The 43,580-nt window shown below is 60.3% G+C and carries 38 protein-coding genes and 2 pseudogenes (1 of these 40 only partly in view); 22 read left to right on the top strand and 18 right to left on the bottom strand.

The window, feature by feature from the left end; genetic code table 11:
• The 3 genes and pseudogenes from TU76_RS24960 to TU76_RS22375 form a co-directional block, all read right to left on the bottom strand.
• Nucleotides 1-185 (bottom strand): annotated as a pseudogene (locus tag TU76_RS24960) (putrescine ABC transporter permease PotH); the annotation flags it as partial.
• A complete protein-coding gene (locus TU76_RS22380; protein ID WP_019827396.1) occupies nt 182-1,324 on the bottom strand; it encodes an ABC transporter ATP-binding protein in 1,143 nt (380 codons plus the stop codon). The pseudogene TU76_RS24960 and the gene TU76_RS22380, both read right to left, overlap by 4 nt.
• Nucleotides 1,325-1,538: 214 nt before the next feature.
• Nucleotides 1,539-2,300: a gamma-glutamyl-gamma-aminobutyrate hydrolase family protein gene (locus TU76_RS22375; RefSeq protein WP_048352531.1), complete on the bottom strand. Its 762-nt coding sequence runs from the start codon at nt 2,298-2,300 to the stop codon at nt 1,539-1,541.
• A 278-nt stretch (nt 2,301-2,578) separates the two neighbouring features.
• Here TU76_RS22375 and TU76_RS22370 point away from each other — a divergent pair, with 278 nt between their 5' ends.
• The 4 genes from TU76_RS22370 (at nt 2,579) to TU76_RS22355 (ending at nt 7,721) form a co-directional block, all read left to right on the top strand.
• Nucleotides 2,579-3,955 (top strand): glutamine synthetase family protein, encoded by a 1,377-nt coding sequence (locus tag TU76_RS22370; RefSeq protein WP_046810697.1) that lies wholly within the window; start codon nt 2,579-2,581, stop codon nt 3,953-3,955.
• A gap of 182 nt (nt 3,956-4,137) precedes the next feature.
• The gene (locus tag TU76_RS22365) at nt 4,138-5,628 is read left to right on the top strand and encodes an aldehyde dehydrogenase (protein WP_019827393.1); all 1,491 of its coding nucleotides are present in this window, start codon (nt 4,138-4,140) and stop codon (nt 5,626-5,628) included.
• 52 nt (nt 5,629-5,680) lie between these two features.
• A complete protein-coding gene (locus TU76_RS22360; protein WP_019827392.1) occupies nt 5,681-6,964 on the top strand; it encodes an NAD(P)/FAD-dependent oxidoreductase in 1,284 nt (427 codons plus the stop codon).
• 208 nt (nt 6,965-7,172) lie between these two features.
• Nucleotides 7,173-7,721 (top strand): cupin domain-containing protein, encoded by a 549-nt coding sequence (locus TU76_RS22355; RefSeq protein ID WP_046810696.1) that lies wholly within the window; start codon nt 7,173-7,175, stop codon nt 7,719-7,721.
• An 846-nt stretch (nt 7,722-8,567) separates the two neighbouring features.
• Here TU76_RS22355 and TU76_RS25685 read toward each other — a convergent pair.
• The gene (locus TU76_RS25685; RefSeq protein WP_231984118.1) at nt 8,568-8,750 is read right to left on the bottom strand and encodes a hypothetical protein; all 183 of its coding nucleotides are present in this window, start codon (nt 8,748-8,750) and stop codon (nt 8,568-8,570) included.
• Between the two features lie 278 nt (nt 8,751-9,028).
• On the bottom strand, nt 9,029-10,042 hold the full coding sequence (locus TU76_RS22345; protein WP_037032627.1) for an aldo/keto reductase: 1,014 nt from the start codon (nt 10,040-10,042) through the stop codon (nt 9,029-9,031).
• Between the two features lie 290 nt (nt 10,043-10,332).
• Between TU76_RS22345 and TU76_RS22340 the strand changes: the two genes are divergently transcribed.
• The 7 genes from TU76_RS22340 to TU76_RS22310 are packed head-to-tail and all read left to right on the top strand — an operon-like array spanning nt 10,333 to nt 18,551.
• Entirely contained in the window at nt 10,333-10,911 is a 579-nt protein-coding gene (locus TU76_RS22340; RefSeq protein WP_048352530.1) for a helix-turn-helix domain-containing protein, read from the top strand.
• A gap of 36 nt (nt 10,912-10,947) precedes the next feature.
• Nucleotides 10,948-12,087 (top strand): LLM class flavin-dependent oxidoreductase, encoded by a 1,140-nt coding sequence (locus TU76_RS22335; protein WP_048352529.1) that lies wholly within the window; start codon nt 10,948-10,950, stop codon nt 12,085-12,087.
• Nucleotides 12,088-12,107: 20 nt separating this feature from the next.
• The gene (locus TU76_RS22330) at nt 12,108-13,736 is read left to right on the top strand and encodes an ABC transporter substrate-binding protein (RefSeq protein ID WP_019827386.1); all 1,629 of its coding nucleotides are present in this window, start codon (nt 12,108-12,110) and stop codon (nt 13,734-13,736) included.
• A complete protein-coding gene (locus TU76_RS22325) occupies nt 13,729-14,715 on the top strand; it encodes an ABC transporter permease (protein ID WP_019827385.1) in 987 nt (328 codons plus the stop codon). The genes TU76_RS22330 and TU76_RS22325 overlap by 8 nt, the downstream gene beginning before the upstream one ends.
• A 14-nt stretch (nt 14,716-14,729) precedes the next feature.
• Nucleotides 14,730-15,608: an ABC transporter permease gene (locus TU76_RS22320; protein ID WP_046810693.1), complete on the top strand. Its 879-nt coding sequence runs from the start codon at nt 14,730-14,732 to the stop codon at nt 15,606-15,608.
• Entirely contained in the window at nt 15,605-17,311 is a 1,707-nt protein-coding gene (locus tag TU76_RS22315) for a dipeptide ABC transporter ATP-binding protein (RefSeq protein ID WP_048352528.1), read from the top strand. Before TU76_RS22320 ends, TU76_RS22315 begins: the two co-directional genes overlap by 4 nt.
• A 16-nt stretch (nt 17,312-17,327) precedes the next feature.
• Entirely contained in the window at nt 17,328-18,551 is a 1,224-nt protein-coding gene (locus tag TU76_RS22310) for an acyl-CoA dehydrogenase family protein (RefSeq protein WP_048352527.1), read from the top strand.
• Nucleotides 18,552-18,683: 132 nt separating this feature from the next.
• Here the strand turns inward: TU76_RS22310 and TU76_RS22305 are convergent, their stop codons facing one another.
• From TU76_RS22305 to TU76_RS22250, 12 genes are all read right to left on the bottom strand, one after another.
• Entirely contained in the window at nt 18,684-19,475 is a 792-nt protein-coding gene (locus tag TU76_RS22305; RefSeq protein ID WP_239660159.1) for a type 2 periplasmic-binding domain-containing protein, read from the bottom strand.
• A 16-nt stretch (nt 19,476-19,491) separates the two neighbouring features.
• Nucleotides 19,492-20,271 carry an ABC transporter permease gene (locus TU76_RS22300; RefSeq protein WP_048352525.1) on the bottom strand — a complete coding sequence of 260 codons (780 nt, stop codon included), beginning with the start codon at nt 20,269-20,271 and terminating at the stop codon, nt 19,492-19,494.
• A gap of 2 nt (nt 20,272-20,273) precedes the next feature.
• On the bottom strand, nt 20,274-21,140 hold the full coding sequence (locus TU76_RS22295) for an ABC transporter ATP-binding protein (protein ID WP_019827379.1): 867 nt from the start codon (nt 21,138-21,140) through the stop codon (nt 20,274-20,276).
• On the bottom strand, nt 21,140-22,174 hold the full coding sequence (locus TU76_RS22290) for an ABC transporter substrate-binding protein (protein ID WP_048352524.1): 1,035 nt from the start codon (nt 22,172-22,174) through the stop codon (nt 21,140-21,142). Before TU76_RS22290 ends, TU76_RS22295 begins: the two co-directional genes overlap by 1 nt.
• Before the next feature lie 107 nt (nt 22,175-22,281).
• A complete protein-coding gene (locus tag TU76_RS22285; RefSeq protein ID WP_019827377.1) occupies nt 22,282-23,613 on the bottom strand; it encodes an LLM class flavin-dependent oxidoreductase in 1,332 nt (443 codons plus the stop codon).
• A gap of 31 nt (nt 23,614-23,644) precedes the next feature.
• The gene (locus TU76_RS22280; protein ID WP_019827376.1) at nt 23,645-24,409 is read right to left on the bottom strand and encodes an ABC transporter ATP-binding protein; all 765 of its coding nucleotides are present in this window, start codon (nt 24,407-24,409) and stop codon (nt 23,645-23,647) included.
• A 25-nt stretch (nt 24,410-24,434) separates the two neighbouring features.
• Nucleotides 24,435-25,223 carry an ABC transporter permease gene (locus tag TU76_RS22275; protein ID WP_019827375.1) on the bottom strand — a complete coding sequence of 263 codons (789 nt, stop codon included), beginning with the start codon at nt 25,221-25,223 and terminating at the stop codon, nt 24,435-24,437.
• Nucleotides 25,220-26,122: an ABC transporter permease gene (locus TU76_RS22270; RefSeq protein WP_048352523.1), complete on the bottom strand. Its 903-nt coding sequence runs from the start codon at nt 26,120-26,122 to the stop codon at nt 25,220-25,222. The genes TU76_RS22275 and TU76_RS22270 overlap by 4 nt, the downstream gene beginning before the upstream one ends.
• A 132-nt stretch (nt 26,123-26,254) precedes the next feature.
• On the bottom strand, nt 26,255-27,349 hold the full coding sequence (locus TU76_RS22265; RefSeq protein ID WP_053070228.1) for an ABC transporter substrate-binding protein: 1,095 nt from the start codon (nt 27,347-27,349) through the stop codon (nt 26,255-26,257).
• Between the two features lie 36 nt (nt 27,350-27,385).
• Entirely contained in the window at nt 27,386-28,297 is a 912-nt protein-coding gene (locus TU76_RS22260) for a TauD/TfdA dioxygenase family protein (RefSeq protein WP_019827371.1), read from the bottom strand.
• A gap of 202 nt (nt 28,298-28,499) precedes the next feature.
• The gene (locus TU76_RS22255; RefSeq protein ID WP_048352522.1) at nt 28,500-29,189 is read right to left on the bottom strand and encodes an NYN domain-containing protein; all 690 of its coding nucleotides are present in this window, start codon (nt 29,187-29,189) and stop codon (nt 28,500-28,502) included.
• 322 nt (nt 29,190-29,511) lie between these two features.
• Nucleotides 29,512-29,859 carry a DUF6124 family protein gene (locus tag TU76_RS22250; RefSeq protein WP_048352521.1) on the bottom strand — a complete coding sequence of 116 codons (348 nt, stop codon included), beginning with the start codon at nt 29,857-29,859 and terminating at the stop codon, nt 29,512-29,514.
• A 491-nt stretch (nt 29,860-30,350) separates the two neighbouring features.
• Here TU76_RS22250 and TU76_RS22245 point away from each other — a divergent pair, with 491 nt between their 5' ends.
• From TU76_RS22245 to TU76_RS22195, 11 genes and pseudogenes are all read left to right on the top strand, one after another.
• Nucleotides 30,351-30,590 carry a type II toxin-antitoxin system RelB/DinJ family antitoxin gene (locus TU76_RS22245; protein ID WP_019827369.1) on the top strand — a complete coding sequence of 80 codons (240 nt, stop codon included), beginning with the start codon at nt 30,351-30,353 and terminating at the stop codon, nt 30,588-30,590.
• On the top strand, nt 30,580-30,867 hold the full coding sequence (locus TU76_RS22240; RefSeq protein WP_019827368.1) for a type II toxin-antitoxin system RelE family toxin: 288 nt from the start codon (nt 30,580-30,582) through the stop codon (nt 30,865-30,867). Before TU76_RS22245 ends, TU76_RS22240 begins: the two co-directional genes overlap by 11 nt.
• 122 nt (nt 30,868-30,989) lie before the next feature.
• Nucleotides 30,990-32,201 carry a CmpA/NrtA family ABC transporter substrate-binding protein gene (locus TU76_RS22235; protein WP_048352520.1) on the top strand — a complete coding sequence of 404 codons (1,212 nt, stop codon included), beginning with the start codon at nt 30,990-30,992 and terminating at the stop codon, nt 32,199-32,201.
• Nucleotides 32,202-32,215: 14 nt separating this feature from the next.
• Entirely contained in the window at nt 32,216-32,791 is a 576-nt protein-coding gene (locus TU76_RS22230; RefSeq protein WP_019827366.1) for an ANTAR domain-containing response regulator, read from the top strand.
• A 307-nt stretch (nt 32,792-33,098) separates the two neighbouring features.
• On the top strand, nt 33,099-34,310 hold the full coding sequence (locus tag TU76_RS22225) for a nitrate/nitrite transporter (protein ID WP_048352519.1): 1,212 nt from the start codon (nt 33,099-33,101) through the stop codon (nt 34,308-34,310).
• A gap of 7 nt (nt 34,311-34,317) precedes the next feature.
• Entirely contained in the window at nt 34,318-35,988 is a 1,671-nt protein-coding gene (locus TU76_RS22220; RefSeq protein ID WP_048352518.1) for a bifunctional protein-serine/threonine kinase/phosphatase, read from the top strand.
• A gap of 312 nt (nt 35,989-36,300) precedes the next feature.
• Nucleotides 36,301-38,754: a nitrite reductase large subunit NirB gene (nirB, locus tag TU76_RS22215; protein ID WP_046809412.1), complete on the top strand. Its 2,454-nt coding sequence runs from the start codon at nt 36,301-36,303 to the stop codon at nt 38,752-38,754.
• A complete protein-coding gene (nirD, locus tag TU76_RS22210; RefSeq protein ID WP_019827362.1) occupies nt 38,751-39,068 on the top strand; it encodes a nitrite reductase small subunit NirD in 318 nt (105 codons plus the stop codon). Before nirB ends, nirD begins: the two co-directional genes overlap by 4 nt.
• Complete coding sequence (locus tag TU76_RS22205; RefSeq protein ID WP_019827361.1) at nt 39,068-41,785, top strand: nitrate reductase; 2,718 nt, start codon at nt 39,068-39,070, stop codon at nt 41,783-41,785. Before nirD ends, TU76_RS22205 begins: the two co-directional genes overlap by 1 nt.
• 10 nt (nt 41,786-41,795) lie before the next feature.
• Complete coding sequence (gene cobA, locus TU76_RS22200; RefSeq protein WP_048352517.1) at nt 41,796-42,578, top strand: uroporphyrinogen-III C-methyltransferase; 783 nt, start codon at nt 41,796-41,798, stop codon at nt 42,576-42,578.
• A gap of 51 nt (nt 42,579-42,629) precedes the next feature.
• Nucleotides 42,630-42,848: pseudogene (locus TU76_RS22195) on the top strand (uroporphyrinogen-III C-methyltransferase); the annotation flags it as partial.
• A gap of 58 nt (nt 42,849-42,906) precedes the next feature.
• On the opposite strand, the gene garD reads toward TU76_RS22195, so the two are convergent.
• Nucleotides 42,907-43,580: the end of a galactarate dehydratase gene (gene garD, locus TU76_RS22190; RefSeq protein WP_019827359.1), read on the bottom strand. It continues 880 nt past the right edge of the window; the window shows 674 of its 1,554 coding nt (coding positions 881-1,554); its start codon lies off the right edge, out of view — the gene reads right to left on this strand; the stop codon is at nt 42,907-42,909.

Below are 43,580 nucleotides of genomic sequence, written 5' to 3'. Positions count from 1 at the left end.
ACGTAGCTGTAGATCTCGGTATACGGCGGGATTGCGACGTCGGCTTCAGCAAAGCTGATCTTCAACACAATGAAGAACGGCAGCATGAAAAACAAAAACAGCCACAGGAATGGAATCCCGATGACCATCTGACGGCCACCGGGGGTTATTCGTTGCAGTCGGCGTTTAAGCTTTCGCATGTTCATGAGCGCAGTACCACGCCGCTGTCGTCTTCCCACCACACGTAGACTTCGTCATCCCAGGTAGGACGCGCGCCACGGCGCTCGGCGTTGGCCATGAACGACTGGACGATCTTGCCCCCGGGCAGTTCCACATAAAACACCGAGTGACCACCCAGGTAGGCGATGTCATGCACCTTGCCGTGGGACCAGTTGTAGGCCGACTCGGGCTTGAGGGTGCTGACCAGCATTTTTTCGGGGCGGATGGCGTAGGTAATCGATTTGTCCTGCAGCGACGTCGTCACGCCGTGGCCCACGTAGATCTTTTGATCCAGTTCCGGGCTGTGGATGATCGCGTAGCCCTCCTCGTCATCAATGACCGAACCGTCAAAGGAGTTCACGTTGCCGATGAACTCGCACACCATTCGGCTGACAGGCGCTTCATAGATGTCGACCGGGCTACCGATTTGAGCGATCCAGCCCAGGTGCATGATGGCGATACGCTCAGCCATGGTCATGGCTTCTTCCTGGTCATGGGTCACCATCACACAGGTCACGCCAACCCGCTCGATGATCTCCACCAGTTCCAGTTGCATCTGCGAGCGCAGTTTTTTGTCCAGCGCGCCCATCGGCTCATCGAGCAGCAGCAGTTTCGGGCGCTTGGCCAGCGAACGGGCCAGGGCCACGCGCTGACGCTGACCACCGGACAATTGGTGCGGCTTGCGTTTGGCGTACTGGGTCATGTGCACCAGTCGCAGCATTTCCTCAACGCGAGCCTCAATGTCACTGGCGGACAAACGGTCCTGCTTCAAGCCAAAGGCGATGTTCTGCGCCACCGTCATGTGCGGGAACAGCGCGTAAGACTGAAACATCATATTGATCGGCCGCTCGTAGGGCGGCATGTCAGTGATGTCTACACCGTCGAGGAAAATACGGCCCTCTGTTGGGCGCTCGAAGCCTGCCAGCATGCGCAGCAAGGTCGATTTTCCGGAGCCGGAACCTCCGAGCAGGGCGAAGATTTCACCTTGATGGATCTCCAGGGACACATCGTCAACAGCGATGGTTTCGTCGAACTTCTTGGTGACTCGATCGACTTTTACCAACACTTTTTTCGGTGCCTGGTGACCTTCAAGAGCCTTCCTATAGGTACTGGAGGCGTTTGCCATATGAAACTCCCAACAGGTTTCAGTCGCCAGGCCAACGCGGCCCGACTTAGTAGTGGATAACCCGCTGCGAACGGGCTTATTCGGCGCCGACCTTCCGGCAACCTGGTAGTACTTGTTGTTATCGCGGTGTGTTGTGGTGGGGAATGACACGCAAAGACCCGCCCACCTGCTTACGCAGACAGCCAAATCAATACGCGAAAATAAAAATCGTCAGTCAGCGCGAATAACGAAGAGATGCCCGTTGTCGGCATGCATCGCCAAACGCCTGAAAAATACTCAAGTAGACAGGATTGTCTTGAACCTGCCATTCCGGGTGCCATTGCACACCCACGGCAAACGCCTTGCTGGACTCGACGCTAACCGCCTCGATCAGTCCATCCGGTGCAACGGCTTCGGCACGCAGGCCAGGAGCAAGCCGATCAATACCTTGGCTGTGAATCGAATTGACCTGGAACGTTCGGGGCAAACCCAGCGCATCGAATACACCACCCGGCTGCACCTCAACCCCATGCGCCGGTGCGTACTGCACGGCCAGGTCCGGGTGATCCGCTTCGCGGTGATCGAGAAAGCCCGGGAGCTCGTGAACCTTCTGATGCAGGCTGCCACCGAACGCCACGTTCATTTCCTGAAACCCCCGGCAAATACCGAGCACCGGAACGCCCGCAGCAATGGCTGCACGCAACAGAGGAAGGGTTGTGGCATCGCGCGCCGGATCGTGATCCGTACCCGGAGCGCTGGCGGAACCTTGATAGTGGAACGGCTCCACATTCGAAGGCGAGCCCGTGAGCAACAGACCATCCAGATGAGCGAGCAGCTCATCTGTTTCGGTCAGTTGCGCCAGGGAAGGAATGATCACCGGTAACCCCAGCGAAGCGATGCTGACAGCACGCAAGTACTTGTCGCCGCTGACGTGGTAAGGGTGCAGGCCAATCTGTTTGACGCATGCAGTAACGCCGATCAATGGCTTGAGTGCCATTTTTATCACCTCGAAGTTTCACACTTGAACGAGCTTTTCCGGAGCTTAGTCTTGTTGATTTTAATTAACAACTCCAATGTAAAAAATCTAAAACACCTCAAGGCCAATCATCATCTCCGGCGCGCTTCAAACGGCTTATCCGGGACCAAAAAGCTCTTATACGGCCTTAAAAATAACGTTTTAAGACGAGGTGTTCGCTATTGACTTCACTAAACCTTTCGGATTGACTGAGCTCGTGAAAGGGCAGTGAACATAATAATTAACATAATAGGTGCATCATGTCAGTTCCCCTGCGCGCAGTTCAGCTCAATGAAGCGAACGCATTCCTTAAGAAATATCCTGAGGTTTTGTACGTCGACCTTCTCATTGCGGATATGAACGGCGTGGTGCGCGGCAAGCGCATCGAGCGCACCAGTCTCCACAAGGTTTACGAGAAAGGCATCAACCTGCCGGCCTCTTTGTTTGCGCTTGATATCAACGGTTCTACGGTGGAAAGCACCGGCCTGGGTCTGGATATCGGTGACTCGGACCGTATCTGCTACCCCATTCCCAATACCCTGTGCATCGAGCCCTGGCAGAAGCGCCCGACGGCACAATTGCTAATGACCATGCACGAACTCGAAGGCCAGCCTTTCTTCGCTGACCCGCGTGAAGTGCTGCGCCAGGTCGTTTCCAAATTCGATGACATGGGCCTGACGATATGTGCAGCCTTTGAACTCGAGTTCTACCTGATCGACCAGGACAACGTGAACGGCCGCCCGCAATCGCCACGGTCACCGGTGTCAGGCAAGCGTCCAATGTCGACCCAGGTGTACTTGATCGATGACCTGGACGAATACGTTGACTGCCTCCAGGACATTCTTGAAGGCGCGAAAGAACAAGGCATTCCGGCTGACGCCATCGTCAAGGAAAGTGCCCCGGCCCAGTTCGAAGTCAACCTGCATCACGTGTCCGACCCCATCAAGGCCTGCGACTACGCGGTACTGCTCAAGCGTCTGGTGAAAAACATCGCCTACGACCATGAGATGGACACCACCTTCATGGCCAAGCCGTATCCGGGCCAGGCGGGCAACGGGCTGCACGTGCACATTTCGATTCTCGACAAAGAAGGCAACAACATCTTTGCCAGCGAGGATCCCGAGCAGAACGCCGCATTGCGTCACGCCATCGGCGGTGTGCTGGAGACCCTGCCCGCGCAGATGGCCTTCCTTTGCCCGAACGTGAACTCATACCGTCGTTTCGGTGCACAGTTCTATGTACCGAACTCGCCAAGCTGGGGCATCGATAACCGTACCGTGGCGGTGCGTGTGCCAACCGGTTCTGCCGATTCGGTGCGCATCGAACACCGCGTCGCCGGCGCCGATGCCAACCCGTATCTGCTGATGGCCTCTGTGCTGGCCGGCATTCACCATGGCCTGACCAACGAAATCGAGCCGGGCCCACCGGTAGAAGGCAACAGCTACGAGCAGAACGAACAGAGCCTGCCGAACAACCTGCGTGACGCATTGCGCGAACTGGACGACAGCGAAGTCATGGCCAAGTACATCGACCCGCTGTACATCGACGTATTCGTCGCCTGCAAGGAAAGCGAACTCGCCGAGTTCGAGAACTCCATCTCGGACCTTGAGTACAACTGGTACTTGCACACCGTTTGATCGACCCGCCTCCTGTGGGAGCCGGGCTTGCCCGCGATGACGTCGGCACATCCAGCATAGATGTCGTCTGACACAGCGCTATCGCGGGCAAGCCCACTCCCCCGGTGCCTGTGCGTTTCGAATCGTAGAGGGGTCGACTCCGCGTCCCGCGACCCCATTTCCCACTGTATCGAGTCACTCCAATGGCAAACACTCGCAGTGACTGGGAGCAACGCTTTCAGTCTTTGACACTAGAAGGCCGGGCATTCATTGATGGTCAATACCGCCCCGCACTCAGCGGCGAAACCTTCGAATGCATGAGCCCGGTGGACGGTCGCTTTCTGGCGAACGTCGCCAGCACCGACGAAGCCGACGCCAATGCGGCGGTGATCGTTGCTCGCAAGGCGTTTGAATCCGGCGTCTGGGCCAGGCTCGCCCCGGCTGAGCGCAAACGCATCCTGATTCGTTTTTCCGACTTGATTCTGGCCAACCAGGAAGAACTGGCGCTGCTGGAAACCCTGGACATGGGCAAGCCCATCAGCGACTCCATGACCATCGATATCCCGGCGACCGCCAACGCGATTCGCTGGAACGCCGAAGCCATCGACAAAATCTACGACGAAGTCGCGCCCACCCCCCACGATCAACTGGGTCTCATCACCCGTGAGCCTGCAGGTGTTGTCGCGGCCATCGTGCCGTGGAACTTTCCGCTGATCATGGCCAGCTGGAAGTTCGCCCCGGCCTTGGCGGCAGGCAACTCGTTCATCCTCAAACCGTCTGAAAAATCGCCACTCACGGCGATCCGTATCGCTCAGCTGGCACTGGACGCCGGTATCCCAAAAGGCGTGTTCAACGTCCTGCCGGGCTTGGGGCACACCGTCGGCAAAGCGCTTGCGTTGCACATGGACGTCGACGTCCTGGCCTTCACCGGCTCGACAGCCATTGCCAAGCAACTCCTGATCTACGCGGGCCAGAGCAACATGAAGCGGGTGTGGCTCGAGGCGGGCGGCAAGAGCCCTAACGTGGTGTTTGCCGACGCGCCGGATTTGCCCGCCGCCGCGCAAGCAGCCGCCAGCGCCATTGCCTTTAACCAGGGCGAAGTCTGCACCGCAGGTTCGCGCCTCCTGGTGGAGCGATCGATCCGCGAGCAATTCATTCCCTTACTGGTGCAGGCCTTGCAAGCCTGGAAACCGGGGCATGCCCTGGACCCGGCGACCACCGTGGGTGCCGTCGTCGATCAGCGCCAAATGGAATCCGTGCTGCGCTACATCCAGATCGGCAAGGACCAGGGTGCACAACTCATCACAGGCGGCAATCGCACCCTCGAAGACACTGGAGGCCTGTACGTGGAACCGGCCATTTTTGACGGTGTGACCAACGCCATGACCATCGCCCGGGAAGAGATCTTTGGCTCGGTACTGTCGCTGATCACCTTCGACACCGAGCAGCAAGCGCTGGAGATAGCCAATGACTGCATCTACGGCCTGGCCGCAGGCGTATGGACCAGCAACTTGAGCAAGGCCCACACCTTTGCTCGCGGCTTGCGCGCCGGCAGCGTATGGGTCAACCAGTACGACGGCGGCGACATGACGGCACCGTTTGGCGGGTTCAAACAGTCGGGTAATGGTCGGGATAAGTCGCTGCACGCGTTCGACAAATACACCGAGCTCAAGGCCACCTGGATCAAGCTCTAACACCTTTACGGCGGCTGTTGCCCACACGTGTCGACAGCCATCGGAGAAACGTATGAAACACACACATATCAACAGCTACTACGCCGCGACCCGCAACCACACGGGCGACTTCCCGACCCTTGAAGAGCAGGTGGAATGCGATGTCTGCGTGATCGGCGCGGGCTACACCGGCCTGTCCTCAGCCCTGTTCCTCGCCGAGGCTGGTTACAGCGTCACCGTGCTCGAAGCCGCCAAAGTCGGCTTCGGTGCCAGCGGTCGCAACGGCGGCCAACTGGTCAACTCCTACAGCCGTGACGTGGATGTCATCGAATCACGCTACGGCGACAAGACAGCCGAAGTGCTTGGCAGCATGATGTTTGAAGGCGCCGACATCATCCGTCAGCGTATCCAGCACTACGACATCCAGTGTGATTACCGTCCGGGCGGTATCTTTGCGGCGCTGAACAAAAAGCAGCTCAAAGGCCTGACCGAGCAAAAAAACAGTTGGGAACGCTACGGCAACCAAAACCTGACACTGCTCGATGCACACGACATCAAGCGTGAAGTGGGTTGCGACAACTACGTGGGCGGCCTGCTGGACATGCAGGGCGGACACATCCACCCGCTGAACCTGGCACTCGGCGAAGCCTCGGCAATCATCGGCCTGGGCGGCAAGATCTTCGAGCAATCGGCCGCAGTCGAAATCACTTACGGCGAGCCGATCACCGTGCGCACCGCCAAAGGGGTGGTTCGGGCCAAGTACCTGCTGATCGCGGGCAACGCCTACCTGCCGCAAGACCTCGACAGTCGCGTGACCAGCAAAAGCATGCCCTGCGGTTCGCAAATTGTCGTGACAGAGCCGCTGGCGGAAAACGTCGCCCGAAGCCTGATCACCCACAACTACTGCGTTGAAGACTGCAACTACCTGCTCGACTACTACCGCCTGACGGCCGACAACCGCCTGCTGTACGGCGGCGGCGTGGTCTACGGTGCCCGCGAGCCGGACGACATCGAGCAACTGATCAAGCCGAAGATTCTCAAGACCTTCCCGCAATTGAAGGACGTGAAGATCGATTACCGCTGGACCGGCAACTTCCTGTTGACCATGTCACGCATGCCGCAATTCGGGCGAATCGAGAAAAACGCCTACTACATGCAAGGCTACAGCGGCCACGGCGTCACCTGCTCGCACCTGGCGGGCAAACTGATTTCTGAAATGATCCGCGGCGACGCCGAGCGTTTCGATGCGTTTGCCTCGTTGCCGCACATGCCCATGCTCGGTGGCCGGACCTTCCAGGTACCGCTGACTGCCATGGGCGCTGCGTATTACGCAATGCGCGACCGTTTCGGGATCTAGCTGCGCCCCTTGTGGCAGCGGGCTTGCCCGCTCCCACAAGGCAATCAGGAAAGGCCTGGGCTATTCACCGAACCTGCTGAGCAACACGAACAAACGTGATTTAATAGTCGCCTTTCACGATTCTGGGACAGGGGTTCGGTGCGATTTGCAGCATCCGTCGACCGCCATCTCCCCCATCACCCTTAAGTAGTTTTCACATAAGGCTGTCATGGACACGGGCTCACGACTCAAATTAGTACGCGAAAGCTACAAAATGTCCCAGCGCGAGCTGGCCCGGCGTAGCGGCGTCACCAATGCCACCATTTCCCTGATCGAACAGAATCGCGTCAGTCCTTCTGTCAGCTCCCTCAAAAAGTTGCTGGAAGGCATCCCCATGTCTCTGGCTGACTTTTTCACCTTCGACCAGCCACCCCGCGAACACCAATACGTCTTCCGCGCCAATGAACAGCCGGACCTGGGGCGTGATGGCTTGCGGTTGCTGCTGATTGGTGCCTCAGTGCCGGGCCGGCAGATGCGGTTATTGCGCGAGCAATACGCGCCGGGCGCAAGCTCTGGAGAAGAGCCGATCGTGCACGCCGAAGGGGAAGAATGCGGACTGGTTGCCCGCGGCACGGTAGAACTCACCGTGGACGGGCAAATCAGCATATTGAATGCCGGGGACGGCTATTACTTCCCGACCACCCTGCCCCATCGCTTTCGCAATATTGGCGCGGATGAGGCAGAGATCATCAGCGCCAATACACCGGCCAACTTTTAAGCCACCCAAGCTTTGTGGGAGCCGGCTTGCCTGCGACGCAAGCGCTGCGGGCTGGCAGGCATATCGCGGTGATGCTATCGCGAGCGGGCTCGCTCCCACAGCTGTGATCGTTTCAGTAATGTGCATGGGCACAATGCGCGAATATTTTAGTCATTTATCCAGCCTGTAAAATCACCGTTTTTTGCACTCAATCTTGGTGTAGGACAATTCATAACTCCAACCCTAAAAAATTCAACACCACTACAGGCGCATCCCACAGAACGGTCGGAATAGAATGATATAAGACCTTCTATTTAAAGCTCTATGCTCGCCAAAAAAACTGGATGGCATATGAAAACACTCTCAGTCATATTAATACTCATCACACTTTCCGCTTGTAAAAACGTCCATTTTTTCCCTAAAGGGTACGGCCCGGAACTGGCCTACAAATGCCAGACAGACCCATACAGTCCTGATTGTTTGCAACCGCCGCCAGTTCTCAAGAGCCCGTGAATAGACAAGCCATTGGCCAATGATGGTAAAAAATGACAGTTAAAACCTCCATTCAAAAAATTGCACACCATTAGGCAGCTCCTTCACCAGCCTGTCCTTTGGCTTTGAAATTCGACCAGGAACGAACCCGAAACGGGCCCAGCACGGATTGCCTGTGCGCTGATCATAAATGACCAAATTCCCATCATTTTGAATAACCATACAGGCGTTATACCAAAGTGATTTATCCCTTGTATGAGTACTTTCAGCAATCCATAAACGCCTTCTGGATGGGTCATAAAGAAAAACGTTATTACTAACCACAAAGTGAAGAGGCTCGCGAATTTTTTTCCTGTATACAGTTCTTCTGTAAATCTAACTGCCATCTGCAACCCAGACGACAACCTCACCGTCCTTGATAACCAAATGCCCATCCGCTTGCAGTAGTAATCGAAACTGTCCGTTCTCAGATACCAGATATTGCCCCGGCGACATTGTTTGATTGGGCGGCAGCAAGATCGAGCCACTTGCTTGAAACGGGGTGAATTTAACAATCATATTTGTCCTTGCTTAATGAGTTCATGAGCCCTCATTAAATCAGGCGCAAATACCGAAATGGCCATGCCTATATAACTGCTTGGTAAAATCTCACACTACAGAGATCACGAGCCCGTTACAGGAGTCAGGCCAGATACATAAATAAACGGTACTTATTCAGTACCGTTTATTGATTTCTTATGGCCAACGGTCAATCAAGGAGACTTTAACTGGCAGGCAAATCGCGGTGATGCTATCGCGAGCAGGCTCGCTCCCACATGAGTCTTGCTGCTGTCTGTCTAGACCCGCGACCGGCGCCCAAAAAACGGATGGCTCGGGTCGTTGTAGCCCGGTGTCGATGAGTGTCCCGTCACCACCAGATCATTGATAAACGCTTCGTCCTGCGCGGTGAAGGTGTAGTTCAACGCCGGCACGTAGTCTTCCCATTGCTGTTCGGTACGCGGACCGGCAATGGCCGAGGTGATCAGCTTGTTGTTCAACACCCACGCCAAGGCAAACTGGCCTGCGGTGATGCCTTGCCCCTCGGCGTAGTCGCGAATGCGCTGGGCCAGGTTCAGAGACTCGGGGCGCCACTCGGTCTGTTGCAGGCGTGGGTCGTTTCGCCCGGCACGAGTGTCCTGGCCAGGGGCCTGATTGGGGTCGTATTTACCCGTCAACACGCCACGGGCCAACGGGCTGTAAGAGATCACGCCAATGCCGTAATGCTCGGCCGCCGGCAGGTGCTCGATTTCAATCTGGCGGTTGGCCAGGTTGTACAGCGGCTGGCTCACGCTGGGGCGCTGAATGCCCAGCAGGTCGGCGCTGCGGCTGAATTCGGCCAGCTTCCAGCCCCGATGGTTGGACAGCCCGTACCCGCGAATCTTGCCCGCCCGGATCAGGTCATCAAGAGCACGCAGCGTCTCGTCCACCGGCGTGTCGTGGTCTTCACGGTGCAGGTAAAACAGGTCGATATAGTCGGTGTTCAGGCGCTTGAGACTGGCTTCTGCCGAAGCGATGACGTTCTGACGCGAAGCACCACTGTTGTTCGGCCCGCTACCACCCGGGTCGGGATTGACGAACTTGGTCGCCAGCACCCATTGCTGGCGGCGCTCGCCGATCAAGCGGCCGACCACCTCTTCCGAAGCACCACCGTTGTAGCCGTTGGCGGTATCGATGGAGTTGATGCCCTGCTCAAACGCGCGGTCGGTGATACGCCGGGCGACGTCGTCCGGGGTCTGCCCGCCGAACATCATGGTGCCCAGGGTGATGGGCGAAACCTTCACACCGTTGCGGCCCAGGTTGCGGTACTGAATGTCGCTCATGATGACTCCCTGCGTGGTGATCGTGAAATCGAATGGCGCAAACATTAGTCAGCGTGGCTGGGGCGGTCAACGCCCAACGAGGCATAACCATAGAGCGGTTTTGTCAGGTCTTCCCTTATTCTCAAACGATCTTTAAACGTCTGAATTAATTATTTATGGATCTAAAAAACCCTCGGTAATCTCATGACTTTTCGGACCGCATGAAAAGGAATCATCATGAGCCGTCGCCCCCATGGCCCTGACTATTCACCTGCACTCACTCACGTTGCAGGCTCGCGCCCATGAATATCCCTACCGGTTTTCTCGACAGCAGCGGCAGCATCCCTTTTAGCCTGCCCGAGCGCGACCACCAGGGCGATGACCCTGTCGCCCAGCGTATCAGCCAGAACCTTCGCCGCTTGCGTGACAAGCGCCAGGTGTCCCTGGAAGTGCTGGCGCATGCCAGCGGGGTCAGGCGGGCGATGATCGCGCAGATTGAAGCGGGCCGCAGTTTTCCCTCGGTCAAAGTGCTGTGCAAGGTGGCGGGCGCACTCAACGTCTCGATCGCCGAGTTTCTCGATCCCTGCACCATTGTCCGCCGCGCCCTGCCCCCCGAGCACGGTGAAACGAAGGTGGAGTTCCATGAGCTGCGCCTGAGCCCGCAAGCCCGGCAAAACGTGCCCGGCAACCCCCACAGCGGGCAAAAAAACCTGGTGGTCGCTCAAGGCACTGTGGAGCTGACCATCAATGACGAACACTTCGTCCTGCACGCTGGCGATTCAATCCTGTTCCACACCGAACAGCCCCCCACCTGCCACAACCCGCTCAACAGCGAAGCCGTTGCCTATTTGGTGACCAGCCCTGCGCAAGTGCAGGAATAGCCCGTTTTTGCCTACCCACTGCCAGGAGCGTTCGCCTTGTCACGTCAGCTATCCCCTCTGGATTTCCCTGAAAGCCCTCTGTCCCGTGCCTTCGAACAACCGTTGTTTCTGGGCCTGTTCCTGCCGGTGCAGTCGGGTGGCTGGAGCCCTTCTGCTCTGCCGCGCAGCACCACCTGGACATTCGACTACAACCGCCAGTTGACCCTGCGCGCCGAAGCGCTGGGCTTCGACCTGGTGTTCGCCCTGGCCGAATGGCTGGGCAAGGGCGGCTACGGTGGCGATATCCGCTACCACGACGAGTCCCTGGATGCCTTCATCACCCAGGCAGCACTGGCGTCGGTGACCGAGCGGATCTTGCTGATTTCCACCCTGCACGTGCTCTACGGCCCCTGGCATCCGCTGCATCTGGCCAAGTTCGGCGCCACCCTGGACCACATCAGCAAAGGCCGTTGGGGTCTGAACCTGGTGACCGGCCACCGGCATCGCGAACACCGGCGTTTTGGGCAGGCCCCCATCGAACATGATCAGCGTTATCGCCAGGCCGATGAGTTTATCCGTGTAGTGCAGGAGCTTTGGCACAGTCAGGACAACGTCGATTTCAGCGGCGATCATTACAATCTGGAAGAGGCCTACATCAGCGTCAAACCAAGCTTCGGCCGCCCGGTGCTGGTCAACGCCACCGGCTCACCCGCAGGCATCGATTTCGCTGCCCGCCACTCCGACATCGTGTTTACCACCAGCCCCGGCAGTGCCGAAATCGAGAACGCGCTGGACAAGCTGCCCGAGCATTTACAGCGGATAAAACATGCGGCCCGCGGCTATGGCCGTCAGGTACGCACCCTGATCAACCCTCTGGTGATTTGCCGCGACAGCGATGCCGAAGCCTGGGAAGTCCACGCCGCGATTACCGCCGCAGGCGACCCTGGCGCACTGGAAGGCCATGCCCGCGAAGCCAGCGATGCCCATGCCTGGCGCGGCCACCAACCGGCAGAGCGTTACGTGGGCGGCAATATCCAGCTGGTCGGCAGCCCCGAGACCGTGGTGCGCGACATCATTCGCCTGAAAGAAGCCGGTATCGATGGCCTGCAACTGAGTTTCTTCGATTTCGCCCCCGACCTTGAACAGTTTGGCGAGCGCGTTTTGCCGCTTTTGCGCCAGGCCGGCTTACGCCGCTAACCCACCCCAGGATGACCGCCATGCCCTTTACCCGTCGTCAATTTGTTGTTGGCCTGTCTGCCCTGTCCGCACTCGGCGCCAGCATTCCGTTCCTGCCCTCAGCCCTGGCCGACGCGACGGGCGAAGCCGTCAGCGGGCGGCGGGTATTCAACCTGTTGATCAACCCCGAGCCACCTTCGCTGAGTTCGTTCAACACCACCGCGGGCACCAGCGTCACGGCCAGCAGCAAGGTGCTGGAGGGGCTGCTCACGTATGACGAAAACCTCAACGCCCGCCCTGCACTGGCGACCGCCTGGGAGGCTGCACCCGATGGCCTGAGCTACCGCTTCACCCTGCGCGAAGGCGTCAAATGGCATGACGGCGAGCCCTTCACCTCGGCTGACGTAGCCTTCTCCCTGGACCTGATCAAGCGCTTCCACCCTCGTGGCTCCAGCACCTTTGCCAACCTTGAACGGGTCGACACTCCCGACGATCACACCGCCATCGTCCACTTGAGCAAGCCTGCGCCCTATCTGATCCGAGGCTTTGCCGGCGGAGAAACGCCGATCCTGCCAAAGCATCTCTACGCTTCAGGCGATCCCCTGAGCAACCTGCACAACAATGCCCCGGTGGGCACCGGCCCCTTCCGCTTCAAGCGCTGGGAACGTGGCAGCTTTATCGAATACGAACGCAACCCGCAGTACTGGGATCCGGCGGCAACCGTGGTCGATACCCTGATCCTAAAGGTCATCCCGGACGGCGCCGCCCGCATGGCCGCCTTCGAAAACGGCACGCTGGATGCCGGCGGGCAAAGCCCGGTCCCCCTCAGCGAGCTGGACCGCCTGACCAAATCCGGCCGACTGAAGGCCACAACCCGGGGCTATCGCTACACCATTACCCCGACCATTCTTGAGTTCAACCTTGACCACCCGCTGCTGTCACGCCTCGAAGTCCGCCAGGCGATTGCCCATGCCCTGGACCGCGAAGTCATCCGCAAAGTGGTGTATTACGGCTACGCCGAAGCCAGCTATTCGCCCATTCCCAAAAGCTTCGCCAACTACGTCTACGAAGGCCCCAACCCGTACCCCTTCGACACCGAGGCCGCCAACGCACTGCTGGACAAGGCGGGGCTGACAAAAAAAGGCCCCTGGCGTTTCAGCCTGACCCTCGACCCGCTGCCCTACGGCGACAGCTACAGCCGCACCGCCACCTATGTGCGCAGTGCACTGGCACGCATTGGCATCGAAGTGAAGCTGCGCGCCCAGGACTTCCCCACCTACATCAAGCGCATCTACACCGACCGCGACTTTGATTTCGCGGTGGTCGGCATGGGCACCCTGTACGACCCCACCGTCGGTGTTCAACGCCTGTACTGGTCGAAGAACTTTCGCAAGGGGGTGCCCTTCTCCAACGGCACCCACTACAACAACCCCGAGGTGGACCGCCTGCTGGAAAGCGCCGCCGTGGAGACCGACGAGCAAAAACGCGGCGATCTGTTCAAGGCATTCCAGAAAATCGTGATCGAAGAAGTGCCCTCCATCACCCTGGTGATGCAGCAACAGGTCTCGGTCTACAACACGCGGGTCAGCGGCTTCGAAGACGACGCCAACGGCCTGGACAGCAGCCTGGCCAATATCAGCCTGGCCGCCGCAGGGGGCGAGCATGCTTGAACGGCGCAGAATGTGGCGCCTGTCGAGGCGCACCTTATGGCAAGCCATCCCCACCGTGATCGGCATCCTGGTACTTAATTTTCTGCTGCTGCGGCTGATCCCCGGCGACGCGGTAGACGTGCTGGCCGGTGAATCCGGGGGCGCCAGCGCCGAGACGCTGATCCAGTGGCGCAGCCATTTCGGCCTGGACTTGAGCCTGGTGGACCAACTGCAGCGCTACCTCGGTCAACTGGCCCATCTGGACCTGGGCCTGTCGCCACGCTTCAACCTGCCGGTCAGCCAACTGGTGCTGGATCGACTGCCCAACACCCTGCTGCTGATGGTCGGCGCACTGGGCCTGGCACTGGCCATCGGGATTGCTGCCGGGACCGCAATGGCGACCTGGGTCGGGCGCTGGCCCGACCGTGTGTTGTCGCTGGCGGTTCTGCTGCTCTATTCCACGCCGGGGTTCTGGATCGGCCTGATGGCGGTGTTGCTGTTCTCGGTAAAACTGGGCTGGTTGCCCAGCAACGGTTTCCAGACCCTGGGCCTGAACCTCAATGGCCCGGCCTGGCTGCTCGACCGGCTGCAACACGCTGTGCTGCCCGTACTGGCCCTGGCCACGTTTTATATCGCCCTGTATGCCCGCCTGACCCGCGCCGCGATGCTTGAAGTGCAGCGCCAGGACTACGTGCGCACCGCTCGCGCCAAGGGGCTGGCGCCTTGGCGGGTGGTGTCGCGGCACGTGTTGCGCAACGCCCTGCTGCCCGTCTCGACCCTGGCCGGGCTGCATTTTGCCGCCCTGCTTGGTGGCGCTGCCGTCACCGAAACCCTGTTTGGCTGGCCCGGCCTGGGCCGCCTCACCCTGGAGGCGGTGATGTCCCGCGACTACAACCTGCTGCTGGGCATCCTGCTGCTGTCATCGATGCTGGTGGTGGTGATCAACATCGCCGTAGACCTGCTGCAAGCCTGGCTCGACCCCCGTATCCAGGCCGACTGAAAAGGAGCTGCCCCATGACCACTGCCGTGCTGCAAAGCGCCCCGACCGGCTACAGCGAAAGCGTCTGGACGGCCCTGTTTCGTAACCCTTCGGCACTGATCGGCGCGACGATGCTGGCGCTGGTGCTCACTCTGGCGCTGTTGGCCGGCACGCTCTACCCCGGCGATCCGCTGGACATGGTGGCCATGCCGATGCTCTGGCCCGGCGACGACCCTGGCTACTTTCTGGGCAGCGATTCACTGGGCCGCGACGTGGCTGCAGGGATCGCTCACGGCGCCCGGGGCTCCTTATTGATTGCCGCCAGCGCCACCCTGATCAGCGTGTTGATCGGCGGGCTGGTCGGTGCCTTGGCCGGCTACCACGGCGGCAAGCTGGGGGATGTGTTGATGCGCATCTGCGAAGTGTTCCAGACCGTGCCGTCGTTTTTGCTGGTGATCGTCATCGTGGCCATCGGCAACCCGACACTGGGGATCATCGCGCTGGCGATCGGCATCTCCTCATGGCCAACGGTCGCACGGCTGGTGCGCGCCGAATTCCGTACTTTGCGCGAAGCCGACTTCGTCACCGCCGCCCGCAGCCTGGGCTTCAGCAATAGCGCCATCATCCTGCGCGAAATTCTGCCCAACGCCCTCGCGCCGCTGGTGGTCACCACCTCGATCCTGATCGCCCAGGCGATTCTGGTGGAGGCCGGACTGGCCTTTCTGGGCATGAGCGATCCGAACCAAGCCAGCTGGGGCGCCATGCTCGGCAGTGGTCGCGAACAGATCGCCAGCGGCTGGTACCTGACCGCCCTGCCGGGGCTGGCAATCATCTTCGTGGTACTGGCCCTCAACCTTCTGGGCGACGGTCTTAACGACGCCCTCAACCCTCGCCTGCGACGGTATATCCCATGAGCCTTCTGGACGTACGCGGTTTGCGCGTGAGCTACGACAATGCCGATGCGGTAAAAGACCTGAGTTTCACGTTGCAGGCTGGCGAGACCCTGGCACTGGTGGGTGAATCCGGCTGCGGCAAATCCACCACGGCCCTGGCGCTGATGGGCCTGCTGCCGGACAACGCCCAGCTGGGCGGCCAGGTCTTGTTTGAAGGCCAGGACCTGCTGAGCATCGCGCCCCGGCAGATGCGCCAGTTGCAAGGCAACGCACTGGGGATGATTTTTCAGGACCCGCTGTCCAGCCTCAACCCGGTATTGACCCTGGGTGAACAGGTGGCCGAAAACCTGCTGGCGCACACCGACCTCACCCGTCGCCAGGCCTGGAAGCGCGCCGAAGAACTCTTTGCGCTGGTGCAACTGCCCCGCCCCGCGGCGCACCTGCGCGAGTACCCGCAACATTTGTCCGGTGGCCAGCGCCAGCGGGTTGTGATTGCCATGGCGATTGCCTGCCAGCCGCGCCTGTTGATCGCCGACGAGCCGACCACCGCGCTGGATGTGAGCGTGCAAGCGCAAATCCTCGAATTGCTGGCGCGATTGCGCGGTGAACTGGGTATGGGCCTGCTGTTGATCACTCATGATCTGGGCGTGGTTGGCCAGCACGCCGACCGGGTGATCGTGATGCATGACGGTCACGCGCTGGAAAGCCAACCGACCCGCGCCCTGATCGATCGCCCGCAACACCCCTACAGTCGCGGCCTGCTTCAGGCTTCGCTGGGAGCGGAACATGACCAGCACTACCTGAACAACCGCCTGGCCGAAATCAACATCGAGCGCCAGCCCGGCCAGGCCACGCGCTACAGCGTCAACAGCAGCCACTACGGGCCGGGGCGCAAGCCACGGGCACCCGCCGGCAACCCGGCGCTGCTCAAGGTCAGCGACCTGACCACCGGCTACGGCGACAGCACTGTGCTCAACCGCATCAGCCTGGAAGTGGGCGAGCGCGAAAGCGTGGGGCTGGTCGGCGAATCGGGCTGCGGCAAGTCGACCCTCAGCCGCACCCTGCTGCGCTTGCTGCCTGCACGCAGCGGCACAGTCGAGTTCGACGGGCGCGACATCGCCAGCCTCGCCGGTGAGGAGCTGCTGGGCTGGCGACGTCAGGTGCAAATGATTTTCCAGGACCCCTATGCCGCGCTCAATCCACGCCACAGCGTGGAGACCATTCTCGACCGCGTGCAGCGCCTGCACGGGCAAAACGACCCAGGGCAGCGCCAACAGGCACGCCTGGCAATGCTCGATGCCGTCGGTCTTGCGCGCAGCAGTCTGGCGCGTCTGCCCCACCAGTTCTCCGGCGGCCAGCGCCAGCGTATCGGCATTGCCCGGGCGCTGATCCTCAAGCCCCGGCTGGTGATCTGCGACGAGCCGGTGTCGGCACTGGATGTCTCGACCCAGGCCCAGATTCTTAACTTGCTGGTGGAACTGCGTGAAGAGCTGGGCCTGTCCTACCTGTTTATCTCCCACGACCTGTCGGTGGTGCGCTATTTCGCCGACCGGATCCTGGTGATGGAGCAAGGGCAGATTGTCGAGCAAGCCACCCCGCACACCCTCTGGCACTCACCCCGGCACCCTTACACCCGTCGCCTGTTGGCGGCGATACCGGGCGCTGCGGCGCCGAGCCCCCCACCCCTGCCTGTATCCGGCCTGCGCTTTGCCGTTGGCTGGTAATTCCAAGGAGCATCACATGTCACAAATAGACTCAGCCTGGGGCGCCGTCCCCTCGGCCGGATACGAAGACCTGGCGCAACGTTTTCGCCCCCTGTTCGCCCGGATTCGCGAGGGTGCCGTGGATCGCGAACTGGAGCGGCGCTTGCCGATCCAGGAACTGCAATGGCTCAAGGAAGCAGGTTTCACCACGGTTCGCGTACCCAAGGCATACGGCGGTGCGGGCGCCAGCCTGCCCGAACTGTTCAACCTGCTGATCGAACTGGCCGAGGCCGACTCGAACCTGGTGCAGTCGTTGCGCGGGCACTTTGGTTTTTGCGAAAACCTGCTCAACAGCCGCGACCGTGAGTATCAGGGCATTTGGCTGGAGCGACTGGGCCGTGGCGAGACCGTCAGCCCGGCGTCCGGCGAAGTGGGCAACGCCAAACAGCTTGAGTTCGGCACCCGCCTGAGCCTGCACGGGGGCCATTGGCAACTGAGCGGCAGCAAGTTCTACACCACGGGTGCGCTGTATGCCGACTGGGTCGATGTCAGCGCCAACAACCCTGATGAACAGCGGGTCTCGGTGATCGTACGCACCAGCGACCCCGGGGTTGAAATCATTGATGACTGGAACGGTTTCGGCCAGACCCTGACCGCCAGCGGCACGACCCATTTTCGCGAAGTGCCGGTCGATCCGATCAACGTCATCCTGGCTGAAAATCGCTTTCGCTATTCACCGGCTTTTTACCAGACCGTGCACACCGCGACCCTGGCCGGAATTGGCCGGGCGCTGGCCGCAGAGACGGCCGGGCACGTGGCCAGGCGCACCCGCAGCTTCAGCAGCGGCAATGCCCCGCGCGTGGCTCAGGATCCACAAGTGCTGCAAGTCGTGGGCAACCTGCGCAGCGCGGCCTACACCGCGGGAGCCATCACGGCACTGAACGCACAGGCCCTGCAACGCGCCCATGAAGCGAGTCTGAGCGACGACGAACAGGCCCTGACCCTGGCGGTGAACATCGCGGAACTGGAAGTGGCGCAATCACAAACCATCGTTTCAGACCTGATCATCAAGGCCAGTGGCGATTTGTTCGATGCGCTGAGTGCATCGGCCACCCTCAAGCCATTGGGGCTGGACCGTTTCTGGCGTAATGCGCGGACGTTGTCGTCCCACAACCCGCGTATCTACAAGAGCCGGATCGTGGGGGACTTTGCGGTCAACGGCACACCGCCGCCTGCGCAATGGCGCATTGGTGTAGCGTAGACCCCGCACACCTGTAGACACTCTGTTGCCAGTCAACCCTCCCTGTGGGAGCGAGCCTGCTCGCGAAGTTCGTTCGCGAGCAGGCTCGCTCCCACAGTTGAAGTTTCCTTCAGACCTTGTAGCCGCCAAGGCTCAATGACACACCAGCCCATCCCCAATCTTCAGGCTGTCCACCAACAAGGCATTACTGCGCACATCCCAGGCGCGGGTCTGGCCGCCACGGGCCTGCCAGTCATGCAACGCCGCATTGATCAGCGCCCGGCTCTGTTTGTCAGTTCGGCTCAGGTATACCCGTACATCACTGCTCGCCTTTAATGTCTGCGGCAACACCGTATAGAAACGCCAGTCCGGCGCCTGTGCAAGCGCCTGCAAGCTGTTGCGCTCTTCAGCCAACAGGTTGCACTCGCCCGCCATAAACGCCACCGCGGCACGAATCGACGACACATAGGTTCGCAACTCGGCACCCTGTTGCGTCAAGGTTTGCGCCCAGGGACTGCCGACGGCAATGCACACGCTTTGCCCCTGTATCGGGCGCCGAGGCGCATTGCGCAAGCCAATCAACGCCCCCTCCCGGTACTGCACCGGCAACTTGCGCAAACTCGCCACCCGATCAGCCGCCACAGGCAGTTTCAAGCTCCCGGCTATCACCAGATCGACGCTGCCATCATTCAAGTTGGTCGTATCGGGCAATGCCTGCAGTTGCACCTTTAAGCCAAGGTAAGCCCCCAGGGCTTCGGCCAACTGACTGTCCAGTTCATCCGGCTCGGCAACCAGGGCTTCCTGTCCCAGGGTCGGGCGCGGATAACTGCGTACGCCCACGCGCAGCACCTGGCGCTGTTCGGCCGCCTGCAGCAGCGGCCCCCGGGGCATATCGCCCGGTGCCGCCGGCCATTGCCAGGCGACCAGCGCCACTGCGCCAGTCACCACTGCCGCCAACCACCTAACCACCGTGGCGCAAGCCCCGGCGCCAATAGGTAAAACGTCGCTCCAACAAGGCCAGCAAAAAGTTCAGCAGCAAACCCACCACCGCCAACAGCAGAATGCCTGCGTACATGCTGGGGATCTGGAACACCTCCTGGGAATTAAGCGTCAGAAAACCCAACCCGGAATGAGCACCGATCATCTCGGCGGCCACCAGTGCGGTGATGCAATAGGCACCCGCCAGACGAATCCCGGTAAAGATCGAAGGCGACGCCGCCGGCAGTACGATTTTGGTAAACAGAAACCAGCGATTCGCGCCCATCGACAGTGCCGAGTTGATCAGCAACCCATCGACCTGCTTCACGCCGCTGATGGTACTCAACAGAATCGGCCAGAACGACGCCCAGAAAATGATCGCGATCTTGGACAATTCACCAATGCCCAAAAACAGAATAAACACCGGGAACAACGCAAGCGCCGAGGTCTGGCGGAAGAACTGCAACAACGGATCGAGCACGCTTTCGACCCGTGCAAACCAGCCCATCATCAGCCCCAGGCTGACACCCGAGGCGATGGCCAGCAGCAACCCGGCAAAAGAGCGAAACAGGCTGGCCTGCACGTGCTTGAGCAAGTCACCGCTGCTGGCCAGGTCCAGCACCGCACCCAATACCGCCGACGGCGGGCTCAGGTAGCCGGGGTTGACGATCCCCAGTTGCGGCAACGCCTCCCAAAGGGCCAGGAACGCCACAATGCCCACGGTGCTGTCAAACACCCGGCGTGAAGTCAATTTAAAGCCCATGGTCATACTCCAATCCGATAACCACCCAGAGTCGCAATGCTCTGCCAGTTCTGATGCGTCGCCGCTGCTGCTGGCTCACGGGTTATGTCGGTCACTTCATCACGCAGAGCCTCCCAGGCGCGCTGGCGATAGTGAACAAAAGCCTGGGTATTGCGCAGCTCAGGAAGGCGGGGGCGGGCCAGGTCGATATCGAAAATCTCCTTGATCCGCCCCGGACGCTGAGTCATCACCGCCACCCGATCCGACAGGAAGATCGCCTCATCCAGGCTGTGGGTGATGAACACGATGGTTTTTTTATGGGTGTCCCAGATGCGCAGTAATTCGCTCTGCAAGGTCTCGCGGGTTTGCGCGTCCAGGGCCGCGAAGGGCTCGTCCATCAGTAGCACGTCCGGGTCGTAGGCCAGCGAGCGGGCAATGGCCACGCGCTGGCGCATGCCGCCGGACAACTCGTGGGGGTAGCGCGAGGCAAAACCGTTGAGCCCCACCAGCTCCAGGTATTCGCGAGCGGTTTCCAGTCGCTGTGCCTTGCTCACGCCGCGGATCTCCAGGCCCACGGCGATGTTGTCGAGCACCGTGCGCCAGGGCAACAGCGCATACCCCTGGAACACCACCCCCTGATTGCGGTTGATGCCTTGCAGGGGTTTACCGTCCACCAGCAGATCGCCACCGGTCTTGTGAGCAAGCCCGGCGAGGATGTTCATAAAGGTCGACTTGCCGCAGCCCGACGGCCCGAGGATGGACAGAAACTCGCCCTCGCGTACCTGCAGGTCGAACCCCTCCAGCACGGGCACCCGCTCCTCACGCCCGGCTTCATCCCTAGCTTGGTACTCCATGCTCAGGTCACGGGCGATGATCTTGGGGGCCGCCATCAGACGTGTCCCTGGGCAAACGGGTTGAATTCGTTGGTGTAGACATCCTTGACCCCTATCGAGCCTTTCTTGATCTTGCCTTCGTTTTCGAGGATGTCGATGTAGTACTGAATCGGCGGCTCGGTCACTACCAGATCGTCGATATAGGCAAAGCGCTCCACCAGTTCAAGCTTCATGCCGATGCGCTCGGAGGTGATCTTGCGCGCATCATCGGGGTTGGCATTGACCCAGTTGGCGGCACGGGCAATGGCATTGACCACGTCGCGGGTGGCCTCCGGATTCTCGCGGCTGAACTTGCCGAACACGCTGTACGGCGCCATGCCGCCCAGACCACCGTCCAGGTCGTAGTCGCTCCACAGCTTGCGCAGCGCCGGGTTGTTCTCGGCCCCTCCGGACGATGGCGGGTGGATGATGGCAACGTCGATATTGCCGGTGGCCAAGGTTTGTTCGCCCTGATTGTCCGGCACCACCACCCAGTTGATCTTGTCGACATTGACGCCCTGCTCACGCAGGTATTTTTTGGTCACAAACTCGGCGCAGGCGCCAAAGCTGTTGAAACCGACGGTTTTACCTTCAAGGTCCTTGGGTTTGACGATGCCCGAATTGTCACGCACGAAATACTTCATGTGCGGTGCTTCCTGAAGGGTCTTGCCGCCAGCGGCGACCACCTTGAGATCCAGGCCACTGGCGATGGCTGAAATCACCAGGGGCACCATGCGCGCACCGAAGTCGATTTCGCCGGTGCCGGTCAACGGAATGATCTGCGGTGCGGCGATGCGCCCGATGTACTTGGGCCGTGCGCGGGAGCCCTCGAAATAGCCGAGGGAGTCGGCGACGTAGACCAGATCGAATGACGGGTTGTCCGGGTACTTGAAGTCCACGACCTGATCGGCGCGGCCCTTGATCACGGCGGCGCTTTTACCGGCGCCCGCGTCCTTTTTTTCGCAGCCGGGCAGCAGGATGCCGGCAGCACCGACTGCGCCCAGTACGGCGCAACTTCTGAGGAAAGCTCTTCTGTTGTTGATCGGGTTCATGCCCGCTCCTTATGGATTGAGTGCTGCTGTTGTGGGAGCGGGCTAGCTCGCGATGGCTTCAAGGCCTGCTTCGCGAGCAGGCTCGCTCCCACAGGGGAGGGGGGGAGTCAGGCTGTTTTCAGGGCGTAACGCGAATCCGGACGCGTCAGGCCGTAGTGCTCGCGCAACGTGCTGCCCGCGTACTCACTGCGAAACAAACCGCGGGAGCGCAGGATCGGCAGCACTTCATCGAGGAACACTTCAAAACCATCAGGGAACGCAGGTGGCATCACGTTAAAACCATCGGCCGCACCACTGCGGAACCACTGCTCGATCAGGTCGGCGATCTGCACGGGTGTCCCCACCGGCACCCAATGCCCACGGGCACCGGCCAGGCGGTTGATCAGCTGGCGCAAGGTGACGTGCTCGCGATCAACGATATCGATGATCAACTTGAAGCGGCTGGACTGGCTTTCAATGCCCTCGAAGTTGATCAAGTGGCGAGGGAACGGCGCATCCAGATCCTGCCCGGACAGGTCCACACCCAACATGCGTCGCAGTTGCCCCAGCGAAACGTGGGGCAGAACCAGATCGTTGAGCTCATCAAACTTGCGCTGGGCTTCAGCTTCAGTGCTGGCGATGTAGGGGCTGATGCCCGGCAGAATTTTCAGCTGGCGCGGATCGCGGCCCACGGCTTTGGCCCGGGCACGAATGTCGTGGGCAAACTCGGTGGCGCTTTGCAGGGTCTGGTGCGCGGTGAAAATGGCTTCGGCATGTTTGGAGGCAAAGTCACGACCATCCTCGGATGAACCGGCCTGCACCTGCACCGGCCGCCCTTGGGGCGAGCGCGGTGAGTTCAACGGCCCCTTGACCTTGTAATAGGCCCCCACGTGATTGATCGAGTGCACCTTGGTGCTGTCGGCAAACACACCGCCCGCCTTGTCCAGCACCAGTGCATCGTCTTCCCAGCTGTCCCACAGGTTACCCACTACATGCACGAACTCTTCGGCCTGGGTGTAGCGGTCGTGGGCAGAAGGATGCTCGTCGAGCCCAAAGTTGGCAGCCGCGGCGGCCATTGACGTGGTCACGATGTTCCAGCCGGCGCGGCCCTTGCTCAGGTGGTCCAGGGCACTGAACGAGCGCGCCAGATTGTAGGGTTCGCTGTAGGTAGTGCTGGCGGTAGCGATCAGGCCGATGCGCTGGGTGACTGCTGCAATGGCCGCCAGCCAGGTGACCGGTTCAAAGCGGATGCGCAACCCTTCACGACCGCTTTCAGCCAGTGACGGCGAGTCGGCAAAAAAGATGGCATCGAGTTTTTCCCGTTCAGCACGCAATGCCAGTTGCTGGTAATAGCCAATGTCCATGGACGATTCCGGCACCGACTGCGGGTGGCGCCAGGCGGCTTCGTGATGACCATTGGGGTAGATAAACAGGTTGAGGCTGAGCTGACGTTCGGACATTTTCTGCTCTCTGAATTCAGGTGACGGGGGTTCAATGCAGTTCGGCGAAGTCACTCAATACATCGTCACGCAGGGCGATAAAGCGGCTGTCGCTGCGGTTGCGCGGGCGCGGCAGGTCGATGTCGAGGATGCGTCGGATACGGCCGGGGTTGGGTTGCATGACTACCACGCGATCGCCCAGAAATACCGCTTCATCCACATCGTGGGTGACCAGGATCATGGTGATTTTTTCTTTGGCCCAGATGTTTTGCAGCTCGCCTTGCAGGCGTGCACGGGTTAAGGCATCGAGGGCGCCCAGGGGCTCGTCCAGCAGCAGCACGCTGGGGCGGTTGACCAGCCCGCGGGCGATGGCCACACGCTGGGCCATGCCGCCGGAGATCTGGTGCGGGTAGGCATCGATAAAGTCCTGCAGACCCACCAGCTCAATGTGCTCGCGCACGGTGTCGCGCTTTTCCTTGGCGCTCAGGGGCGAGTTCTTGAGGGCCACTGCGACGTTCTGCTCCACATTGAGCCATGGGAACAAACGGTGATCCTGAAACACGATGCCGCGCTCCAGCCCTGTACCGTCTATCGGCTTGCCATTGAGCAGGATGCGCCCGTCGTACTCCTCGTCCAGGCCAAGAATCAGGCGCAACAGGGTGGATTTGCCGCAACCGCTGGCGCCGACGATGCTGATGAATTCGCCCGGGGCGATGTCGAGCTGGATGTTGTCCAGGACCTGCAATTGGGTAGTGCTGCCCGGTCGGGACGCAAAACGCTTGCTGATGTTTTCCAGGGTCAGGCTGTTATTGAGCATGCTGCAATCCTTCTGAAAGTGCCGATCAACGCGGGTCAATGCCGTACAGGCGCTGCATCCGTCGCTCAAAAATCCGGGCCAGTGCATTGAGGCTCCAGCCCACCAGGCCGATCACCACCATGCCGAACAGCACCAGGTCCATCATGAAATGCTCGCTGCCATCGATCAGCGTGTTGCCGATGCCCTCCCCCGACACCAGCAGGTATTCGGCACCGATGGTCGCCAGCCACGAATACACCAGCGCCAGATACAGCCCGGTGAAGATCGACGGCAAGGCGGCGGGCAACATGACCCCGACGATGGTTTGCCAGCGGCTGAAGCGGTAGACCCGCGCCACTTCCAGCAGGTTGGGCGGCACATTGCGCAGGCCGTCGCAGGTGTTCACCACCACCGGCACCAGTGCTGCCAGTGACAGGAACACCACCTTGGCCACATCACCCAGGCCAAACCACACCGAGATCAGCGGGATCCAGGCGAACAGCGAAATCTGCTTGAACGTGTTGAAGCTGGGGCCCACCAACCGCTCGAAGTAGTGCGACAGGCCCAGCAGGCAGCCCAGCACCAGCCCCAGGGTGGTGCCGATAAAAAAGCCGCTGAGGTTGCGCGCCAGGCTGGCGCTGATCGCCCGCCAGAACTTGCCTGAAGCAATCTGGTCCCAGGCCGTGGCCGCGACTTTTTCCGGTGAAACCAGCAGACCGGACTGACTCCAGCCCATGTGCGAGGCCAGCCACCACAGGGCGACGGCGCTGATCGGCAACACCCAGCCGCGATAGCGACGGCTGCTGCCATGACTGATTGCCAGAGCGCTACTCATGACAGGCGCCCCGCTACAGGTGCGCGGCCACGATTGAGGCGCCGCTCGGCGTGATCAAAACCGCGATCGATCAACAGCCCGATCGCACCGACCACCACCACGGCCGCCATCACCAGATCCAGCTGGAACAGTTGGCGACCATACACAATCAGGTAACCCAGCCCTTCGCTCGACGCCACCAGCTCAACCACCACCAGTGACAGCCAGGCTTTGGTGAAGCCAAGACGCAGACCGGTGAACAGGGTCGGAATGGCCGCAGGCAACACGATGAACACCACGCTCTGCCAACGGCTGAAGCCGTACGCCCGACCCGCTTCCAGCAACCCCTTGGGGGCCTGGTGAAAAGCCTGCAAGGTGCACAGCGTGATCGGCACCATGGCGGCCTTGGCGATCAGCACATATTTAAGCGGCTCGCCAATGCCGAACAGCAGCAAGGCAAACGGCAGCCAGCCCAGCACCGGTATCTGCACCAGGGCGTTGAAGGTGGGCAGCAGATAATCCTCTACGGTTTTCGACAGCCCCATGGCCAGCCCCAGCGCCACACCGACACCGGCCCCCAGGGCAAATCCGACCACGACACGTTGCAGGCTGGCGGTCGCATTTATCCACAGGTCGCCAGAGGTGAAGAGGTCCGACAGGGTTTCATACACATAGGCGGGCGGCGGCAGCACCTGCTCTGAGAGCAGACCCAGTTCAACCCCCACGTACCACAGGCCCAGCAACGTCAGCGGCAGCAGCCACGGCAACGCCTTGTCACCCAGTCTTGAAGCCCAGGCCGATGTGCGGGGCACCTCGACCTTGCGTACGGGCCGGGTCGGTGCTGGTGGCAAGCGCTTCACGTTGGCCTTGGGTAGCGCCGGTGCGTACTGCTCTCGTGTGACCGTCTGTGCCCTGGGCATATGCGTGGCTCCCTTGCTTGCGGCAAAAAGCAGAATGTTTATGTGTGTGTCGGAGCGAGCCTGCTCGCGAATGGATCGACACGACCGCGTCGCCTGCATCGCGAGCAGGCTCGCTCCCACACAGGGTTGCGGTTACTTGCCGGCGACGGCATTCCCGGCAGGCTGCTTGCCATCCGGGCCATAGGCCGTCCAGAAGGTTTCAAGGCCTTTGGCTTTGAGGGCCGCTTGCAGGTATGAAGGCTCAAACCAGCCATCGATACTCACCGGACGACGGATCAGCTTTTCGTCCTTGGCCTGCTCCGCCACCGCCTTGTAGCGGCTCAACAAAAAGGGATCGATCAGCGGGGAAGCCTTGTCGCGGATGCTGACCCCGGCAGAGTCGGCGCGCAGCGACTCAACCGGTTCGTTGCTCTTGGCCCACTCGGCGAAAACGGCCTCACGGTGGTCTTCTTCGGACGTCCATTTCGCAGCGTCCACCAGGGTGTCGACGACCTTCTGTACATTGGCCGGATGCTCTTTTTCATAGGCCCCGCGAACCACCAATGCGGTCTGGCGGGTGTAACGCACATCCTGGGTGGGGTTGTCGTAAATGATGTCGATCAGGCCCTTGTCGCGCAGCTTGAACAGTTCACGACCGCCAAAGGCGGCATCCACGCCGTTGGAAACCAGCGCTGCCTGAGTGCTGCCGGTATCGAGGTTGATGACCTTGATATCGCGCTCGGTCAGACCGTGCTCGGCCAACAGGTTGATCGACACCAGATGGCCGTTGGTACCGCGAAACACGGCGACTTTCTTGCCTTTCAGGTCCTCAATACTTTTGATGTCCGAGCCCTTGGGTACGGCCAGGTACAGATTGGCCCTCACACCCAGGGCCGCCAGCAGTTTGGTGTCCAGCCCGTTGGCGCGCCCGACCACAGCAGGCAGATCGCCCTGGTAGGCGAAGTCCAGTTGCTGGTTGGACAAGGCTTCGTTGACCGCGGGGCCAGCCCCTTTGAAGAAGAACCACTGCACGTCGGTTCCGCTTCCGGCGAAAGCCTTCTCCAGCAGTTGCTGGTTGCGCACGATCCCGAGGGTCGAGCCACTGAACGTCACCGGATCACCCCCACCGGCGGTGGCGACACCGATCCGTAACACATCGGCCTGGGCCAGCGGCACAGCCATGACTGCTGCCAGCGCGGCGGCGATGCGACCTTTGCGAAACAGGGATTTAGCGTTGAATGAGGCCATGGGCTGGTTTTCCTGGGAGCGATGAGGTTCGGCCGGTCAGGCGGCGAGGTGTTTTTTGTCGGCTTCGGTTTTGGGCGAGCGAGTTTCGGGCGTCGGCTTGAGCGCCTGGCTCAGGCGGCCGTCCACACCCACCGGCACGTCGCCGTCGATGGTGGTGCGGCGCACAATGCGCTGGGCATCGCCGTAATCGTTGATCGCAATGTGCTGCGTGGCGCGGTTGTCCCAGATCACCACATCGCCTGCCTGCCAGCGCCAGCGCACGGTGTTGTCGACATGGGTAATGCGGTCGTGGAACAGGCGGATCAGTTGTTTGGAGTCATTGCTGCTAACACCCTGCAGTTCTTTTACAAAGTGGCCCAACAACAAACTTCTTTCGCCGGACTCAGGGTGAACGCGAACCAGAGGATGTTCGGTTTCATACACTTGGGCGGTGAACTGTTCGCGATAACGCTTAAGACCCGACTCATCGGTATCCCGCGGCGCGGCATAGTCATACACATTGGTATGCAGGGCACGCAAACTGTCGGCCAGTTGTTTTAACGGCTCTGGCAAGTCGGCATAGGCCGACGCAGTATTAGCCCACACGGTATCGCCGCCATAAGGCGGAATGACTACACCGCGCAAGATGGAAATCTTTGGGTAGTTGGCAACAAAGGTCACATCGGTGTGCCAGGAGTTGGCGCGGGTTTCCTTGGCATCCAGATGCAGGATGGCGGCGCTTTTCTCGGCAGAGCGCACGGTTGGATGCGGCACCTGATCACCGAAGCGTCGAGAAAAGGCTTCATGTTCGGCGTCATCCAGATGCTGATCACGAAAGAACAGAACTTTGTATTTCAACAGTGCCTGATTAATAAACTCGAATGATTCGGCACTGATATCCCCGCCCAGTTGTATGCCTTCAAGTTGTGCACCAATCCGACCTGCCACAGGTTTTACTTGAATAGTCATTGCGCCACTCCTGCCTCACGAGTTGTTGTAGACAGATCATAAAGGCATAAAAGCAGCGCTGACTAATCACTATTTAATCTAAAGATAGATGAGCACTTTTATAGAACTCAACCCGCTTTAATGACTTTAAATAGTTATAAGTTTTTTGGTTGTAAGGTCATAACTGATTAAATGAATGAACCTGAAACCAGAACCTAAAGGCTCACCAGTAGGCCGGTTTGTCGGCTGGTTTTTTGCGGGTGGGTATACGTGCAGGGAACTGATACCGGGCCAGTTCGGCGTTAGTGACCACCTGTCGCATCCAGTTCACGTAGGGCTTCAACGAACCCGGAGCCGTTCGCTGAATGCCCTCACGGTGAGGCAGGATCACTCCTAGCTGCAGTCCGGGGAAATCCTCCCTGAGCGCCCTTAAAGCCGGGGTCATATCGGTATCGGCAGATACCAGGACAAGCTGCTCTACACGCAGTTCAAGTGGTAACGCCGCCTGCCGGGCCGCAAGCCGGTACATACTGATCGCGATATGAACGTCCGTCTCTTTCTCTTCAAGCTTCCAAATCTCAACCTGGTCATCTCTGGACGCCGCAGTGGCCTTATCAACAAAACGCGGCGCCTTGCCTGATTCAAGCTGGTGACGTCCGTAATACACATCGACACCCCGTGATATCAGCGCACGAATGTAGGTGTCCTGGGCCTCTTTTGAGGCAATGCCACGGCTGGCCAATGAGGGTTTGACGCCGGAGGTGAAAAAACTCACAGCAGCAAGCGTGCTGTCGCAGTGTTCGATACGGATGATATGAGCCAGCAGGGCAGGAAGATCCAGCCACTTGTACGGAGTGCCGGCCAGCAGGCCGTAAAACACGTTGTAGCCGTCTACAAAGCACGCTGTACGCAAGACTTCCTATCCCTGGAAACGAAAAAACCGGCCCTGGGCCGGTTTTTTCACCCCAACGGCCAGCGAACTGAATCACTGCGTACGGGGCTGAGTAGTGGGCCGATTATTGCGCAACACCGAGCGCAACACAAGATGAATTCGGGTGATCTGATGCATGGGTAAAGCGAGCGCTACTGTCGCAAAATCGAACAGTGTGCGGGCGGTTTCGTTTAACACAATCCGTGTCAAGTTAAGCCCGGGGCAGGTTTGTGCCGGTACCGATTAACCATCGTACTTTTGATAAATATATAACGCGCCTGTCGCCAATCAGGCGCGTGCTGCCTCAGTGCGTTGCCAGCGTATCCAGCGATTTATCGACATAACCCTTGGCCAGCTCCACCAAGTGCATGACCGACAACACCCAATCGCGCGCGGGCCCGCTCAAGCCATTCCCCGCCTCATTCGCGCAGGCACCCGCACAGCGCAACAAGTCTGACGCCTGGGCCAAAGCCGCTTCTGAATTGACGCTGTCCGGGATGGCATACAGGGCCATGCCCACAGGGCGAAAAGGCTTATGGTTTTGCAGGTAATAATTGAGCGCACGCTCGGTGGCGATACGGTCCAGCAACGGGTCGTGACTGTCAGCAGCATCGAGGGGAGAAACAGGGGGATCTGGAGTGATTTTTTTCATCGTGCAGACTCCTAGTACATCAAAAGGAGCTGTCACTTATCGCTACTAAACGAATGGGTGGCAGCCGTGCGCAGGTTAGTAGACCGGTGTACTAGGAACCCGGCGCACCCGAAGGCGCCCTGCGCACGACCACCAGAAAGCAGAGGCCGAAAAAAAGCGCCTCACTAAGGTGGCGCATTGCGCCTAGTAACATCAGGCTACTAAACCCGACCGCTGTTTTGCAGCGGTGGAGCGAGACTATTCCCCGATTTGGACAGGCGCAAGCGAACGGGATTTTCTCGGATGTTTCACGGGAATGAAAGCGAATCGTCGTACGAATCACCTGATTATCTCTAGCTTGGCTCACAGAGCTGACCGCCCTTCTCTGGTCTGGCGGCTTAATTTCTGGAGAGCATATGAACAACGCAGACCACTCAACCGCCCAATGGCACTTGCAAAAGAAACGGGCAGAGGCCAACGTAATGACAAACGTCATTACACGAGTCAAAACCATGGCCTCCATCAATATTCGCATCGACGATGAGCTCAAAGCCCGCGCCTACAAGGAACTTGAGCGCTTGGGTGTCACCCCCTCTGAACTGGTCCGCCAGGCATTGCAGTACGTAGCCGAACGCGGCCAACTGCCCTTTCGCCCCATGCTGGTGACAGAAGAAGACGAAGCACTCATCAACACCGTGCGCGAACGCCTGGCAGCGCCGCAAAGGGTCAAGGTGACACTGGATGACCTTTGATCTTGAGTTTGACCAGCGCGCCCTCAAGGAATGGCACAAACTTGCTGACACGGTCAGGCTGCAATTCAAGAGCAAATTGTCAGAGGTGTTGCTCAACCCCCGCGTTGAAGCCAACCGGCTGCGCAAGCTGCCCGATTGCTACAAAATCAAGTTGCGCAGCGCGGGTTACCGCTTGATCTATCAGGTCATTGATCAAGAGGTTGTGGTGTTCGTCGTCGCCGTTGACAAGCGCGAACATCAGGCCGCATATCGCAAGGCGCAAGACCGCTTGAAGTAGGCCAACCCATCAAAGGCAACCGCGACTCCAAAGCCCTGTAACAGCGGGATTTCAACGGGGTTTACCCCTCTGGCATATGCCTTGCACCCTCGCAGTATGCTTTTCGCGAAGGTGCACCTCCCATGATCGAACCAACCGCCGGCCCCCTGGCCTGGGTCAACGGCAGCGACGCCCCGGAAAAAACCGAAATCAACCTGGGTTTTATGGCCCTCAGTGATTGCGCCTCGGTGGTGGTGGCCGCCACTCAAGGGTTCGCCCAGCCTTTTGGCCTGACCCTGAATCTCAAGCGCCAGTCGTCCTGGGCCAGCCTGCGGGACAATCTGGTCAATGGCCAGCTCGATGCGGCCCATAGCCTGTACGGCCTGATCTACGCCGTGCATTTGGGGATCGGCGGCGTAGCGGCCACCGACATGGCCGTGCTGATGGGGCTCAATCAAAACGGCCAGAGCCTCAACCTCTCCCACGGCTTGCAAGCGCTGGGCGTGACCCGTCCTGAGGCGCTGCAACAACACGTGCACCAAAGTCGCTCAAAACTGACTTTCGCCCAGACGTTTCCTACCGGCACCCATGCCATGTGGCTGTATTACTGGCTGGCGAGCCAGGGCATCCATCCATTGCAAGACGTCGACAGTGTGGTGGTGCCGCCGCAGCAGATGGTTGCGCACTTGCAGGCGGGGCGCATTGACGGGTTTTGCGTCGGCGAGCCCTGGGCCGCCAGTGCGGTCAAACACAACATGGGGTTCACCCTCTCCACCACCCAGGCGCTATGGCCCGACCACCCGGAAAAAGTGCTCGGCTGCACCCGGGCATTCGTCGAGCAGTACCCCAATACCGCCCGGGCGCTGGTGATGGCGATCCTCGAAGCCAGCCGCTTTATCGAGCAAAGCGACGAAAACCGTCGCAGTACCGCGCAGTTATTGGGCGCACCCGAGTATCTGAATGCGCCCGTTGAGTGCATCGAGCCGCGCCTGCTCGGCAACTACAGCGACGGGCTGGGCAATCACTGGCACGACCCCCATGCGTTGCGCTTTCATGGCGGCGGTGAGGTCAACCTGCCCTACCTGTCCGACGGCATGTGGTTCATGACCCAGTTCCGCCGCTGGGGCTTGCTGCGCGAAGACCCGGATTACCTCGGCGTTGCCCGCCAGGTTCAGCAACTGGCGCTGTACCGCGACGCCGCCAGCGCCGTGGGGGTGACCGCCAACGGAGCGAACATGCGCAGCAGCCAGTTGATCGACGGCAAAGTGTGGGACGGCTCTGACCCTGCAGGGTATGCACGAAGCTTTGCGCTGCATGCCATGAGCGCCAGCGCTCCCCTTCTTGCCCGTCGTTGACTGGAGCCTGCCCCATGCTGCGTATCTTGCTGATCAACGACACGGCGAAAAAAGTCGGCCGCCTCAAAGCCGCACTCAGCGAAGCCGGCTTTGAGGTGATCGACGAGTCAGGCCTGACCATCGACCTGCCTGCGCGCGTCGAAACGGTGCGCCCGGATGTGATTCTGATCGATACCGAGTCACCCAGCCGCGATGTGATGGAGCAAGTGGTGCTGGTTTCACGGGACCAGCCACGGCCGATCGTCATGTTCACCGACGAGCACGACCCCGGGGTGATGCGCCAGGCGATCAAGTCCGGGGTCAGCGCGTACATCGTCGAAGGCATTCACGCCCAGCGCTTGCAGCCGATTCTCGATGTGGCCATGGCCCGCTTTGAAAGCGACCAGGCCCTGCGCGCCCAACTGCACGCCCGCGACCAGCAACTGGCCGAGCGCAAGCGCATTGAACTGGCCAAGGGCCTGTTGATGAAAATGAAAAGCTGCAACGAAGAAGAGGCCTACACCCTGATGCGACGCCAGGCCATGAGCCGCCAGCAAAAGCTGATTCAGGTGGCGGAGCAGATCATCGCCATGAGTGAGCTGCTGGGCTGACACCCTTGCCTGTAAATACTTCAACTGTGGGAGCGAGCCTGCTCGCGAAAATCATTCGCGAGCAGGCTCGCTCCCACAGGGGTGAGTTATTCACCTGTTGGCACACTTCTCGCTAAGCATTCACTACCGGTAACCAACGGCGGTTGCCCCACCTACGACAAAGACGTCGCTCTCCTCATTCGCCCACGGCGGATCAGGCAGCGGCGTTTTTTCGTTTTGGCCCCAGTGAACGGGGCCGGTGGTGCGGCCGTTACGGCGCTCCTAGCTCATGACTCCTTCTCGAAACGATTAACCGTTGAGGTGCGCGATGAATACAAGCTTCTGGAAATCCGGTCATACCCCGACCCTGTTCGCGGCGTTTCTCTATTTCGACCTGAGCTTTATGGTCTGGTATCTGCTCGGCCCGCTGGCGGTGCAAATCGCCGCCGACCTGCAATTGACCACGCAACAGCGCGGGCTGATGGTGGCCACGCCAATTCTTGCCGGCGCCCTGCTGCGCTTTGTGATGGGCCTGCTGGCAGACCGCCTGTCACCGAAAACCGCCGGGCTGATCGGCCAGGTGATTGTTATCTGCGCACTGTTTGTTGCCTGGAAACACGGTATTCATAGCTATGAACAAGCCCTGTTACTGGGGCTGTTCCTGGGCATGGCCGGCGCCTCGTTCGCGGTGGCGCTGCCGCTGGCCTCGCAGTGGTATCCGCCACAGCATCAGGGCAAGGCGATGGGCATCGCCGGTGCGGGTAACTCGGGCACCGTGTTCGCCGCTCTGCTGGCCCCGGTGCTGGCGGCAGCCTACGGCTGGAGCAATGTGTTCGGTTTTGCCCTGATCCCGCTGGTACTGTGCATTTTCGTGTTCGCCTGGCTGGCCAAAAACGCCCCCGAGCGGCCAAAAGCCAAGTCCATGAGCGACTACTTCAAGGCCCTGGGCGACCGCGACAGCTGGTGGTTCATGTTTTTCTACAGCGTGACTTTCGGTGGTTTTATCGGCCTGGCCAGCGCCCTGCCGGGCTACTTTAACGATCAATACGGACTGAGCCCGGTGACCGCCGGTTACTACACCGCAGCCTGCGTCTTCGGAGGCAGCCTGATGCGACCGTTGGGCGGCGCGCTGGCAGATCGTTTTGGCGGGATCCGTACCCTGCTGGGAATGTACGCCGTAGCGACGATCAGCATCGCGGCCGTAGGTTTCAACCTACCCAGCTCCTACGCGGCACTGGCACTTTTCGTCTGCACCATGCTGGGACTGGGTGCAGGCAACGGCGCGGTTTTCCAATTGGTGCCGCAGCGCTTTCGCCGTGAAATCGGCGTAATGACCGGCTTGATCGGCATGGCCGGTGGTATCGGTGGTTTCGCCCTGGCAGCGGGCATGGGGGCAATCAAGCAAAGCACTGGCAGCTATCAACTGGCCTTGTGGTTGTTTGCCAGCCTGGGCGTGCTGGCCTGGTTTGGCCTGCACGGGGTCAAACGCCGCTGGAGAACCACTTGGGGCTCGGCTGCCGTAACTGCTGCCCGCGTGTAAGGCCGTCATGAGCCTGCAACTGAGCTTTGCCCACGCCAGCGCCATCGGTCCTCGCGCAGAGAATCAGGACGCGCTGCGCGAGGTCACGCCAGTGCCGTTGCTGGCGGCAAGCAAGGGTTATTTGTTCGCCATCGCCGATGGTGTCAGCCAATGCGCCGATGGTGGCCTGGCCGCGCGCTCGACGCTGCAGGCATTGGCGCTGGACTACTACGCCACGCCTGAAACCTGGAGCGTGGCACAGGCACTGGAGCGCTTGCTGCTCGCGCAAAACCGCTGGCTTCAAGCCAACGGCGGCGGGCAACCGCTGCTGACCACTGTCAGTGCACTGGTGCTGCGCGGCCGGCGGTTTACCCTGGCCCATGTCGGCGATTGCCGGGTGTATCGCTGGCATGGCGAAACCTTGCAACGCATCAGCGAAGATCACGTCTGGGATCAGCCCGGCATGCAGCATGTGCTCAAGCGCGCACTGGGCCTTGATCAACATCTGGTGGTGGATTTTCTCGATGACCAATTGCGTCAGGACGAGACCTTTGTACTGCTCAGTGACGGTGTGTGGTCGACCTTGGGCGATACCACCATCGCCGCGATTTTGCGTGACTTGCCCGACCTGCAAAGCGCTGCCCACACCTTGGTCAATGCCGCGCATCGGGCTGGCAGCCAGGACAACGCCAGCGCCCTGCTGGTAAGGGTCGACACCTTGGGCGAAAGCGACATCGGCGATGCCTTGATGCAGTTGCAGCAATGGCCGTTACCGCCCGCACTTAGGCCGGGGCAGCTCTTTGAAGGCTGGCAGGTAGAAAGCCATCTGGGCCAGAGCCAGCAATCGCTGCTCTACCGGGTACGTGACGCGCAACAACAGCCCTGGCTGCTGAAAACCCTGCCCGCCCGCCTGCACGACGATCATCAGGCCGGGCAGGCATTGCTGTCGGAAGAATGGTTTCTCAAGCGCGTGGCCGGACGGCACTTTCCTGAAGTCCACCCTGCCAGTCAGCGTCAGCATCTGTACTACGTGATGCGTGAATACTCAGGTATTACCCTGGAAAAACTCTACGCCAAGGGTGGGCCGCTGCCTCTGGCGCAATGGCTGGATCTGGCCGAACGCCTGCTGCGGGCAGTGGGGCTGCTGCACCGTCGGCAGATTTTTCACCGCGATATCAAGCCGCACAATGTGCTGCTGGGTGACGACGGCGAGCTGCGCTTGCTGGACTTCGGACTGGCCTACTGCCCGGGGCTGTCAGAGGATCTGCCATCGGCGCTGCCCGGGACGCCCAGCTACATTGCTCCGGAAGCCTTTCGCGGGGAAAAACCCGCCGCCCGACAGGATCTGTATGCGGTGGGTGTGACACTTTATTACCTGTTGACCGGGCATTATCCCTACGGCGAAATCGAAGCATTCCAGCGCCCGCGCTTCGGTGTGCCGGTGAGCGCCAGTCGATATCGCCCCGACCTGCCGGAATGGATTGCCCACAGCCTGGAACGCGGCGTTGCAGCCGATCCACAGCAGCGCTTTGAAACGGCCGAGGAGTGGTTACTGCAACTGGAACAGGGCGAACGCCAGAGCTTGAACGTTCGCCCCAGGCCCTTGCTGGAGCGAGAGCCGTTAGTGGTGTGGCGGGCGGTGGCATTGATGTCCCTGTTGATCAATCTGGTGCTGATGTTTTTGCTGCTTCACACCTGAACGGCTACGGAACGCGCGACGCTCCACTATCGGGCACGGCGCTTTTATTCGGTGCACAAACCCCTCCCCCCAACACATCTGCGCCCTTTAAACATGGGCGTTGGCGGACTTGGCACAACCGCTGCATTAGCTAATTCATCAATCATAAAACCCGGTCTTCAACGACGAAGAACAGGTTTCCCGAGAGAACGGGACAAGGACAAAGGCGTCCTCGCTAGGCAACTAGCGGGACGCCTTTTTTTGTTTGCGCACCATTTGTCGAACAAGGCCGCAATGCCCCCCATAAGGCAGGCCTTGCTCGCGGAGAACCTGATGAAAAAATTAAAACTGGTGATGATCGGTAATGGCATGGCCGGGGTTCGCACCCTGGAAGAATTGCTCAAGCTGAGCAATGAGCTGTACGACATCACGGTCTTCGGCGCCGAACCTCATGCCAACTACAACCGAATCCTGCTCTCTCCGGTGCTGGCCGGTGAGCAGACATTCGAAGAGATCGTGCTCAACGATCTGGACTGGTACCTGGAAAACAACATCAAGCTGCTGCTCAACCGCAAAGTCGTGCAGATCGATCGGGTAAAACGTCGGGTCATTGCCGAGGACGGCACCGAAGCCGAATACGACCGCCTGCTGATCGCCACCGGTTCCACGCCGTTCATTCTGCCCATCCCGGGCAACACGCTGGATGGCGTCATCGGTTACCGCGACATCGCCGATACCCAGGCGATGATCGACACCGCCAAAACCCACAAGCACGCGGTGGTCATCGGTGGCGGCCTGCTCGGTCTTGAAGCGGCCAACGGCCTGATGCTGCGCGGCATGCACGTGACCGTGGTACACATCGGCGAATGGTTGCTGGATCGCCAGTTGGACCCCATCAGCGGCCAACTGCTGCAAACCGCCCTTGAGGCACGCGGCCTGCATTTTCGACTGCGCGAACAAACCAACGCGTTGCACGACGCTGGTAACGGTCGGGTTGGCTCGGTCGAGTTCAAGAACGGCGACATCATCCCCGCCGATCTGGTGGTCATGGCTGCCGGCATCCGCCCCAATACCGAGCTCGCCGAGCGTGCAGGCATCCCGTGCAACCGCGGGATTCTGGTCAACGACACCTTGCAAACCTATGACCCGCGCATTTACGCAATCGGCGAATGCGCCAGCCATCGCGGCATCGCGTACGGCCTGGTGGCGCCACTGTTCGAGCAGGCCAAGGTGTGCGCTAACCACCTCGCGCAACTGGGCTTTGCCCGCTATCAGGGCTCTGTCACCTCGACCAAGTTAAAGGTCACCGGCATCGACCTGTTCTCCGCTGGCGATTTCATGGGCGGTGAAGGCACCGAAACCATCACCCTCAGTGACCCGATTGGCGGGGTCTACAAAAAACTGGTGATCAAGGACGACATTCTGGTGGGCGCCTGCCTGTACGGCGACACGGCCGACGGTGGCTGGTACTTCCGCCAGATCCGTGAGAATCACGCCATCGGTGAGATCCGTGATCATCTGATGTTTGGCGAAAACGCTATTGGCGACGTCGGCCACCAGGGTCAGGACAAAGCCATGAGCATGGCCGACACCGCCGAAGTCTGCGGCTGCAATGGCGTGTGCAAAGGCACCATCGTCAAGGCGATCCAGGAGCACGGGCTGTTCAGCGTCGACGATGTCAAAAAGCACACCAAGGCCGCCAGCTCTTGCGGCTCTTGCGCGGGGTTGGTGGAGCAGATTCTGATCAACACCGTGGGCGGTGCTGCAGACGTCAAACCCAAAAGCGAAAAAGCCATTTGCGGATGCAGCGACCTCAATCACGGGCAAATCCGCCAGGCCATCCGCGACCAACACCTGTTGACCATTGCCGGCACCCAAAGCTACCTGAACTGGCGCACGCCGAACGGCTGCGCCACCTGCCGCCCGGCGCTCAACTATTACCTGATTTCAACCTGGCCCGGCGAAGCGAAGGATGACCCGCAATCGCGCCTGATCAACGAACGTGCCCACGCCAACATTCAAAAAGATGGCACCTATTCGGTCGTCCCGCGGATGTGGGGCGGCGTCACCAACCCCTCCGAGTTGCGCCGCATCGCCGACGTGGCCGACAAGTACAACGTGCCGATGGTCAAGGTCACGGGCGGGCAGCGCATCGATTTGCTGGGAATCAAGAAGCACGACCTGCCGGGCGTGTGGAAGGATCTGGACATGCCTTCCGGCCACGCCTACGGCAAATCCATCCGTACCGTGAAGACCTGCGTGGGCAGCGAATTCTGCCGCTTCGGCACGCAAAACTCGACTCAACTGGGCATTGAGCTGGAGCACGACCTGTTCAATATGTGGTCGCCGCACAAGGTCAAACTGGCGGTCTCCGGCTGCCCACGGAACTGCTCGGAAGCAGGTATCAAGGACGTAGGGATTATCGGCGTGGACTCCGGCTGGGAGATGTATATCGGCGGTAACGGCGGGATCAAGACCGAAGTCGCCGAGTTCTTCGTCAAGCTCAAGACTGCCGAAGAAGTACGCGAGTACAACGGCGCCTTTTTACAGCTGTATCGCGAAGAAGCCTTTTACCTTGAGCGCACCGTGCATTACCTGCAACGGGTCGGCATGGAGCACATCAAGAAGGCGGTGCTCGAAGATCCCGACCGGCGTAAGGCGCTCAATGATCGTCTGCAGTTTTCCCTGTCGTTTGAACAAGATCCGTGGAAAGAGCGCCTGGAGCAGCCGCTGCTGAAAAAGGAATTCGACGTCATCCCCGTGAAAAACCTGGAGGTGCTGGCATGAACTGGCTGGATATCTGCTCATTAGAGGAAATCAACGCCCTGGGCTCACGGATCATTACGGGGCCAAAGGGTGATATCGCGATCTTTCGCACCAGCGACGACGAAGTGTTCGCACTCGATGACCGCTGCCCGCACAAGGGCGGTCCGTTGTCCCAGGGGTTGATCTACGGCAAGCGCGTTGCCTGCCCGTTGCACAACTGGCAAATCGACCTGCAAACCGGCGAAGCCCAAGCTCCGGACATTGGCTGCGCCCATCACCACCCGGCGCGGGTCGAAAATGGCCGCGTGCAGTTGGCCCTGCGGGACGCAGGCTGATGAACCGCCAGATCACCGCCTCCACTTGCTGCTATTGCGGGGTCGGCTGCGGCGTGCTGATCGAACATGACGGCGAGCGCATTCTCGGTGTCAGCGGCGATCCGGCGCATCCGGCCAACTTCGGAAAATTGTGCAGCAAGGGCTCGACGCTGCACCTGACGGGCGACCTCAACGCGCGCGCGCTGTACCCGCAATTGCGCCTGGGCAAAGACCTTGCCCGGGGCCGCACTGACTGGGACAGCGCCCTGGATCACGCGGCCAGCGTGTTTGCCGCCACCATCGCCGAACACGGCCCCGACAGCGTTGCGTTTTACATCTCCGGGCAGTTGCTGACCGAGGATTACTACGCCTTCAACAAACTGGCGCGGGCGCTGGTGGGCACCAACAACATCGACAGCAATTCGCGGCTATGCATGTCTTCGGCCGTGGTCGGCTACAAACGCAGCCTGGGCGCCGATGCACCGCCTTGCAGCTATGAAGACCTTGAGCTGAGCGACTGCGTGATGATCGTCGGCAGCAATATGGCCTACGCCCATCCGGTACTGTTTCGCCGATTGGAGGAGGCAAAAGCCCGGCGTCCGGCCATGAAAGTCATCGTCATCGACCCGCGTCGGACCGACACCTGCGATCTGGCTGACTTGCATCTGGCGATTCTACCCGGTACCGATGTCGCTTTGTTTCACGGGATTTTGCACTTGCTGTTGTGGGAAGACTGGATCGACCGTGACTTTATCCAGGCTCACACTCAGGGCCTGCCCGAGCTTAAAAGCCTGGTGCGCGACTACACCCCACAGATGGTGTCGCAGCTGTGCGGCATCAGCGTCGGGCAATTGCAGCAATGCGCCGAATGGGTCGGCACCTCGCCGAGCTTTCTGTCGCTGTGGTGCATGGGCCTTAACCAGTCCACCGCCGGCAGTGCGAAAAACAGCGCCCTGATCAACCTGCATCTGGCCACCGGGCAGATCGGCCGGCCCGGCTCAGGACCGTTCTCGCTGACCGGTCAGCCCAATGCCATGGGTGGGCGCGAAACCGGCAGCTTGTCCAACCTGTTGCCCGGCCATCGCGAAGCCGCCAATGCCGAGCATCGGGCCGAAGTCGCCGCGTACTGGGGGGTTGAACAACTGCCGCACACCACCGGTCTGAGCGCCATCGAGCTGTTTGAGCAGATGGCCAGTGGCAAGATCAAGGCCGTGTGGATCGCCTGTACCAACCCTGCGCAATCCATGCCGGATCAGACCGCTGTGCGGGCGGCGTTACTGGCCTGCCCGTTCGTGGTGCTGCAAGAGGCGTTTCATACCACCGAAACCGCCGCCTTTGCCGACCTGTTGCTGCCCGCCGCCAGTTGGGGCGAAAAGGACGGCACGGTGACCAACTCCGAGCGACGTATTTCCCATGTGCGAAAAGCCATCGCCGCACCGGGGGAGGCGCGCTCAGATTGGGCGATCACTGTGGATTTCGCACAACGTCTTGAAAAACATCTGCGCCCTGCGCAACCCGGCCTGTTTGCATTTGAAACCGCGGCGCAGGTGTTCGATGAGTACAAGCACCTGACCCAGGGCCGTGACCTGGACTTGTCGGGTATCAGCCATGCCGTGCTCGATGCCATTGGCCCGCAACAGTGGCCCTTCCCTGCCGGCGCCCGCGAAGGCACGGCTCGTCTGTATCTGGACGGGGTATTTCCTACTGCCACGGGTCATGCCCAGTTTGTGGCCGACCCTTATCGGGCCGCCAAGGAGCAACGGGATGCGCGCTTTCCGCTGACCCTGATCACCGGTCGTCTGCGTGACCAATGGCACGGCATGAGCCGCACCGGCACCGCCGCGCAATTGTTCGGTCACGTCAGTGAAGCGGTGTTGAGCCTGCACCCGGACGAACTGCGTCGCCATCGCCTGCAACCCGGTGACTTGATCAGCCTCAAGAGCCGACGCGGGGCGGTGATCATGCCAGTCAGCAGTGATGACAGCGTGCGGCCGGGGCAGGCGTTTTTGCCGATGCACTGGGGCGACCGCTTTCTCAAAGGCGGGGTCAATACACTGACCCTGCCAGCTTTCGACCCCCTGTCCAAACAACCGGAACTCAAGCACAGCGCCGTAAGGCTTGAGCCGGTGCAATTACCTTGGCACCTGTTCGCCCTGATAGAGGGCGATGTTCAACAGAAATTCGAGACGCTGCGCCCGCTCTGCGAAGCTTTTTCGTATGTGAGTTTCAGCCTGACGGGCCGCGAGCGCCCAGCGCTGTTGATCCGTGCGGCCAGCGCCAGCGCGCCAGACCCGCAGCTGCTGCGCGACATCGACCAATGCCTGGGGCTCAACGAGGGCCCGGTGCTGGCTTACGACGACCCGCGTCGTTCCATCGGCAAACGGGTACGTATTGAAAACAGCCGCATTACCGCCATTCGACTGGCCGGGGAAACCCTCGCCCAGCATTGGCTGCAAAGCCTGTGGCTGGAAGGTCGCGCCGACGAACAGTTGCGGCGCTGGCTGCTGGCGCCATTGAGCGCTCCGCCCGGCAACGTCGACACCCCGGCCGGGGGCAACAAAATTGTGTGCAACTGCAAGAACGTCAGCCAGAGCGCGGTATGTGCCGGCATCGACCAGGGGCTGGACTTGCAGGGGCTGAAAAATACGTTGGGCTGCGGAACGCAATGCGGCTCCTGCGTCCCGGAAATCAAGCGTTTGCTGGCTGCCCAGGCGCAGCCGATCGCCGTCATCGCGTGAGGAAATCACAATGAGTGCAAAAGTCTGGCTGGTGGGTGCAGGCCCGGGGGATCCGGAACTGCTGACGCTCAAGGCCGTGCGCGCCCTGCGCGAAGCGGATGTGGTGCTGATTGACGATCTGGTCAATCACGCCGTGCTGGAACATTGCCCGACGGCCCGGGTGATTTCGGTGGGCAAGCGTGGTGGGTGTCGTTCGACGCCACAGGCGTTTATTCATCGCCTGATGCTGCGTTATGCCCGTCACGGCAAATGCGTGGTGCGGCTCAAGGGCGGCGATCCGTGCATCTTCGGCCGTGGTGGCGAAGAGGCCCAGTGGTTGCGCGAACACGGGGTTGAGGTGGAGCTGGTTAACGGCATTACGGCCGGGCTGGCGGGAGCCACGCAATGCGATATTCCGTTGACCCTGCGCGGCGTGGCCCGAGGCGTGACGCTGGTGACGGCGCACACTCAGGATGAGAGCCAGGTGAACTGGCAGGCACTGGCGCAAAGCGGTACCACGCTGGTGGTGTATATGGGCGTGGCCAAATTGAGCGAAATCCGCGAGCAATTGCTGGCGGGGGGCATGGCCGCGGATATGCCGGTGGCCATGATTGAAAATGCGTCCCTGCCCCATCAGCGCGAATGCCGCAGCTACCTGAGCGCGATGGAGCAGGATGCCGTGGCCTTCGAACTGAAAAGCCCGGCGATATTGGTGATTGGTCGCGTGGCAGCCCATGCGCAACAACACCTGTTGGCACAGGACCTCTGTGGGAGCGAGCCTGCTCGCGAAAGTATCAAGTCGCGCTATCGGTAACGACCTTCGCGAGCAGGCTCGCTCCCACAGGGGGGCAAGCATTGCGGTACCACGCTGGTGGCCATGATTGAAAATGCGTCCCTGCCCCATCAGCGCGAATGCCGCAGCCTCCTGAGCGCGATGGAACAGGATGCCGAGGCCTTCGAACTGAAAAGCCCGGCGATATTGGTGATTGGTCGCGTGGCAGCCCATGCGCAACAACACCTGTTGGCACAGGACCTCTGTGGGAGCGAGCCTGCTCGCGAAAGTATCAAGTCGCGCTATCGGTAACGACCTTCGCGAGCAGGCTCGCTCCCACAATGAGTGGCTGGATCCGTGGGCTGGCCGATCAGGTGATCGGTGCCGGGTTGAACAGGGTGATGTCGTTGTGCAGTTTGTGCTGTTCGGCCCAGGTGTGTTTTTTGCCGCTGGCGACGTCCAGGTAGTAATGGAACAGTTCCCAGCCCAGGTCTTCGATGGTCGCACGCCCGGTGGCGATGCGTCCGGCGTCGATATCGATCAGGTCCGGCCAGCGCTGTGCCAGTTCGGTGCGGGTCGACACTTTCACCACGGGGGCCATTGCCAGCCCATACGGTGTGCCGCGCCCAGTGGTGAACACGTGCAGGTTCATCCCGGCAGCCAGTTGCAAGGTGCCGCACACAAAGTCGCTAGCGGGCGTCGCACAAAAAATCAGCCCTTTGCGCGTGAACCGCTCGCCGGGGCCAAGCACGCCATTGATCGCGCTGCTGCCGGACTTGACGATGGAACCCAGGGATTTTTCGACGATATTCGACAGCCCGCCCTTTTTGTTACCCGGCGTGGTGTTCGCGCTGCGGTCCGCTTCGCCTTTGGCCAGATAACGGTCGTACCAGTCCATCTCGCGGACCAGCTCTTGAGCAACGGCCTGAGTCTCGGCGCGGGAGGTCAGCAGGTAGATGGCATCGCGCACTTCGGTGACTTCGGAAAACATCACCGTTGCCCCCGCACGTAGCAGCAAGTCCGAGGCATAACCCAGCGCAGGGT

The organism is Pseudomonas psychrophila, assembly GCF_001043005.1.
GTDB lineage: Bacteria > Pseudomonadota > Gammaproteobacteria > Pseudomonadales > Pseudomonadaceae > Aquipseudomonas > Aquipseudomonas psychrophila.
Note: the sequence above shows the minus strand (reverse complement) of the source record. Positions and strands in the feature narration are given on the sequence as shown.

What these genes read in the sequence shown, in the direction of transcription:
- TU76_RS22275 (WP_019827375.1), bottom strand. Translation starts at nt 25,223, where the DNA reads ATGAGTAGCGCTCTGGCAATCAGTCATGGCAGCAGCCGTCGCTATCGC.
- TU76_RS22220 (WP_048352518.1), top strand. Translation starts at nt 34,318, where the DNA reads ATGAGCCTGCAACTGAGCTTTGCCCACGCCAGCGCCATCGGTCCTCGC.
- nirB (WP_046809412.1), top strand. Translation starts at nt 36,301, where the DNA reads ATGAAAAAATTAAAACTGGTGATGATCGGTAATGGCATGGCCGGGGTT.
- nirD (WP_019827362.1), top strand. Translation starts at nt 38,751, where the DNA reads ATGAACTGGCTGGATATCTGCTCATTAGAGGAAATCAACGCCCTGGGC.
- TU76_RS22230 (WP_019827366.1), top strand. Translation starts at nt 32,216, where the DNA reads ATGCTGCGTATCTTGCTGATCAACGACACGGCGAAAAAAGTCGGCCGC.
- TU76_RS22265 (WP_053070228.1), bottom strand. Translation starts at nt 27,349, where the DNA reads ATGGCCTCATTCAACGCTAAATCCCTGTTTCGCAAAGGTCGCATCGCC.
- TU76_RS22235 (WP_048352520.1), top strand. Translation starts at nt 30,990, where the DNA reads ATGATCGAACCAACCGCCGGCCCCCTGGCCTGGGTCAACGGCAGCGAC.
- TU76_RS22240 (WP_019827368.1), top strand. Translation starts at nt 30,580, where the DNA reads ATGACCTTTGATCTTGAGTTTGACCAGCGCGCCCTCAAGGAATGGCAC.
- TU76_RS22310 (WP_048352527.1), top strand. Translation starts at nt 17,328, where the DNA reads ATGTCACAAATAGACTCAGCCTGGGGCGCCGTCCCCTCGGCCGGATAC.
- TU76_RS22300 (WP_048352525.1), bottom strand. Translation starts at nt 20,271, where the DNA reads ATGGGCTTTAAATTGACTTCACGCCGGGTGTTTGACAGCACCGTGGGC.
- TU76_RS25685 (WP_231984118.1), bottom strand. Translation starts at nt 8,750, where the DNA reads ATGATTGTTAAATTCACCCCGTTTCAAGCAAGTGGCTCGATCTTGCTG.
- TU76_RS22270 (WP_048352523.1), bottom strand. Translation starts at nt 26,122, where the DNA reads ATGCCCAGGGCACAGACGGTCACACGAGAGCAGTACGCACCGGCGCTA.
- TU76_RS22320 (WP_046810693.1), top strand. Translation starts at nt 14,730, where the DNA reads ATGACCACTGCCGTGCTGCAAAGCGCCCCGACCGGCTACAGCGAAAGC.
- TU76_RS22360 (WP_019827392.1), top strand. Translation starts at nt 5,681, where the DNA reads ATGAAACACACACATATCAACAGCTACTACGCCGCGACCCGCAACCAC.
- TU76_RS22285 (WP_019827377.1), bottom strand. Translation starts at nt 23,613, where the DNA reads ATGTCCGAACGTCAGCTCAGCCTCAACCTGTTTATCTACCCCAATGGT.
- TU76_RS22375 (WP_048352531.1), bottom strand. Translation starts at nt 2,300, where the DNA reads ATGGCACTCAAGCCATTGATCGGCGTTACTGCATGCGTCAAACAGATT.
- TU76_RS22315 (WP_048352528.1), top strand. Translation starts at nt 15,605, where the DNA reads ATGAGCCTTCTGGACGTACGCGGTTTGCGCGTGAGCTACGACAATGCC.
- TU76_RS22370 (WP_046810697.1), top strand. Translation starts at nt 2,579, where the DNA reads ATGTCAGTTCCCCTGCGCGCAGTTCAGCTCAATGAAGCGAACGCATTC.
- TU76_RS22260 (WP_019827371.1), bottom strand. Translation starts at nt 28,297, where the DNA reads ATGACTATTCAAGTAAAACCTGTGGCAGGTCGGATTGGTGCACAACTT.
- TU76_RS22380 (WP_019827396.1), bottom strand. Translation starts at nt 1,324, where the DNA reads ATGGCAAACGCCTCCAGTACCTATAGGAAGGCTCTTGAAGGTCACCAG.
- TU76_RS22250 (WP_048352521.1), bottom strand. Translation starts at nt 29,859, where the DNA reads ATGAAAAAAATCACTCCAGATCCCCCTGTTTCTCCCCTCGATGCTGCT.
- TU76_RS22355 (WP_046810696.1), top strand. Translation starts at nt 7,173, where the DNA reads ATGGACACGGGCTCACGACTCAAATTAGTACGCGAAAGCTACAAAATG.
- TU76_RS22290 (WP_048352524.1), bottom strand. Translation starts at nt 22,174, where the DNA reads ATGAACCCGATCAACAACAGAAGAGCTTTCCTCAGAAGTTGCGCCGTA.
- TU76_RS22365 (WP_019827393.1), top strand. Translation starts at nt 4,138, where the DNA reads ATGGCAAACACTCGCAGTGACTGGGAGCAACGCTTTCAGTCTTTGACA.
- TU76_RS22330 (WP_019827386.1), top strand. Translation starts at nt 12,108, where the DNA reads ATGCCCTTTACCCGTCGTCAATTTGTTGTTGGCCTGTCTGCCCTGTCC.
- TU76_RS22280 (WP_019827376.1), bottom strand. Translation starts at nt 24,409, where the DNA reads ATGCTCAATAACAGCCTGACCCTGGAAAACATCAGCAAGCGTTTTGCG.
- cobA (WP_048352517.1), top strand. Translation starts at nt 41,796, where the DNA reads ATGAGTGCAAAAGTCTGGCTGGTGGGTGCAGGCCCGGGGGATCCGGAA.
- TU76_RS22205 (WP_019827361.1), top strand. Translation starts at nt 39,068, where the DNA reads ATGAACCGCCAGATCACCGCCTCCACTTGCTGCTATTGCGGGGTCGGC.
- TU76_RS22325 (WP_019827385.1), top strand. Translation starts at nt 13,729, where the DNA reads ATGCTTGAACGGCGCAGAATGTGGCGCCTGTCGAGGCGCACCTTATGG.
- TU76_RS22225 (WP_048352519.1), top strand. Translation starts at nt 33,099, where the DNA reads ATGAATACAAGCTTCTGGAAATCCGGTCATACCCCGACCCTGTTCGCG.
- TU76_RS22245 (WP_019827369.1), top strand. Translation starts at nt 30,351, where the DNA reads ATGGCCTCCATCAATATTCGCATCGACGATGAGCTCAAAGCCCGCGCC.
- TU76_RS22340 (WP_048352530.1), top strand. Translation starts at nt 10,333, where the DNA reads ATGAATATCCCTACCGGTTTTCTCGACAGCAGCGGCAGCATCCCTTTT.
- TU76_RS22295 (WP_019827379.1), bottom strand. Translation starts at nt 21,140, where the DNA reads ATGGCGGCCCCCAAGATCATCGCCCGTGACCTGAGCATGGAGTACCAA.